Genomic DNA, 56,569 nt, shown 5'->3' with positions numbered 1-56,569 from the left:
AGGCTACGGCTTACCAGATTCTGCGCAACGGGCAGTTTGCCGGCCGTACTACGGAGCCAGTGTTCCCGGTATCGGCACCCCAGAGCTACACCGAGTACCAGGTTATTGCTGTGGATGCCCATAAGGCCGAAAGCTTTGCAAGTGAGCCGCTGGCGGTAGAGCCGGACAAGTTCCGCAGCACCGTGGAGGTAGAAACAGCAGCTAAGAAATCGGGTAAGCATTACAAAGGCGCCACCGGCCCGGGCTTTGTGGAAATCAGTAAAACCCAGAACCGTCGCCTGACGCTACGCGTGCCCGTGCCCGCCGATGGGCTGTACGCCGTGGATTTCCGCTACGCCAACGGCAACGGCCCCATCAATACCAGTAACAAGTGCGCTTTTCGCACGCTCAGCCAGGGCAAGCAACAGCTGGGAACGGTGGTGTTGCCCCAGCGCGGGGTAGAGGAGTGGTCAGATTGGGGCTATACCAATCCCATTACGGTACGCCTGAGCAAAGGCACGGCCACGCTCACCCTCAGCTTTGAGCCCGCTAATGAGAATATGAATGGAGAGGTGAATCAGGCCATGCTCGACCACCTGCGCCTCACCCGGCTGCCATAACAACAAACCCCCGTAACGGCTGAGGCCGCCCTGCGCTACCAGTTTCTCTCAACACCCCCTGAAGCCGAAGATTATCGGTTTCAGGGGGTGTTGTATTTTGAAGGAGGTAAAAAGAGAATTGAATACATGTTTTTATAAAAAGACTATGCTTTATAAGGGTGCTATGTCAATAAATAGGTGTTTTTATCGAAAATAGCATCAGATAACAGGGTGTATTTTGACAATTGCTTCATTTGAAACGTATATTGCCCTTGAATTTGATAGGGTGATGGTTGAATGGTTGAGAAATTGTCAAAAATGAGTACTCCTTCTATATTTCGTCCCAGTGTTAGCATGTTTGCGCTGCTCACGCTGGTGGTTCTGTGTTTGCTGGCCGCATTTATTGATCTGCCACACCCTGGCGCCGTTGCTGGCTCCCTCAACCCCGCCGATGTAGCCTGGATGCTCACGGCCACTGCCTTTGTTTTGATTATGACGCCCGGGCTGTCGTTTTTCTACGGCGGCATGGTGCGGCCCAAAAACGTTATCAGCACCATGCTGCAGAGCTTTGTGGCGCTGGGCGTTATCTCGCTGGTATTCTACTTTGTGGGATTCTCCCTGGCCTACGGCGACTCCTGGCACGGGCTCATTGGCAACCCCCTCACGTTTATCATGCTGCGCAACGTGGGCACGGCACCCAATCCCGCTTTTGCGGCCACCATTCCGTTTATTCTCTACTTCGCCTTCCAGCTGAAGTTCGCCATTATCACCCCGGCGCTTATTACCGGCTCTTTTGCCGAGCGGGTGCGGTTTAAGGGCTATCTGGCCTTTATGGTGCTGTTCACCCTATTCATCTACTGCCCGCTGGCTCACTGGACGTGGCACCCCGATGGGTTCCTGCGCCAATGGGGTGTGCTGGATTTTGCCGGTGGCACCGTTGTGCATATTTCGGCGGGTATTGCGGCCTTGGCCGGCGCTATGGTGCTGGGGCGCCGCAATACGCATGTGCGCCAATCGTCTTTCTCCACGCCCAATGTGCCGTTTGTGCTGCTGGGTACCGGCCTGTTGTGGTTTGGCTGGTTTGGGTTTAATGCGGGCTCGGCGCTGGGCGCCAATGAGTTGGCGGCCACCTCCTTTGTCAACACCAACCTGGCCTCGGCAGCCGCCCTGGTAGCCTGGCTGCTGATTGAGGTGGCCCGCAACGGCAAGCCCACGGCGGTAGGAGCCTGCACCGGCGCGGTGGTCGGGCTGGTAGCCATTACGCCGGCGGCCGGATACGTTACCTATGGCCAAAGCCTGCTGATTGGCGTGATAGGCGCCCTGGTAAGCCACACCGCCGTGCACTGGCAGAACAGCCGCACTACCATCGACGACACACTGGACGTGTTTCCCTGCCACGGCCTGGGCGGCATTGTGGGCATGCTGCTCACGGGCGTGTTTGCCGATAAAGTAGGCCTGGTGCACGGCTCGTTCACCACCTTCGGCTACCACGTGCTGGGGCTGCTGATTGTGGTAGCGTACTCCTTTGCAGGTTCCTGGGTGTTGCTGAAAATCACTGACCGGTTCTTCGCCCTGCGCGTGAAATCATCGGAAGAAGAGCTGGGCCTCGACCTCAGCCAGCACGAAGAATCCACGTACCACGTGGATGAAGAGTTTGAGCAAACCTTCCGCCGGGAGCTGCAACAAACCGTGTATTAGCCGGCCAGGAGGCCTACATATTCATCTTGCTCAGGAAAAACGAGAGCAGGAACCCCAGCACCGTAATCAGCCCGGTGAAGTTGTGGGCCACTTCAAAGGCCTCGGGTATCATGGTGTCGGCAATCATGGCCAGCACTGCGCCGGCGGCTACGGCAGTGGTAATGGCCACCACCTCCTGTGAGAAGTGGCTGAACACCGTGTACCCCACCAGCGAGGCCACCCCCGATATCAGCGCAATGCCGCTCCAGAGCAGCAGCACATAACGCGCCGAATGCCCGGCCTTTTTCATGCCGGCCGCGCTGGAAAGGCCCTCGGGCAGGTTGGAGAGGAAAATAGCCACCACGGCCACCGTACTCACCGCGCCGCCCGCCAGCAAACTCAACCCGATAACAATACTCTCCGGAATGCCATCCAGCAGCGCGCCCACGGCCAGCGCGGAGCTGTTGTCGTCGCCGGGGTTGTTGCCTTGGGTAGCGCCCTCTTTTACCTGCTGGCGCTCGGTGGCCTGGTGGTGGCCGGAGCGCTTGCGGTGCTTGGCACCGTAGCGGGCCAGCACCAGGTTGGCCAGCGTAAAAGCGGTAGCCCCGCCTAAAAACCCGATGGCCGCTGAATGAAACCCGCCTTTCGCATAGGCATCCTCCATCAGCTCCAGGGAAAGCGTGGAAATAAGCACGCCGCTGCCAAAAGCCATAATGGCCCCAACGGTGCGCTGCGAAACATGCGTAAAAAAGCCAATAGCCGCGCCCAGGAGCAATGCCGAACCGGAAACCAGCCCCCAAAAGCCGGCCATTACCCACATGGGAAAATGCATAAGAAAGAGATTAGGAAAGTGATGCGTACTGCCTCAGTACGGCCAAGGCCTGCTCATCGGTAAGGCCGGCCACCGCTATTTTTTTGAAGGGGGCGGTATGGCCCGTCAGCAGCTCCAGGTTGGATTTGGGCTGGCCCAGCACCTGGGCCAGGTATTCCAGCAGGCAGGCATTAGCCTTGCCGTCCTGCGGCGGGGCTTTCAGCCGAACAGTGATGGTGCCATCGGCCGCCAGCAGCAGGGCATTTTGGCGGGCATTGGGCTTGGCTTTGATGTGCAGAATAGCCACTGCTTACGCAGGGTCGTTGTAGGCATCGTACACGTTCCAGGCCCAGATAACGAAGGGTACTATCAGGGTCCAGTACAGCAGAAAGCTTATGGTGCCGCCTACTGCCCAGATCAAAAAGGCCTTCAAAAATTGGCCCTTAATCAGTTGGCCCAATCCGGGAACAAACAGGGAGAGGAGCGCTGGCAAGCCATAGGTCTTTTTCATCGGAAACAGGAAGAAGGTAGATACGGGCAAAAGATAAGAAAAGCCCCTGAAACAGCGCGTTTATGCGGGGCGCCCCAACCGCTGCTGCCCGTACGGGCATTGGTCCAGCACCACACAGCGGCCACAGGCCGGGGCCTGAAAGTAGCAGCACTTCTGCCCGTGGTACATAAAGGCCTCATGGTGGTCATACACCTGCTGGGCATCCCAGCCGGTAGGTAGCAGAGCCGCCAGCTGCTCATGCGCCGCATCGGGGCCGGTTTTGGTCGATATCAGCCCCAGCCGCTGCGCCACCCGATGGTGGTGACTGTCTACTGGCATGGCCGGAATGCGCAGGGTGCTGAAAAGCAGGGTAGCGGCACTGGTTTTCGGGCCCACCCCATTCAGGCTTTCCAGCCAGGCGCGGGCCTCGGCCACGGGCATATCGGCCAGAAAGGCCAGGTCACAGGGGCCGCCGCACCGCTCACTGATTTCGCGCAGCATGGCCTGAATGCGGGGCGCCTTCTGCTCGGGCCAGGTGCAGGAACTGATGGCCGCTTGCACTTCCGCTACCGGCGCATCGCGCACGTCTTCCCAGGCCGGAAAGCGCGCCCGCAGCTGCTGGTAAGCCTTGTAGGAGTCCTGGTTACGGGTGCGGTGGGAAAGAACGGCGCTGACCAGCTCGCTCAAAGCATCTTTCTGGCTGAAAAACCGGAAAGGCGCGCCGTATTCCTGGCACAGGCGCTCATGCACCAGCAAGGCTTTGGCCTGGCGGGCATCAAACTCAGCAGACTCGAAAAGGGAAGGCACAGCGCTTGTACGCGCTTACCGGTCCCCAATGTTACCGGGCTGCCTGCACATTATACAGATTAATGGCCTGCTTGATGTTCTGCTGCTGCTTGCCCTGGAAGATGAGCGGCACTACCAGCAGCACGGGCGCGGCATAAATCAGCGGCGAAATGCTTTGGTTGGTTCCGCTGAAGGATGACACCAGGCCGGCTACGGCCAGCGCCCCGGCGCCCACGTAGCTGAGGGCAGTATAGTTGCGGTAGCGACGGGCCTGGATGAGCACGTTTTGCGCGCCGGCATTATCCTGAGTAGCAATGCTGAGGTTGCGCAGACTCAGATCCTGTATCGGGCCGCTGTCTTTGCTGAAGTACTCGGTTTTGGTGGTGCGGTAGCCGCCTCCGCCAAAGCCGTACGGGTTGCCATAGCCGCCCCGCCCGTAGCCATAGGGGCTATAGCCGTTGTTTACGTACTGCGTGCGGGTAATGGAATACAGACTGATGCGCCCGGTCCGGTCGCGGCGCAGGGTGGTTTCCCGGGAAGAGCCCGGCAGATTGGTGCGCACGTAAAAGCCCGACTCATCCTCGTAATAGCGAATCTGGCTGAGCTCCAGGCGCTGCTGGCCATCTACCAGCAAATAGCTTTTGCCCAGGAAAGGCTCCCGCACTTCCACATCCAGCGCGCGCAGCTCCTGCCCGCTTTTCAGGCCCACACGGAACCGGGTAGTTTCGGCGGGGGGTAGGGTAGCCAGGCCGCCGGGTTGCGGAGCCGGTATAGTAGCCGGCGTGGGAGCCTGTGTGGGCTGTTTATTCTGTTCCCGCTGGCGGGCAGAGTCGGGGAGGGAGGGGAGGGTATTGAGCTGGCGGGGAGTATTCTGCGCCAGCACCGCGGCCGGCGTACCCACGAGCAGCAAGCCCAAAGCAAACGAACGAATTGACATAGATCGGAAGAGCGAAACGGTGAAAGGCAATCCGGGGCGGCAAAATAGAGCCTGCCTCCGGATGGTGCTAAAACTACAGGGAAGAGAATAAAATTCGATGGAAGGTTGCGTGCCGGGGGCTTTCATCCCTGCCAAATTGCAGCAATGCTTTAAACGCAGAGAGCGGCAGAAACCGTATGGCTTCTGCCGCTCTACGTACGGCAGGCGGTGCGTGGTTTTAGCGGCCTATTTCAGCAGGGTTTCCAGCAGGCTCATGCTATCCACCATATCGGTGGAGGTTTCAAAATCCAGGGGCTTAAGAATGTAGCCGCGCACGCCCAGGTTTTGGGCCGTCAGCCGGTCTACGTCCATGGCGGAGGTGGTAATGATGAAGACCGGAATAAGGGCCAGCTGCGGGTGGTTCTGGATTTCGGCCATAAACTCATACCCGTTCATCTTGGGCATATTCAGATCCAGCAGAATTACGTCCGGCAGGGGCTCAATGGCTTCTACACCGTTGCGGCCCAACAGCAGATCCAGCGCTTCCAGGCCATTAAAGGCCGTGTACAGCTTGTGCGGCACACTAAATTTTTCGAAGGATTTCTGCACGGTCATCGTGTCAAAAAAATCATCTTCTACCAGTAGGACAGAGCGCATATAGGTATGGTAAATCGTTACGAGGGAACAGAAACCGCGGGCTCGGGAGCGGGCGTTGCGGTAGTGGCTTTGGGCCACGTAAAGATAAAGGCTGCGCCGCGCCCATGGGCGGCTTCTTCCACCCAAATGCTGCCTTTTTGCTCGTCAATTATCTTTTTAACGATGCTCAGGCCAATACCGGTGCTTTCGGCCGTGTTTCGGTCGCGCAGGGTCTGAAACATCAGAAAGATCTTTTCCCGGTACTCCCGGGCAATGCCGGGCCCGTCGTCGGCCACCGTAAACTCATACATCTTCTTCACCTCCCGGCTGCTGACGTAGATAGTGCCCGCGCCCCGGTCGTGGTACTTCACGGCGTTGCTGAACAGGTTGGTAAATACCTGCTGCAGGCTCAGGCGGTCGGTGGTAAAAATGGGCAGATCGGAAAGGTGCAGCTGAAAGGTGGGCGGTACTACCATATCGGCTACTTCGCGCACCAGCTCGGCTACGTTCACGGCTTCTACGCGGGGCGTGGTGCGGCCGGCCCGGGCATACGCCAGCAGGCCATTAATGAGGTCTTCCAGCCGGCTCAGGCGGCCTTTCATCATATCCAGGTACTGCCGCATCTGAGGGGAGAGCTCCTGCGCTAATTCATCTTCAATCCACTTCACCACCGTCATAATGCCCCGCAGCGGCGCTTTCAGGTCGTGGGAGGCCACGTAGGCAAACTGGTCCAGCTCGCGGTTCCGGTTCTGCAGGGAGCTGAATGCTTCCGAGAGCTGCTTGGTCATGCGGTTGAGGGAGTGGGTAAGGCGGCCCAGGCTGTCGCGCTCCTCGTCCTTGATTTTAATGCTGTAGTCGCCCTGCACAATCTGCTCTACCAGGTTATCAATGATGGCAATGCGCTGCCGGGTGGCTGTGTTAATGTCGGCCAGCTCTTTTTGCAGCATATCGTTAGCGCGCAGCTCCTGCAGGATGCGGCGCATCAGCCATAGCACCAGCGCAATGGCCAGCAGCGCCGAAACCATCAGTGCTACCGGGGTTGTGGAGGCGTAGAAGTTCTGGCTGTCGTCGCGGTCCTGCAGCAGCAAATCTTCTTCGTTTTTAATAGCATTCAGAAGCTGGCGGGTGCGTTCCAACTGGGCCTGGGTGCGCACAATCATGGTGCGGGCTGTGGGCGAGGTAACGCGCACGGTGGTCCAGCCCGACAGCTCCGCCATTTGCTGGTCAATAACGGCGCGCAGGGTGTCCAGGCGTATTTGTTGGGCGGGGTTGTCGCTGGTGAGCAGGCGCAGGGTAGCGTAGTGGTTGCTCAGGTTTCCTTCGGCCCGGCGAAATGGCCGGATGTACGCCGTGTCGCCGAGCAGCAAATAGTTGCGGACGGACGCCTGGGCATCGCGCAGCTCCGAGCGGAGGTCGGCGGTGGCCTGCAGTACCTGGTAGGAGTGCGACACTTGCCGGGTGAAGAACGACAGGCGCTGGTTGCTGTAGTAGGCCACGGCCGCCGTGAGCAGCAGCACCAGGGCCGCCATACCAAAGCCCAGCGTAATTTTATTGGTAAGATTTAAGCGCATAGGCTACAAACGTAAGAAACTTGGCCCACCAACGTAATTACGGCGGCGGGGTTCCCCCGTATCTTCGCCTCCCCGTTCAGCCCCGTTTCCTATGCCTGCTGCCCCCGACGCCATTACCAGCCCCCAGAACCCCCGGATAAAAAATCTGCTGCGCCTGCAGCAGAAATCATCGGAGCGCCGCCAGCAAAACCTCACCATTATTGAAGGCTACCGGGAGCTCACTATTGCGCGCCAGGCCGGAGTAGCGGTGCACAGTTTGTTTGTGTGCCCGGAGCTGGCCAGCCCCGCGCAGCAGGAGGCCTTAGCCGGCATGCTGGACCGGGACTCGGAATGGTTTACGGTATCGAAGCCGGTATTTGAAAAAGTGGCTTACCGCGAAGGCTCCGATGGAATTCTGGCACTGGTGCGCCCGCCCCAGCATAAGCTGGCCAACCTGAAGCTGCCCGCAGCCCCGCTGCTGCTGGTGCTGGAAGCCGTAGAGAAGCCCGGCAACCTGGGCGCTATTCTGCGCACTGCCGATGCTGCCCAGGCCGATGCCGTAATTGTTTGCGACCCCCGCACCGACCTTTATAATCCCAACGCCATTCGCTCCAGCATTGGCTGCATCTTTACCGTGCCCACGGTGGCTACCACCCGGGAGGAATTGCTGGCCTGGTGCCGGCAGCACGGCATTCGGACGTACGCCGCGGCCCTCACCGAAACGGCCATTCCCTATACCACCTGCGACTTCCGCGGCCCCACGGCGCTGGTGATGGGCACCGAAGCCGACGGCCTCACGCCCGAGCTCCGGGAAGCCTGCGACCAGACCATCATCATTCCCATGCGCGGGGCCATTGACTCACTGAATGTGAGTACCGCTACGGCTATCCTTACGTTTGAGGCCGTGCGTCAGCGCCAGCAGCGCTAGGCGCGCTGTCGCCACTCCCAGACGAGTATAGCCAGCAGTAAAACAGCTCCTATGGCCATCGTGGTCAGCATCACCGACAGCGAGATGAAGTAGAGCAGGCTGCCCAACAGAATTACGCCAATACCCAGCCACCACAACGCTTCGGGGACCGCGCCGGCCGTGCGCCACGGCAACGCCCGCAGGGCCGCCGCGTCCTGGGGCGGGTAGAGTACCCAGCGCAGCCGGTCAAAATCGTGCAGCAGCAGGCCGCTGGTCAGCACCAGAAAGCCGCTGGTCAGCCAGGGCGTACCCACCCAGTTCTGCGACCAGGTCAGGAAGATGATGTTCAGCCACATGGGTACCAGCAATACGGCGCCTAGCAAAGCAAAGCGCCTGGTAAGCAGCAAAAGTCCAATGAGCAGTTGAGCCACGCCAATGAACTGGGCAAACAACACCAGTCCCTGCTCCGCCAGCCAGGCATGATTCATGGGTGGCCCCATCAGCCCGGGAATATGGTTTTCCGAAAGCTTATACAGCCCGCCGCCCAGCATAAACGCGCCTAAGAGCAGCCGTGCGCCGAAAACGTACAGGCGACGCCACCAGCCACCCAGCCGCAAAGCCACGGCGGTAGCAATCAAGGGCAGGAGAATACACAGGGAATAGAAGAGGGAAGTCGACATCGGCGGCAAAATATAGATTTAGCTATACAATAGCCACCTGTTTAAGGCTTGCGTAAAGGCCGGTTAGCCGTTTTAACGCATCGTTTATGAGCATCGAACACCGCACCTTTCAAATTTATGGGCGTGTGCAGGGCGTTTTCTACCGGCAGAGCAGTCAGCAGGAAGCGCGCCGCCTGGGCCTTACCGGCTTTGCCCGCAATAACCCCGATGGCACCGTTACCATTGAAGCCGAGGGCCCGCCGGACGCCTTGGATGCCCTGCTGGCCTGGTGCCAGAAAGGGCCAGCCGCCGCGCAGGTAGAAAGGGTGGAGGTAACGCCCGGCCAACTGCACCACTATAAGGAATTCTCCGTGCGCCGGGCATAAAAAAGGGGCGCAGCCATCGGCTGCGCCCCTTTTACTTTCGCTACTTAAAGCTTAGTCAATCTTCTTGGCCGAGCGCAGACGCTCGTTTTCGTCCAGCAGAATCTTCCGCATCCGCACCGACTTGGGCGTTACTTCCAGATACTCATCCTTCTGGATGTATTCCATGGCTTCTTCCAGCGAGAACTGACGCTTGGGCACAATCTTCGCGTTATCATCCGTACCCGAGGCACGCATGTTCGTGAGTTTCTTGCCTTTCTGGATGTTGATGGTCAGGTCGTTGGGGCGGGTGTGCTCACCGATAACCTGGCCAGCGTACACTTCCTCACCGGGCTCTACAAAGAACTCGCCGCGGTCCTGCATCTTATCGATGGTATAGGCAGTGCCGGGACCGGTTTCCATGGCAATCAGCGAACCGCTGATACGACCGGGGATAGTGCCTTTGTAGGGCTCGTAGGAAGCAAAGCGGTGGTTCATGATGGCCTCACCAGCGGTGGCGGTCAGCACGTTGTTACGCAGGCCAATCAGGCCACGGGCCGGAATGTTGAACTCCAGGTGCTGCAGGTCGCCCTTAGGCTCCATGATGGTCAGCTCGCCTTTGCGCATCGTTACCAGCTCGATAACCTTACCAGCCGTTTCCTCCGGTACGTCAACCACCAGGTGCTCGATGGGCTCCGTGCGGTTACCGTTGTCGTCCTCGCGGAACAGTACCTGGGGCTGGCCTACCTGCAACTCAAACCCTTCGCGACGCATGGTCTCGATGAGTACTGACAAGTGAAGAATACCACGGCCGTACACGAGGAACGTGTCTTCCTTATCGGTTTCCTTTACGCGCAGGGCCAGGTTTTTCTCGGTTTCCTTGAACAGACGGTCACGCAGGTGACGCGAGGTCACGAACTTACCTTCCTTACCGAAGAACGGCGAGTTGTTGATGGTGAACAGCATGTTCATCGTCGGCTCGTCGATGCTGATTACGGCCAGACCTTCGGGGTTTTCGGCATCGGCGAGGGTATCACCAATATCGAAGCCTTCAATGCCGGTTACGGCGCAGATTTCGCCGGAGCTAACTTCCGAAACCTTGGTACGACCCAGGCCTTCGAACACCTGCAGTTCTTTGATTTTTACTTTCTTGATGGTGCCATCACGCTTCACCAGGCTCATGGTGGCGCCTTCTTTCAGCGTGCCGCGGTGTACGCGGCCAATGGCGATACGGCCCACGAACGACGAGTAGTCGAGCGAGGTAACCTGCATCTGGGGCGTGCCGTCCAGGGTAGGAGCGGGGGGAATAGAAGCCACCACTGCGTCGAGCAGCGGAATGATGCTGTCGGTCTTCTGCTTCCAGTCGGTGCTCATCCAGCCCTGCTTGGAAGAGCCGTACAGGGTCACGAAGTCCAGCTGGTCTTCGTTGGCGCCCAAGTTGAACATGAGGTCGAAAACCTGCTCGTGCACCTCATCGGGGCGGCAGTTTTCCTTGTCCACTTTGTTCACCACCACAATAGGCTTCAGGCCCAGGTCAATGGCTTTGCCCAGTACGAAACGGGTCTGAGGCATGGCACCTTCAAAGGCATCGACGAGCAGCAATACGCCGTCGGCCATTTTCAGTACCCGCTCTACTTCACCACCAAAGTCGGCGTGACCAGGGGTGTCGATGATGTTGATCTTAACGTCCTTATAACGTACCGATACGTTCTTAGAAACGATAGTAATGCCTCGCTCACGCTCCAGGTCGTTGTTGTCCAGGATCAGGTCGTCGAAGTGCTGGTGCTCGTCGAACAGCTTAGAGGCGTGAATGATCTTGTCCACGAGCGTGGTCTTGCCATGGTCAACGTGGGCGATGATGGCGATATTACGGATGTTCTGCATACAATGGGTTTTCCGGCCGCAAAGGTACGGAATGTTGCGGCAAAAGCGCGCAGTAAATAATTGCTACTGAGCAATGAAGATTAAACCGACCGAAACCGGTCAAGTGCTTTTCGCTTTGTCCTTGCTTTGGGCTCGGGGTAGGTAACACACAGAAGGTGAATACAATTCCTTGTTTTTAACACAAACCCAGGAATAGGCGCTGGGCTGGTTTAGACGGATAAAATGGTTGGATTCCGGGCGAGTAAACCCGAACCGGGAGGCAGCTTCGTATGTTCAGTTAATCAGCACAAGGCTTTAGCCGGCCGGCTTTTTCTCCCCTTTTAGTTGTTTCTTCTTCCCTGATATGCGCGCTTCCTTTCTGATTTTATTTTTCTCGGTGCTCACCTTAAGCCCGGCCTGCTCCCAAAAGAAAAATGCGCCCGTAGCCAAAGCGCAAACCGGCTCGGCGGCCAAAGACTATCCCCAGGCCAAGCCCCGCACGGGCCGCCCCGATGAGTTTCCCGTGCGCAAAACCGAGGCTCAATGGAAGGCCCAACTGACGCCGGCCCAATACTATATTCTGCGCCAGCAGGGCACGGAGCGGGCTTTTGCCAACAAATACTTCGACAACCACGCCAAAGGCCGCTACTACTGTGCCGGCTGCCACAACCTGCTGTTTACTTCCGATACCAAGTTTGAATCGGGCACGGGCTGGCCCAGCTTTTGGGCCCCCGCTTCCGATGCCAGCCTGAAAGTAACTTCGGACAACACCCTGGGCATGAGCCGCGACGAAATTGTGTGCGCCCGTTGCGGAGGCCACCTCGGCCACGTATTCAACGATGGGCCCAAGCCCACCGGCCTGCGCTACTGCATGGATTCTGATGGTATGGTGTTCGAGCTCACCAAGAAATAATAAGAAATCAGTGTTGATTAATTTTGTAGCGGCCCCCTGGCAATCCATGCCAGGGGGCCGTTTCGTTTGTTAATGCGCTGCAGGAGGCCCAGCACTTCCTGCAGCGCTCCACTGATAATCTCTTATTTCAATGGTTCAATGGCTGAACAGAATCAAGACCCGATTTCTCTTTTGCAGCAGCAGCTGGCTCCCGTACGCCAGCAATTGGTAGCCCATAACGTGTATCAGTCGCTGCAGAATATGCAGGACCTGCGGGTGTTTATGGAGCACCACGTGTTTGCAGTGTGGGATTTTATGTCGCTGCTGAAGGCGCTGCAGCGCGAGCTGACCTGCGTGCAGGTGCCGTGGGTGCCCCGCGGCAACCCTGCCACCCGGCGCCTCATCAATGACATTGTGCTGGAAGAAGAAACCGATGTAGATATGCATGGCCGGCCAACCAGCCACTTTGAGCTTTATCTGCGCTCCATGGAGGAGTGTGGGGCCGATACCCGGCCCATTTACCGGCTGCTGGCCGCGCTGGCCGCCGGCGCCTCCGTTGCTGAGGCGCTGGAGCAGGCCCAGGCGCCTGCCTCAGTACGGCAGTTTGTGCTGGGCACCTTCGCCATTATCGATTCCGGCCAGCCGCATGCCATAGCTTCGGCCTTCACCTTCGGCCGCGAAGACGTTATTCCGGATATGTTTCGCCATTTGGTGGCCGACCTGCGCCAGCGCTTTCCCGGCCAGCTGGATACGTTCACGTATTATCTGGACCGTCATATTCAGCTGGATGAAGAGGTCCATACTCCCTTAGCGCAGCAAATGGTGCGGGAGTTATGCGGCCCGCAAGCACAACGCTGGCAGGATTGCCTGGACGTGGCAACGCACTGTATAGAGGCGCGCATGGCCTTATGGGAAGGAATACACCAGCATCTGCTGGCGCCCATAGCATGCTAAGAAAAGCAACGCGCTTTCCGGCGGCTGCGTTGTAGCATAGCTACCCGCTTTTGGACTGGCATTTGTTGATACTTCCATGAAATACGCCGTTCCTTTTCTGCTGGCCGGGGCGCTCCTCAGCGCCAGCCTGTTCTCTGCGTGCACCACGGCCGAAGAATCTACGGCCGAGCGGAATGCAGCCAGCCAGCCCCCCACCCAGATTCAGACGGATGCAGACCGGCAGGCGGCCTACAATAGTAATGCCGGCTACGGCGGCTCTGTGCCCGATGCCACGCCCCGGCGCGTGCCGATAGGGGAGCAGGCCAGCGGCACCAACGCCCGCCAGCGGGTGGAGAACATCAACACCAACGCCCCCAATAACACCACGCCCGAAACCCGCATGCAGCGCCTGAAGCAAAGCCCGGTGGGCGATACGCTACGCCCGCTTCCCAACTAAAAAGCCATAAAAAACAGCCCGCCGCTTCTCTAGAGAAACGGCGGGCTGTTTTAAGAGAAATTCGAAGACTTACGCGTTGGTTGGTGCGTTGGTATCGGTAGCATTATCAGCGGCCGTGCTGCCCCCCTTATTGGTAGCAGTTGGGCGGCCCCGGCGGGCTGGGGCCGGTTTTGCCGCTGCCGGGCGGCCCCGGCGGGCGGGCGTTTCAGTGGCGCTGGATTTAGCGCTGGAGGCCGTGGTTCGGGGGGCACTCGGGGCGGTGTTGCGGGTGGCCGTAGTAGCCCGGGTACTTTTGCCGGAAGTTGCCTCCGTAGCGCCCATATCCGTGGAAATGCTGTCAGAAAAAGCCGGCGACGCTGAATCGTAATGGCGTACAATGGTGTGCAGCGCCTGCTCAAACATGCGCTCGGTGTCTACATCCAGCCGGCGGGTTGCCTCGCGCACTACTTCCTTCAGCTTCTCTTTCGTTTCTTTGCGAATCTGTTTCACCATCTCATCCATCCGGTCGTCCAGTTCCTTCTGCAGCTGCTTGGCTGCAGCTTTCAGGGATTTCTTCTGTCCGGACTTTTTGTCGGCGCGGGCATCCGTCATAGAATCAGTAGCACGGGAGGCTGCTTTAGCTGCTTTGCGCTCTACTTTTAATGCCGGATCTTTCTTGGCTTTTTTGCCTGATGGCCCTTTGTCTGCTTTTTTCATACCGAAAAAGAAGTTGATGGTGGATTTTTAGTGCAGTACGACAATTAATTACTGTCGTTGTGACGGAATTAAAAGTAACTGATTTAATAACGGAGTCAAGGATTTTTATCCTTTTTTAATTTTGTTTTTTCTGGCTCTTTTTCAGCCATCTTACCTCGGTTTTTTACATCCATATCACGCCGGTATTTTCTGTTGCCCGTGATTTTTGTTTCGTCTCATGCAATCTGATCCTCAACGCTATACCGTTACTGCGGCGCTGCCTTATGCCAATGGCCCCGTGCACATCGGGCACCTGGCCGGCGTGTATTTACCGGCTGATATTTATGTGCGCTATCTGCGCGCTAATGGGCGCGACGTAAAGTTTATTTGTGGTTCCGATGAGCACGGCGTGCCCATTACCATTCGGGCACAGAAAGAAGGCGTTACGCCTCAGCAGGTAGTTGATAAATACCACGCTATAATCCGGGACTCGTTTCAGGAATTTGGGGTGTCGTTTGACATTTATTCGCGCACGTCTTCCCAAACCCACAGCGAAGTAGCCAGCGGCTTTTTCAAAAAGCTGTACGAGGAAGGAAAATTCATTGAGCAGGTTTCGGAGCAGTATTACGATGAAAAAGCCGGCCAATTTCTGGCCGACCGCTACATTGTAGGCACCTGCCCCAATTGCGGCAACGACAATGCCTACGGCGACCAGTGCGAGAAATGCGGTACATCCCTCAGCCCTACGGAGCTTATTTCGCCGCGCAGCATGCTCTCCGGCAACCAGCCCGTATTGCGCGAAACCAAGCACTGGTATTTACCGCTGGATCAGTATGAGCCCTGGCTGCGCGAGTGGATTGTGGAAGGCCACAAGCACGACTGGAAAACCAACGTTTACGGGCAGTGTAAATCCTGGATAGACCAGGGCCTGCACCCGCGCGCCGTAACCCGGGATTTAGACTGGGGTGTACCCGTTCCTGTGCCCGGCGCCGAAGGAAAAGTGTTGTACGTGTGGTTTGATGCGCCCATTGGCTACATATCTGCCACCAAGGATTTATTGCCCGATACCTGGGAGACTTATTGGAAGGATAAAGGCACCAAGCTGGTGCATTTTATTGGCAAGGATAACATAGTATTTCACTGCATTATTTTCCCGGCTATGCTGAAAGCGCACGGGGAATATATTCTGCCGGATAATGTGCCCGCCAATGAATTCCTGAACCTGGAAGGCGACAAAATATCTACCTCCCGCAATTGGGCCGTGTGGCTGCATGAGTATTTGCAGGATTTCCCCGGCAAAGCCGATGTACTGCGCTACGTATTATGCGCCAATGCCCCGGAAACCAAGGATAATGACTTCACCTGGAAAGATTTTCAGGCCCGTAATAACAACGAGCTGGTAGCCAACCTGGGTAATTTTATTAACCGCGCCGTGGTGCTTACGCATAAGTTTTTCGGCGGTAAAGTACCGGTGTGCGGCGCACTTACTGCGCAGGATGAAGAAGTGCTGCAGCATCTGGCAGAATTCCCCAGGCGTATCGGTGATTTAATTGAAAATTACCGCTTCCGCGATGCGCTGAATGAGTTGATGAACCTGACGCGCGCCGGCAATAAATACCTCGCCGATACGGAGCCCTGGAAACTCATTAAAAACGACGAAGCCCGTACGGGTACCGTGCTGCATGTGGCCTTGCAATTAGCTGCCAGCCTGGTAACGCTGCTGGAGCCCTTCCTGCCGGAGTCGGCAGCACGGCTGGGCCGTATGCTGGGCCACGATCAGGGCACTTGGCAGGCCGCCGGCCGGGCCAATGCCTTGCACGCCGGCCATCAGATTGGAGAAGCCGCGCTGCTCTTCGATAAAATAGAAGATGCTACCGTAGAAGCGCAGGTGCAGAAGCTGCTCGATACCAAACAGGCCAACGAGCTGGCCAACGCCGTAGCCGCCCCCGCCAAGCCGGATATCAGCTTCGAGGATTTTCAAACCATGGATTTGCGCGTGGGCACTATTCTGTCCGCTGAAAAAGTAGCCAAAACTAAAAAGCTACTAAAGCTCAGCGTCGACCTTGGTTTTGATGAGCCCCGCACCATTGTATCAGGCATTGCCGAACACTTTGTGGCCGAAGCGTTGGTTGGCCAGCAGGTGCAGGTATTGCTCAACCTCGCTCCCCGCGAAATCAAAGGCATTCAAAGCCAGGGCATGCTCCTGATGGCTGAAAATGCGGATGGCTCCCTATCACTCATGCAGCCCAGTAGCCACGTACGGCCGGGTTCAGGTATTGCGTAGTTTGATTACATCCCGAGTAATAGGCACACAATAAAAGCAGCTATTTGAAAAAATGGCTGTAATAAAACAGCTGTCATCCTGAGCAAAGCGAAGGACCTTATCACGCTAGAATAATTGTCGAAACAACGACTCGTTTTAACGGGAGAAGGTCCTTCGCTTTGCTCAGGATGACAGCTGTTTTATTAAGACTGTATTGACTGTATGGATGAATTGTACTTCTACCTCTACTTAACGTTCACCACGTTCATTGCGCGCTCTAGGCCCATGGTACCGAAGGCCAGCACGGCATCGGCGGCTTTTTCAATGCGCAGGGGTAAATCAATCTGCTCATCGGTAGAAAACGGATCCAGCACATAATCTACCTGTCGGCCTTTGGGAAAATTAGCGTCTACCCCGAAGCGCAGGCGGGCATATTCATCGGTGCCGAGGGTTTCCTGGATGTGCTTGAGGCCGTTGTGCCCGCCCGCTGAGCCTTTGCCTTTCAGGCGCAGCTTGCCGTAGGGGAGGGCCAGATCATCCGTCACCACCAGCATATTTTCCTTCGGAATTTTGAGGACATTCAGCCAGTGGGCAGCGGCTTTACCGCTCAGGTTCATGTAAGTGGTAGGCTTTACCAGCACAAAGGTTTTCCCCTTATGCTTGATTTCCGTCACGAAGGCGTGGCGGCCTACCTCAAAATGCGCGTCGTGTTTTTTGGCCAGATAGTCAGCCACCATAAACCCAATATTATGGCGCGTATCGGCGTATTCGGCTCCAATATTTCCCAGCGCCAGAATGAGGTATTTCATAGACCACGGATTCGACGGATTTTGCGGAGGCCACGGGTTTCGTGACCAATTCCTCAGGCAGTAAGCCCGGCCGTCTGGTTTGTCGGGTAAAATTATCTAAACAACTACAAAAAAAGCCGCCCTGCGAGCAGAGCGGCTTTTGGTAATGAGGAATCCGGCGGTTTCCGAATCGGCCACGAAATCCGTGGCCTCCGCAAAATCCGATAGAATCCGGGGTTCTTACTTCTCGGCAGCCAGGGTGCCTTTCAGAGCACGTGGGATGGTTACCGTAGCAATAGGAGCCTGGGGGTTGGTGAGGATAGTGAAGCCTTTAGGCTCTACTTTGCTCACTTTGATAGACTTACCCAGCGCCAGATCAGAAATGTTTACTTCCACATAGTCGGGCAGGTTAGCAGGCGTAGCTCTTACTTTCAGCTTACGCAGCTTGCTTACCAGCTTGCCACCGGCCAGTACGCCCGGCGAAACGCCGATGTACTTCACGGGGATGTCCATCTTAATTTCTTTGCCTTCTTCCAGTTCCAGGAAGTCAACGTGCAGCAGCATTTCGTTCACGGGGTGGAACTGAGCGTCCTGCACAATGGCGCGGTACATGGTACCCTCTACGTTCAGATCAACGATGTGAGCTTCGGGGGTGTACAGCAATTCGCGGAAGAGGATGGCCGGAGCCGAGAAGTGAACCTGCTCGGTGCCGCCGTACAATACGCACGGTACATACGACTCAAGGCGCAGTGCTTTCGCATCCTTCTTACCGAGATTCGCTCTTTTAAACCCTACAATCTCGAGGCTTTTCATAAAAGTGGTTTTTGGAGAAATGGACCGCCTACCCACAGCAGGCAAACGGGCCGCAAAGATAGGCGGATTGTTTGGGAATCGAAAGCCGCTACACAAACAGCGAGCTAATGCTCTCGTGCGTTACCACGTTGCGAATAGCACGGGCAAACAAATCGGCCAGGGAAATCACCCGGATTTTCTCATTCGGCTCTTTCAGCGGAATGGTGTCAGTAATCACCAGCTCCTTTAACACGGAGTTGCGAATCCGCTCGTGGGCCGGGCCGCTGAGCACGCCGTGCGTAATCACTGCCCGCACCGACAGAGCACCCCGTTCCATCAGCAGCTCAGCGGCTTTGCAGATCGTGCCGGCCGTGTCTACAATGTCATCCACCAGCACCACGTTCATGCCGGTTACGTCGCCAATTACCTGCATAGAGGCAATTTCATTGGCCCGCAGACGCATTTTGTCGCAGACTACAATCTCGGCCCCAAATTTCTTGGCGAAGGCCCGGGTACGCACCACGCCGCCCACGTCGGGGGAAGCAAAAATCAGATTTTCCAGGTTCAGGGACTTGATGTAGGGCGCCGACACGGTGGCGCCGTCCAGATGATCCACCGGGATATCGAAGAAGCCCTGGATCTGACCCGCGTGCAGGTCGCAGGTCATCAGGCGGTCGGTGCCCACGCTCTGCACAAAGTCGGCTACCACTTTGGCGCCGATGCTCACGCGGGGCTTGTCTTTGCGGTCCTGGCGGGCGTAGCCGTAGTAGGGCATTACTACTGTAACGGAGGCGGCGGAGGCGCGCTTGGCGGCATCCACCATCAGCATCAGCTCCATCAGGTTTTCAGCGGGCGGGTTGGTGCTCTGAATGAGGAACACGGCGCAGCCGCGGATGCTCTCATTAAAGCTGGGGCCCAGTTCCTGGTCCGCGAAGCGCTGCAGGCTCAGGTCGCCGAGGGGCTGGCCAAATGCGGCGGCTATCTTTTCACCGAGCTCGTGGGAAGCATTTCCTGCGAAGAGTTTTACTTGGGGTGCCATGGCAATAGTAAAAGGGTGGGTAAGAAAAGACCTCATTCCGAATTTCCGGAAGAAATGGCAGAAACTGAAAAAGCGAAAGGCGCCGAACCTTCCGGAGAGGAAGATTCAGCGCCTTTCGCTTTTCTTAGTCGGTTGTCCGACCAGGGCTCGAACCTGGACTTTCTTGAATCAAAATCAAGCGTGTTGCCAGTTACACCATCGGACAATTTCCCAGCCAGCACTGCCGTTTGGGTTCGCAAATGTACAACGGCTTTGATTCAAGGCAAGTTTTCCGGCAAATATTTTTTGAATGACTTCTGCGTTTGGGACGCATTAGGGGCATTTTTTTAGGCTTGAACGGCTGATTTTCAGTTAAAAATGGTTTTAGGGCGCCGGAAAAAACTTTCTGGCCAACCGGACTTTGGCAAAGCCGGGATTAAGCCGTAGTTTTGCGCCCTGAAATCTTGCCCACCCTATATAATAGAATCGCACATGGCGAATACCGGCAAAATCACCCAGGTTATCGGTCCAGTTGTGGACGTAAGCTTCGCGGGTGAAGGCTCTAAGCTTCCTAATATCCTCGACGCAGTCGAAGTCACCAAAGATAACGGCCAGGTAGTCGTGCTGGAAGTGCAGCAGCACTTGGGCGAAGACCGTGTGCGCACCATTGCCATGGACTCCACCGAGGGCCTGACCCGCGGTGCGTTGGTTCGTGACCTGGGCTCGCCCATCACCATGCCTACCGGCGATGGTATCAAAGGGCGTCTGTTCAACGTTATCGGCCACGCCATTGATGGCATTGCCCAGCCCAAGAGCGACGGTGCTCTGTCCATTCACCGCAATGCGCCGGCTTTCGAAGACCTCGCTACTTCCTCGGAAGTGCTCTTCACCGGTATCAAAGTAATTGACCTGCTTGAGCCCTATGTAAAGGGTGGTAAGATTGGTTTGTTCGGTGGTGCCGGCGTAGGCAAAACCGTACTCATCATGGAGCTGGTAAACAACATTGCCAAGGCCTACGGTGGTCTGTCGGTGTTTGCCGGTGTAGGTGAGCGTACCCGTGAGGGCAATGACCTGCTGCGCGAATTCCTGGAATCAGACGTAATTAAGTACGGCGAAGAGTTTAAACACTCGATGGAAGCCGGCGGCTGGGACCTCTCCAAAGTAGATGAGGATGCTCTGAAAGACTCGAAGGCAACCCTCGTGTTCGGTCAGATGAACGAGCCTCCCGGAGCCCGTGCCCGCGTAGCCCTCTCGGGCCTCACGGTAGCCGAAAGCTTCCGCGACGGCGACGGCACCGGTGCCGGTCGTGACATCCTGTTCTTTATCGACAACATCTTCCGCTTCACGCAGGCGGGTTCGGAAGTATCGGCTCTGTTGGGTCGTATGCCTTCGGCCGTAGGTTACCAGCCCACGCTGGCTACCGAAATGGGTGCCATGCAGGAGCGTATCACCTCTACCAAGCGCGGTTCCATCACCTCGGTACAGGCCGTTTACGTACCTGCCGATGACTTGACTGACCCGGCTCCGGCCACGACGTTTGCTCACTTGGACGCCACCACGGTACTGTCCCGTAAGATTGCCGAGCTGGGTATCTACCCCGCAGTAGACCCCCTGGACTCTACCTCGCGCATTCTGTCGGTAGAAGTACTGGGCGAAGAGCACTACGGCACGGCCCAGCGCGTGAAAGAAATTCTGCAGCGCTACAAAGAACTGCAGGACATCATCGCCATTCTGGGTATGGACGAACTCTCCGAGGAAGATAAGCTGACGGTAACCCGCGCCCGCCGGGTGCAGCGTTTTCTGTCGCAGCCCTTCCACGTAGCCGAGCAGTTCACCGGCCTGAAAGGCGTACTGGTTGACATCAAGGACACCATCAAAGGCTTCAACGAAATCATCGACGGCAAGTATGACCACCTGCCCGAGGCTGCTTTCAACCTGGTAGGCACCATTGAGGATGCCGTTGTCAAGGGCGAGAAGCTGATTGCGGAAGCCAAGTAATTTGGTTGTTGATTGCCAAGTGATGATTCTTCACGGGTCTGCATCTGGCAATCAGCCCTTCACACTCAACAACCAAAAAGATGCATCTGGAAATCATCACCCCGGACCGGAAAGTATTTGAAGGCGAGGTTTCCTCGGCTCAGTTTCCGGGTGCCGATGGCCTGTTTGAGGTTCTCAATAACCACGCACCCCTTATCTCGGCGCTGAAGCCCGGTGAGGTAACCATCATGGGTATTGGCGGCCGTGAGTCGTTCCGTATCGAAGGTGGTGTGGTAGAAGTTCTGCGCAACAACGTTATTGTGCTGGCCGAAGCTGTTGTGGCCTAAGCTGAAAGAAGAATAAAAAAGCCCCGCGGCCTCAGGCTGCGGGGCTTTTTTTGTGTTTAAGACCTCAAATAGTGCAGCCTATGCTTTAGCTTGCAATGCGAATTACAAAGTGCGGATTTGCAACAGTGCCGCTCGTTACCAGTTGACGCCCAATGAAAATCACCCCCAAAATCACCCCAATCTACCAAACCTCCGTTTTCAAGTTTGAAGACCTGAACGAGCTGGAGCTGTATTTTGGGGAGCCCGGCAGCCGCTACCTCTATTCGCGCAACGGAAATCCTAACTCTGATGAGCTGGCCGAAGCGGTGAACAAGCTGGAGTGTGGGGCCGGGGCCATTGCCACCGGCTCGGGTATGGCGGCCATTTTTGCCGCTATTATGGCCTGCTGCCAGGCCGGCGACCATGTGCTCTGCGCCGCTGATATCTATGGGGGTTCATCGGCGCTGTTGAATGCAGAGCTGAGCCGGCTGGGCATTTCCGCCACGTATGTGCCCTTTGAGCAGCTGGAGGCCTTACAGCCCTTTATACAGCCCACCACGCGGCTGCTGCTCTGCGAAACCATCAGCAACCCCCTGCTGCGCGTAGCCGACCTGGCCCGGGTGGCCGCGGAGTGCCACCGCCACGGGCTGAAACTGGTGGTGGATAATACCTTTGCCACGCCCTTGCTTACCCGCCCGCTGGCGCTTGGGGCTGATATTTCCCTGCACAGCGTAACTAAATACATAGCCGGCCACAGCGACGTAACTGCTGGCGCCGTGGTGGCTACTGACCCCGTCATTATAGCCCGTCTTAAGCAGATTGGCGTGTTTTACGGCCTGACGCTGAGCCCCATGGAAAGCTGGCTGGCCGTGCGCGGGCTAAAAACCCTTCGGTTGCGGGTCCGGGAGCATAGTCATAATGCTCTGGCCATTGCGCAGTTCCTGGCTGCCCACCCCGCCGTAAAGCAGGTGTATTACCCTGGTCTTGCTAGACACCCGCAGCACCAGCTAGCCGCCGAGCAGGGAAATGGCCTGTTTGGCGGCATGCTTTCCTTTAAGCTGAAGGATGAAGCGGCCGCCGTAAACGACTTTATGCAGCGGGTGAAGCGCTTCCCGTTTGCGCCTTCCCTGGCCGGGGTCGATTCTTCTATTTCCTACCCCCTGGGTACTTCACACCGCTCCCTTACGCCCGCTCAGCAGCAGGAACTGGGCATAACAGTCGGGCTGATTCGTGTATCGGTTGGGATTGAGCCTGTGGGGGAATTGATTGCTGATCTGGAGCAGGCCCTAGCTTAGCCTAGCCTACGATACCAGCAGTTCTTTAATCCCATCCACCACCCGGCGCAGGTCAATATCGGTCATGGCGGAGCCGGAGGGCAGGCACAGGCCCTGCTGGAACAGGCGCGCACTGACTTCGCCCCCGTACATGGGAGCATTGGCAAAAAGAGGCTGCAGGTGCAGGGGCTTCCAGAGCGGGCGGCTTTCTACGTTGTGCGTTTCCAGGTGCTGGCGCAGCTGCTCCGGGGTAACGCTGGTCTGCTCCGGATCCAGCAGCACCGTAGTCAGCCAGCGGTTGCTGCGGCTTTTGGCAGGTTCCGTGGGGCCTACCGTGAGGCCGGGAATATCCTGCAGGTGCTTCTGGTACCAGGCAAAGATTTCCCGGCGCTTCTTCACCCTATCATCAAGCAGGCCCATCTGCCCCCGGCCAATGCCGGCCAGCAGGTTGCTGAGGCGGTAGTTGTAGCCGGTGGTTTCGTGCTGGTAGTGTGCCGCCGCTTCCCGGGCCTGGGTGGCCAGAAAAAGCGCCTGCGTGGCTATATCCTTCCGGTGAGTGATGAGTACGCCGCCACCGCTGGTAGTCAGGATTTTGTTGCCGTTGAAGGAGAATACGCCCACCGCGCCAAACGTGCCCAGCGCCTGCCCGTGGTAGAGGGAGCCCAGGCCCTCAGCCGAATCTTCCAGCACCGATATGTTGAATTCTTCGGCAATAGCCATTATCTCTCGCATTTGGGCAGGCATGCCGTAGAGGTGCACCAGCACCAGGGCTTTGGGGGTGCGGCCGTGCCGCTGCCGGTCCTCAATGGCTTCGCGCAGCCGGACGGGGTCCATGTTCCAGGTTTCCGCTTCACTATCCACAAAAACCGGCGTGGCACCCACGTAGGTGATGGGATTAGCCGAGGCCACAAAGGTGAAGGAGGAGCACAGCACTTCGTCGCCGGGGCCCACGCCTAGTGCCAGCAGGCCCAGGTGAATGGCGGCGGTGCCGGAGGTAAGGGCTACGCCGTGCCCGGCCCCCGTGTATTGGCAGATATCCTGCTCGAACCCGGTGATGTTGGGCCCTACGGGCGCCACCCAGTTATCCTCAATGGCTTTGTGTAAATAATTCAGCTCGTGCCGCCCCAGGTGGGGTGGTGACAAATAAATCCGGTCGTGGTCCTGACTGCGCATAGGTGGAAAAAGATACTGAATACCGGTGGAAGCGCTTCCAGACCGAAAAAAGCAAGTGAGAATAGGGGGGTAGCTCTACAACGAGGAACCCACCACTTTTATGACGGAAGCCGGCACGCCCACGGCGGTGCAGTTGGCCGGCAGGTTTCGGACGGCTACACCGCCCGCCCCCAATATGGTCTGTGCGCCTACCCGCACCCGGTTGAGCACGGTGGCGTTGGTGCCCAGGTACACACCGGTTTCCAGATACGCCTCGCCACCTACGTTGGCATGAGGCATCAGGGAGCAGAAGTCTTCCAGCACGGCATCATGTCCAATGGTGCAGCCCAGGTTCATAAGCACATGCCGGCCCAGTTGAATATCGGTGGTGAGAATACAGCCCTGCGTGATGATGCTGCCCGCGCCAATCTGCACCTGCTGGTAAGGCTGCAGCGACACATCCGGGTGAATGAGGGTGGCATACTCCAGGTGAGGAGCGGTGAGCCGGGCCACTACGGCGGCGCGGCTGTGGCTGCTGCCTACGGCTACCACTACATGCAGCGGCCCGGTGGTAGCATTCAAATCCTTGACGGTTCCGCAGTACGGAATGCCGTTAATTGTATCAGTAGCAGGGCGCTTGTCATCATAAAAACCGATGACTTCCCAGGTAGGTGACACTTCATTTATCTGATGAACCAGCATCAATATTTCCCGGCCCAGGCCACCGGCCCCAAAAATGGCTAGGGGCCGAATCACTGAATGGTCAGCATCATGTAAATCAGAAAAGAATAATTGCGTCATACGTTACCAGCAGATTCAGAAGAAATAGGGGCGCCCTGGAAGGCTTCCATTGTGGCCTGGCCTTCGGCAGAAATTCCGTGGGCGCTCAGCACCCGCCCGGCCGTGCGCAGCAGAATGCGAAGATCAAGCCTAAAGGAAAGGTGCTCGACGTACCAGACGTCGTAAGTGAATTTTTGTTCCCAACTGATGGCGTTACGGCCGTTTACCTGCGCCCAGCCCGTGATGCCCGGCCGCACCAGGTGGCGCCGCGCCTGCTCCGGCGAGTACAAAGGTAGGTACTCTGGCAGCAGGGGGCGCGGTCCGATCAGGCTGATTTCGCCGCGCAGCACGTTCCAGAGTTGGGGAAGCTCATCCAGGGAGGTAGCGCGCAGCCAGCGGCCCAGGCGGGGCAGGCGGTCGGCATCGGGCAGCAGCCGGCCGTTGGCGTCGCGGGTTTCCGTCATGGTCTGGAGCTTGTAGAGGGTGAATAAACGCCCGTGTAAGCCGGGGCGCTGCTGCCGAAACAACACCCGGCCCTGGTTCTGCAGGGCTAACAGCGCGGCGGCCGGCAGCAACAGCGGCAACGCAAGGAGGGCCAGGGGCATGGCCAGGCCTACATCCAGCAGCCGCTTACCGCGTCGCGCATACCAGGAAGAGCCATTTATCACTGCCGACGACATACGAAATCCAAACAGATGCAGATGTACGGCCAAAAATAGGGTTTGTGCGATAAGCACGCTCGAGTTTGGCTTGCCGGCCGTAGCTTGCGCCGCCCAATTCCGCTGCTTTATGCTCGTTTTTCCCAACGCCAAACTCAACCTCGGTTTATACGTGACCAGCGTACGGCCCGATGGATTTCGCAACTTGGAATCGGTATTTGTGCCGCTGCCGTGGTGCGATGCGCTGGAAGTACTGCCCGCCGCCGACACTACGCTGACCCTCACCGGTATTCCCATTCCCGGCGACCCGGCCACCAACCTCTGCCGCCGTGCCTACGAGTTGCTGAAGACCGATTTTAACCTGCCGCCGGTGCAGATGCACCTGCACAAAGTGGTACCCATTGGCGCCGGGCTGGGTGGCGGCTCCGCCGATGCCGCCTTCATGCTGCGGGCCCTGAATGAGCTTTTCTCTCTTCAGCTTTCACCAGAAAAACTGGAAGTCTATGCCCGCCAGTTAGGCTCCGATTGTGCTTTCTTTATTCAGAATAAGCCGGTATTTGCCTATGAGAAGGGCGACGTTTTCGAGCCGGTTTCCCTCAAACTGCAAGGCATAGCCTGCCAGGTAATCTACCCCGGCCTGCACATCAGTACTGCCGAAGCCTACGCCCGGGTGCAGCCCCGCCCGCCCCGCCATGCCCTGCGTGCTGCCTTAGCGCAGCCCATGGAAACGTGGCGCAACACCGTCAGCAATGACTTTGAGGATGCCCTCACGCCACACTATCCGGTGTTGGGGGAGTTGAAGCAGGCGCTTTATGCCGCCGGGGCCACCTATGCCAGCCTCTCGGGCTCCGGCTCGGCAGTATACGGGCTGTTTCCCGGGATGGAAGAGCCGCCCCATGTGACACTACCGGCAGAATATCTGGTGTGGAACGGTAAATTATAGTAGCGCGAAGCTCCGGCTTCGCGCTACGCTTTATACCATTATCTCCGCAGCCTCGGCTTTGCGCCGACGGCGGGCCGCCCATTGATCCAGGACCGGATGAATGAGCACACTGAACAGGATGACGAGCGTGCCCAGATAGAACCCGCCGGACATTTTTTCCTGTGAGCCGAAAATGAGCACGGCCAGTAGAATGCCGTACACCGGCTCCAGGTTAATAGTGAGGTTGATGACAAAAGCGGACAAGCGCTTCATCAGTTCCACGGAGGAGGAAAAGGCATACACCGTGCAGAAACCAGCCAGCAGCAGCAGCCACAGCCAGTCCATGGGTTTCAGAGCCAGCTGCAGGCCGGTCCCGTTGGTATAGAAGTGGCTGTAAATGGGGAAGAACAAGGCAATGCTCCCGCAGGCCCCCAGCATTTCATAAAACGTGAGCCGGAGCGGGGCGTGCTTCTTCACCAGTTGCGAGTTTACCACGCTGAACAGCGCCGACAAGCCCGCCGAAATAACCGCCACGCCCAGGCCCAGCAGCTGGTCCAGCTCTGCCTGCGACACCAGGTATAGCCCCACCATCGTCAGCAAGCCCAGGCCTACCTCATACGCCCGGATGCGCCGCCACAGCAGCAGAGGCTCCAGCAACGACGTCCACAAAGCCAGAGTAGCCATGCCGGCCAGGCACACGCTAACCGACGACAGGCGGGCGGCCAGAAAGAAGGTTATCCAGTGCGTAGCTACCAACGCGCCCACCCCCAGCAGGCGCAGTGCCTCCGCAGGGGCCACGCGCCATTCCTGCTTGCGCATCATCAGTAGCCCGGCAAGGCCCGCCGAGGCCAGCAGCGTGCGCCAGAACACCAGCTCTACCGGCGGCACCGAAATCAGCTTGCCCAGAATAGCCGTGAACCCCCACAGCAAAACAATGAAATGAAGCCGGAGGTAGTCTTTCAGCATAACAGGGAAACAGGCAGAGCGGATAAATAAATGAAAGCTTCCTTCGGGGCGTTACTTGGGAATGAACCGATAGAGCACGGCACCAATCATGGTAAACACTAGGCTGGGCACCCAGGCCGCCAGCATCGGCGACAAATCGCCCACCAGGGCCAGGTTCCGGCTCAGAATCACAAAGATGATAAACACGAAGGCCAGCGTGAAGCCCAAGGCTATTTGGCCGCCCACCCCGCCGCGGGATTTCCGGGAGCTCAGAATAACCCCGATGATGGTGAGAATGATGATGGCAAAGGGATATGAATACCGTTCGTACTTCTCAATCAGGTAGATTTCCGTATCATCGGAGCCGCGGTCCAGCTTCTGCTTAATGTAGCGGTTAAGCTCCGGCAGCGTGAGGGTCTCGCTCAGGCGGTAGGTGCTGGCAAAGTCCTTGGGGTACAGATTGAGGGTGGTGTCACGGGCGGGATAGGCACGCAGGGTTTCCTTCTCCCCATCAAAAGTATGCACCAGCTGCGGCGTGAGGCGCCAGGCTTTTTTGGTGGAGTCCCAGGTAATGGCGTTGGCCGTTAGGCGGCGCTTGAGCTGGGTGCCTTCTATCGTTTCCAGCGCAAAGCGGTAACCCACGTTGTTCACGTTGTCGTAGCTCTCCATGTAGGCGTAGCTCTTGGGGCCTACCTTAATATGGATGTTGCGCGCCTGAAAACGGAAGGGGTTCTTAATGTAGGCACGCTCAAAGGCTACGCGGGTTTTATTAGCGTTGGGAATCACCCAACCAATCAGCCCGAAAATGGAAACCCCGATAATGGTGGCGCCCATGATATAGGGCACCAGCAGCCGCTGAAAGCTCATGCCACTGCTCAGCATGGCCACAATTTCGGTGCGGGCAGCCAGCCGCGCCGTGACAAATACTGTGGCAATAAACACGGTGATAGGGGAGAGCAGATTGGCGAAATACGGAAACAGGTTCACGTAGTATTCCGAAATAATCTTCCAGGCCCCCAGGTTGTGCTTAATGAAGTCGTCATTCTTCTCCGTGAAATCAATCACGCAGATAACCGACACCAGCATAATCACCGTGAACAGGTAGCTGGTGAGGAATTTCTTGAGAATGTATTTATCGAGGAGCTTCATTCAGATGCTTTAATCTGTCCTGCCGGTATCGGCAGCACCACTAACGTAACGCGCACTTACAGCCGTACCATCAGCTGCTTTACCATGCGCTCCTTCCATTCCAGAAAGGTACCGTTTTGGATGCGCTGCCGGGCCTCGCCCACCAGCCACAGGTAAAAGGAGAGGTTGTGCACCGAGGCTACCATGCCGGCCAGATACTCCGTGCTCTGGAACAGATGGCGCAGGTAAGACTTGGTGTAAAACGTGCTGGCGTAGCCGCCCAGTTCAGCGTCAATGGGGGAGAAGTCAGCTTCCCACTTCTTGTTTTTGATGTTGATGATGCCCTGCGTGGTGAACAGCATGCCGTTGCGGGCATTGCGGGTCGGCATCACGCAATCAAACATATCTACGCCCAGGGCTATGTTCTCCAGAATGTTGGCCGGCGTGCCCACGCCCATGAGGTAGCGGGGCTTGTCTTTGGGCAGGATGTCGCACACAATTTCCGTCATCTCATACATCAGCTCGGCGGGCTCGCCCACGCTCAGGCCGCCAATGGCGTTGCCCTCGCGGCCCTGCTCGGCCACAAACTCGGCTGATTTCACGCGCAGATCCTTAAAGGTGCTGCCCTGCACAATAGGAAACAGCGTCTGCTGGTAGCCATACAGGCCTTCGGTGCTGTCAAAACGCTCGATGCAGCGCTTCAGCCAGCGGTGCGTCATGTCCAGGGAGCGGCTGGCGTAGTCGTACTCGCAGGGCCAGGGCGTGCATTCATCAAAGGCCATAATAATATCGGCCCCAATCACGCGCTGAATATCCATCACGCCTTCCGGCGAAAACAGATGCTGCGAGCCATCAATGTGGGAGCGGAACTTAACGCCCTCTTCCTTGATTTTGCGCGTTTTGCTGAGCGAGTACACCTGGTACCCGCCGGAGTCGGTGAGAATGGGCCGGTCCCAGCCGTTGAACTTGTGCAGACCGCCGGCCTGCCGCAACACGTCCAGACCGGGGCGCAGGTACAGGTGGTAGGTATTGCCCAGAATAATCTGGGCCTTAATATCTTCTTTCAGCTCGCGCTGATGCACTGCTTTTACCGAGCCTACCGTGCCCACCGGCATAAAAATGGGCGTTTCAATGCTGCCGTGGGCAGTGTGTACCACCCCGGCCCGGGCTTTGGTGTGGGGGTCTTGAGCTACGAGGTCGAACGTCATGCGGAAGGAAGGAGATGCCGGTTGCACGTCAGAAAATGGCGTTTGTCATGTCGAGCGAAGTCGAGACATCTCGCGTGCTGAGGTTGTGGTGGTAATTAGTTTACCACACTAGTGAGATGTCTCGACTTCGCTCAACATGACAAATACCCGGTTACACCGGCAAATGAAAGCGCAAAGGTAGCCGGTAGCTGCCGTTCAGCGGTGATTAATCCCTATTTTTGCCGGCTTACCCCGCCTATCCGCCGTGCCCATCCCGTTTTCTCCCCTGTTATGGCTCCTGATTGCGTGCGTGCTGGTGCAATTCTATTTTCTGGGCTATTATTTCCTGCCCTTCGCCCGCCGGCCGGAGGAGCTGCCCGCTGAGGAAAACCAGGCCGCCGATGCCGAGCCGGTTTCTGTGCTGGTGTGCGCCCATAATGAACTGGAAAACCTGCGCCGCCTGCTGCCATTGCTCTTGCAGCAGGATTACCCCGCCGGCTTCGAGATTATTCTGATTGATGACCGGTCCGGCGACGACACTTACCTGTATGTGCAGCAGCTCACGCAGTACTATCCGCACGTGCGGCTGGTAACGGTAGACCGCACGCCGGCTGGACTTTCGCCGAAAAAATACGCCCTTACACTAGGCATTAAAACGGCGCGTTATGCCCGTATGCTTTTCACCGATGCCGATTGTATTCCGGCTACCAATCAGTGGATCAGGCTGATGCAGCGTGGCTTTGCCCAGCCCGCCGATATGGTGGTGGGATACTCCGCGTATGTGCCGGAAACCGGGTTTTTAAATAAATTGATTCGGTTTGAAACCCTGATAACCGGAGCGCAGTATCTGTCGTTCGCGTGGCGGGGCAACCCGTACATGGGCGTGGGGCGCAACCTCGCTTATACCCGCGCAGTCTTTCAATCCACCAAGGGCTTTGCTTCTCACATTCGTAGCCTCGGCGGCGACGACGACCTGCTGGTGCAGGACGCCGTGCAGCACGGAGCCCGCGTAGCGGTAGTGGCCAGCCCGGCGGCGCATACGCTCAGCGAACCAGCCTCCCGCTGGCGCGCCTGGTGGCTGCAAAAAAGGCGGCATCTATCGGCCGGCCGGCACTACCGCCTGGCCGATAGGTTGCGAATAGGAAACTTTATCGGAAGCAATCTGCTTTTTTATATCGCTACGATAGGTTTACTGTTTTCCCGCCCGGATTGGATACCTTTGGCCACGGTGTGGGTGCTGCGTACAGCGGCTGTCTGCATCACTTATACCTACCTGGGGCGGCGGCTCGATGACCGCCAGCCAGTAATAGTGCTGCCGGTATTAGACGCTGTCTATTTTTTTTATTATCTCGCTCTGGGAATTTCGCTGTTCCTCTACCGCAAACTCCGATGGAAGTAAACAATCAGGAAATTCAGAAACAGTTTTCGGCTAAAGCCAAGCATGACTTTAAGCTGATTCGTGCTGCTGTAGAGCAGGGCGATGAAAAGGCCTACGCTGAGTTGATGCAGATTTACAAGAAGCCGGTGTACCACGTGGTGCTCAAAATGGTGCGCAACCCCGATGATGCGGAGGACTTAACCATTGAAGCTTTCGCCAAGGCCTTCCGCAACCTGCACAAATTCAACCCGGAATTTGCCTTCAGCACCTGGCTGTTCCGCATTGCCACCAACAACTGCATCGACTTTATTCGCAAGAATAAAATCAAAACGATGTCCATTGACTCGGCCATCAAGATTGATAACGGCGACGAAATCACCATTGATTTCCGCGACAACAATCTGAACCCGCAGGAAACGGCCATCAAAAACCAGAAAATTGAAATCATGCAGCACGTGGTATCCCGGCTGCCTGAAAAATACCAGCGTCTGGTTACGCTGCGCTATTTCGATGAGTTGAGCTACGAGGAAATTGCGCAGGAGCTGAAAGCGCCCCTGGGCACCGTAAAAGCACAGCTGCACCGCGCCCGCGAGCTGCTCTATGACATGGTGAAAAACAAAAAGCACATCATCTAAAACAAAAGCCCCGGCGCAGGTCGGGGCTTTTTTTGTGCTATATAAATTCAACGGCACGTCATGTCGAGCGTAGCCGAGACATCTCGCTAGTGTGCTAACTAGTTTTATTACTACCACAACCTCAGCACGCGAGATGTCTCAGCTTCGCTCGACATGACGTTTTATTAAGGGAGGCGCTTTGTCTTACTACCTTTGCCGCACCATGGACATCCTCTTTCACTACTTCCCGCACCTCACCGACCACCAGCGCCAGCTATTCCGGCAGCTTGATACGGAATTCCGCAGCTGGAATGAGCGCCTGAATCTGGTGGCCCGCACCGACATGGATAATCTGGCGGAGCGGCACTTCCTGCACTCTCTGGGCATTGCGAAGGTAGTAGAGTTTGCGGCGGGCTCGTCGGTGCTGGATGTGGGTACGGGCGGTGGTTTGCCCGGCCTGCCGCTGGCTATTCTGTTTCCGGAGGTGAAGTTTCACCTGGTAGACAGCATCGGCAAGAAAATTAAGGCGGTGCAGGAAATGGCTCACACCCTGAAACTGACGAACCTCACGGCCGAGCAGATCCGCGCCGAGCAGGTGCGCCATAAATACGATTACGTGGTGAGCCGGGCGGTAGCCCGCCTGTCCACCTTTCACCCCTGGATTGAGCACAGCTACAAACCCAGTAATGATGCCACCACGGGCCTCTACTACCTGAAAGGCGGCGACCTGACTGAGGAAATCGAAGAAGCCGGTCTGCCCGCCCATGTCTTCGATTTGAAAGACTACTTCCAGGAGGAGTTCTTCGAAACCAAGAAGGTGGTCTTCATTCCCAATAATTAAAAGACCAGTCTGCGATGTATACAACGCTTCCTAACCAAAAAGCCCCAGCCGTTTGCGTAAACGGCTGGGGCTTTTTGGTTAGGAAGCGTTGTATAATCAGCCGATGAAAATGGCTTTCAGCACTGCGGGTTATGCCGGTACTTCGGCCGTCAAAAACTCAATGGCGCGGCGCTCGGAATAGTATTCCCCGTCCGGGCTGCCTTCGCCAAAACCCACGTGGCCGCCTTCGTGCGGGGTTTCCAGAAATACATACTGACTATGGGAGGCTACATCCCGCGGGAAACAGGCGGGCGGCAGAAACGGGTCGTTTTCGGCGTTTACCAATAGGGTGGGGATGCGGATATTGCTGAGGTAGCGCCCCGAGCTGGCGTGCTCGTAATACTCTTCCGCCGACTTAAAGCCGTGCATGGGAGCCGTATACTGGTCATCAAACTCGGGGAAGTAGCGCAAATCATCCAGCTTCGAGACGTCTACCTTATCGGGCATAATCACGGCTTTCTGGCGGATTTTCTCCCGCAGCGTCCTCATAAAGTTATTGAGGTACAGCCGGTTTTCCAGGCGCGAAATGTGGTGGGAGCTGGACTTCAGATCCGTAGGTACCGAGAAAACGGCGGCCCGCTTTACTTCCCGCGGCACCCGTTCCGGGTTTTCGCCCAGGTACTTGAGCGTAACGTTGCCGCCGGCGCTGAAGCCGGTAAGGAAAATGCGGCGGTAGCGCAACTTGCTCAGGGCATGGCGCACCACAAAATCCAGGTCGTCGGTATCACCCAGGTGGTAGGAGCGGAGCAGGCGGTTCATCTCGCCGCTGCAGCTGCGGTAGTTCCAGGCCAGCGCATCGATACCGGCCCGGTTGAGGGCCCGCACCATGCCGCGCACGTAGGGCCGGCCGGCGCTGCCCTCCAGGCCGTGCGATACAATACCCAGAGTATCGGCCAGCTCGTCGCTGGAAATTCGGGACCAGTCCAGATCAAGAAAGTCCCCATCATCGGTTTCTACCCGTTCCCGCTGGTAGCGGACATCCGGGACAGAGCGCCAAAGGCTGGGTACAATTGTCTGTATATGCCCATTAAAAAGATACATGGGCGGCTGATATCCGGAAGTAGAAACGAGTGGCATAACAGTTAGTGGAATTAGGTGTGAGAGTAACCAACTGTGGGAAAAGATGGTGCCGATAAGGCTTTACATAATATACAAATAATGCGGCTTGCATACCATTTTAAAGGGCCGGAATATTTACAGAAAACCGGTTAGCAGGGTATTCTGAAAGCTTATGCCGCCGGCTGCTGGCTTGTAACCGGAATCCTGACCACTCCCAGAAACACGCTCACAGCAATGGCCGTACCGCCTGCCAGCGCAAATGGTAGGGCAGCGCCGCCCCATACCCACAGCGCTCCAGCCATGGAGCTGGCTACCAGCGCCGCCAGACTGCTGAGCCCGGCAAAGGTGCCCAGGGCCGCTCCGGTATCAGTAGGCGCGCACAAGTTGCTCACCCAGGCTTTGCTCACGCCCTCCGTAGCCGCGGCGTAGCAGCCATACAGGCCAAAAAGCAGGGCCAGCACTATGGGCTGGCGGGCCCAGATCATGCCCAGGTATACGCTGGCAAACAATAAAAACCCGGCTATCAGCATGCGGCGGGGCCCCAGTCGGTCGGCGAGGAAACCGGCCGGAAAAGCGGCCACCGCATATATCAGGTTGTAGAAAATATAAAGCCCGATGACGTGGGCGTCGGGCAGGCCCCGCTGCCGGGCCAGCAGCAGCAGAAATGCATCAGAGCTATTGAAAAGGGCAAATACCAGCAGCCCGCCCACTACCCGGCGGTAACTGCTGGGTGCCTTCCGCCAGTACCGGAAGGCCGCCCAGAATGGCTGCATGGGCTGTGTAGACCTGGCCCGGGACTTTTCCCGCACCAGAAACGTAGTAAAAACGGCGGCCACCCCCGGCAGAAACGCCAATAGAAACAAGAGCCGGTACTCGCCGGGGTTATATGCCAGCCAGGCCAGCGCGGCGGCCGGCCCCAGCACCGCGCCCGCCGTATCCATGCCCCGATGAAAGCCAAAGACGCGGCCTTTAAAGGCGGGGGTGGTTTCATCGGAAAGCAGTGCGTCGCGGGAGCCGGTGCGCAGGCCTTTGCCCAGGCGGTCCAGGGTGCGGGCCAGGAAAACCCACCACGGTGCCGCCAGCACGGCCAGCATGGGCTTGCTGATGGCGCTCAGCCCATAGCCCCAGCGCACAAACGGCAGGCGCCGCCCTAACCGGTCCGACCATTGCCCGAAATAGCCTTTGCTTAGGCCTGCCGTGGCTTCGGCTACGCCCTCCAGCACCCCAATCAGCGCCACCGAAAAGCCAATGCTTTGCAGGTACAGGGGCATCACGGGGTACAGCATCTCGCTGGCCAGGTCCGTGAACAGGCTCACCAGAGAAAGCAGCCAGATGGTGCGGGTCAGGTACTTCACGTAATAAGGCGGTATGGCAGTGCAGGCAGCGGTTGTACGATGGCGCCCCGCATTTTGCCTATTTTGGTTTGCTATTATCGATCAAAACCTTACCTTTGCCAACCCAATTGAATTGATTTCGAGCAGACCGTCACCTTTACATACTCATGGCGAACCATAAATCGGCCCTCAAGCGCATCCGTTCCAACGAAGCTAAGCGCGTACTGAACCGTTACCAGGCTAAATCTACCCGCACCGCCGTTAAGAAACTGCGTGCTACCACCGATGCTACTCAGGCACAAGAGCTGCTGAAGAAAGTATCGTCTATGCTGGACCGCCTGGCTAAAAAGAACATCATTCATAAGAACAAAGCCGCCAACAACAAATCGAAGCTGGCTAAGTTCGTGAAGTCGCTGGCTGCTTAAGTAGTCAACCGACATTCTGCTCTAATATAGAAAAGGCCTTGCGTGCATACGCAAGGCCTTTTCGCGTTATTTTTTATTTTGATACGCATGTGCCCGGCGCAACAGTGGGGAAACAATAGCTTTGGGCTCGAAGAGCATTTTCCCAGGCTATGCGGTATTTCTATTCCTTATTATTCTTTTTCAGTCTATACATCAGTAGCCAGCAGGCGCTAGCGCAGAATTGGCGCCTATTCCGGCCAGGCCTGATATACTCCTACCAAGTGGCGGGCAAACCCGAGGTGTATACCCTCCGGCTGGATTCCGCCTTTATGATAGGAGCCGACTCGGTGTACCGGTTTAACCGAATCATGCGGCCCGACCGCTTCTCCCCGGAGCTGTATCATAAGTCTGACAATAACCTGTTTGGGGCGCAGCTGCGGTTTGTGCCCGGCAGCCAGGAAGTAGTGCTGGAAGCATTGGCTGATGCACTGCAAACGCCCGTGCAACTGCTGTTGCGCCCCGCGGCGGCCGTAGGCAGCACCTGGCAGGCTTCGGCGGGCGTTACGGCGGTGCTGAGCAGCCGCACCCAGCGAAGCGTACATGGCGTTGAGGATATGGTAGCTACGGTGCTGCTCAGCACCGGGCAGCAAGTACTGATAGGGGAGAAGCTGGGCTTTCTGCAGGCCCCGCAATGGCTGACCCTGGATGCCGCTACGGCCGTTAACCTGCAGGCTGCCCGCGGGCCCGTTACCTGGGCCGAATCAGAATATTACCCCGCCCGCCTGTTTAATTTTCAGCCGGGCGATGAAGTGGGGTATGAAACCTACGACCGGCTGGCGCAATTAGTGTGCACGCGCACCCTAACATTGCGGCGCATCCGCACCCGCGCGCAAACGGCTGATAGCCTGATTTACACGTTTACGGAACAGGCCCAAACGCGCGGCTTTCAGCCAGGTAATCCCTGCAGCGGCTCGTACGCGGAAACATTACAGCCCACCCATACCGGCCGCCTGGCGTTGCCCCTGCGCGCTCCGGTGGGCCGCTCACCCATCTATCTGCCCGGCTATGGTCCCATTGGTCTGCTCACGGGCGGCTATGCCTTCAGCTCCGAAAATACCCCGGCCAGCTACACGCTGGAACTGCCGGCAACCACTACCACTTCCACAGGCTGTGCTTCGGCGGCTGTCCGCCACGTCTGGCTATATCCCAATACCCGCACCCAAGGCACCTATTACACGGGCTTGGACTATCTGGTACGCCAGCAAAACTATGGCAATGGCCAGGGCGACGTATTTGACTATGATACGGAGTTGGTCTATTCGCGCAGGAAGCAGCCTGATGGCAGCTACCAAACCTGCGGGTCGCGCCTTTCTTTTTATGTGCTGTTGCCCGCCCGTACGGCCCGGGCAGCAACATTTATTAGTTACCCAAACCCGGCTACGGACCAAATTACCCTGCATCTGCCCGCTGCCGCCACCGTGGGCACAAACGTGTACCTGCTGGATGGTCTGGGGCGGATAGTAGATATTCAGCCAGTAGCCGCCGGAAACGCCACGGTGCTGGTGCCGCTGAAAATCCTTCCGGCAGGGGTATATACTGTTGAAGTGCATATGCCCCAGGCCGCCGTGTACCGCGCCCGAGTACAGCATATTCAGTAAGCGCAATCCAACTATCAGAAAATAAAAAAGCCTGCTTGTTGCATAACAGGCAGGCTTTTTTAGGCAGGTATTAAGTAGTTACGCTACGCTCACTTTTACCATGTTGGTTTTGCCCTTCTCATTGATGGGCATGGAAGCAGTGTTGATGAACACGTCACCTGCATCCAGGTGGCCCGTGGTGGTCAGCACGTACTTAATGTCCGAGACGGTGCTGTCGGTGCTCACCATCCGGTCGTAGTAGAAGCCGCGCACACCCCAGATCAGGCTGAGAGCCGTGAGCAGGGGGCGGTTATCGGTGAAGATAAAGATGCTGGCCTTGGGGCGGTACTTGGCAATCTGGAAGGCCGTGTAGCCGCGGTGCGTCATGCCGGTAATGGCTTTGGCGCCGGTGTTCTTGGCCAGGTGGCAGGCCGCCGACAAAATGCTGTCTACCATGAACGTGGGCGACTCCGGGGTAATGGTGTGCCAGTGGTTGTACAGGCTGGGCATGCGGCTTTCCACACTCAGAATAGTAGCTACCATGGAGCGGATTACTTCCGCCGGATAGGCGCCTACGGCGGTTTCAGCGGAGAGCATCACGGCATCGGCCCCGTCAACCACGGCGTTAGCCACGTCGCTGGTTTCGGCGCGGGTGGGGCGGGGAGCGGTAATCATGCTCTCCATCATCTGGGTGGCTACAATTACCGGCTTGCCGGCTTTGTTGCACTTGGCCACAATTTCCTTCTGGGCCATGGGCACCTCTTCCATCTTCACTTCCACACCCAGGTCGCCGCGGGCTACCATCACGGCATCGGTAATGGCAATGATTTCGTCGAGGTTGCGCAGGCCTTCGGGGGTTTCAATCTTGGCAATCACGCGGGTGGTTTTACCGCTTTCCGCAATCAGGCTCTTGATGAAGCGGATGTCATCGGCGCGGCGCGCAAACGAGAGGGCAATCCAGTCTACATCATTCTCCAGGCCAAATTTCAGGTCCTCAATATCCTTCTCCGTCATAGACGGGGCCGATACTTCGGAATCGGGCAGGTTGATGCCTTTGCGGGGCTTCACCAGACCGCCGTAGATAACTTCTACGTCCACTTCCTTGTCGCGGTCGGTGGCCAGCACGCGCAGCTCAATCTTACCGTCGTCGATCAGGATCATGTCGCCGGCTTTCACGTCGCGGGCCAGGCCCAGGTAAATCGTGCTCAGGCGCGTGGCCGTGCTGATTTCCTTTTCGCCGCACACCAGCTTAATCTTGTCGCCGGCCTTAATTTCCACACCACCGCCTTCTACATCGCCCAGGCGAATTTTGGGGCCCTGCAAGTCCTGCAGCAAGCCCACGTTGGTGCGCATATCCTTGTTCAGGCGGCGCACATTATGAATCACGGCCAGGTGGTCTTCGTAGCTGCCGTGCGAGAAATTGAGGCGGAAGACATCCACCCCCTCGCGGATGAGCATGCCCAGCTTTTCGTAGGTATTGGAGGCGGGGCCAACGGTGGCCACAATCTTGGTCTTATTAAACTTAGGACGCGGTTCCATGCAAAAGGAATAAGTGACTCTCTTAGACAAAGGCAACTGAGAAGTGCCTCACAAAGGTAACGCGAAGCGGCTGCTTCGCACATCGTTTATGCCGGTTTTACTGGCATGGGGCAACGATGCCTAAAGCAGCCGCTTCGTGCTACAAGAACGCTCAAAAAAGCAGATTTTCTTTGAATTTTAATGAATTGGGGTCAAACTGACAGGCATGCTGCACCACCGAAAGCTCACTTAAACGGGCCAGGAATTCGTCGCCGGAAAACTCGTCACTGCCGTTGCTGATTTGCAGCAGGTAGTCATATTCCTTGATATCGGGGGCCAGATAGGGCCTTTTTAGGATAGACGGATCCAGGGAGCGGTTGCGCAGCAGGCGCAACGACAGGGTTTCGGTGGCGTGTAGGTAGTTACTGATCACCAGGCGCCCGCGGGAGAGCAGATCATAGATTAAATCCTGCTGCTTTACCAGGCGCAGGCGCAGGGCGTTGTTCAGCGTCCAGGCCAGGGTATGTTCCCGGCTGGAGGAAACAATGCCAAAAAGATCAAAGTCGCAGTCGTACTCAACGTCTAGGGTAAGCATGGCGGAAGCAGTTAGGCCAACGGCAGCAAAGTTACGGGTTGCCGGCAGGAGCGGGCCATAACGCGGAGAGGAAAGACAAGATTGCGTGTTTGTTTGACAATGTTAGGGAAGATGGTGTTATTTGTGGCTGAGTTTTCCTTAAACCCCCACGGAAATGTCTGAAATTGCAGAAAAAGTAAAGGCCATCATCATCGATAAACTCGGCGTAGAAGCTTCGGAAGTAACTCCGGAGGCCAGCTTCACCAACGACCTGGGTGCTGACTCGCTGGATACTGTTGAGCTGATCATGGAATTTGAAAAAGAATTCAACGTATCTATTCCCGACGATCAGGCCGAAAACATCGGTACCGTGGGTCAGGCTATCAGCTACCTGGAAGAGCACGCTAAGTAGTCTGTAGACTACTGCTCCTCCCTTAGTGCTTACCGGCCGGCTCGCCGCCGGCCGTTTTGCTTTTTTAGTTTTCGTATTCTTTCGCTTCTCTGAGCCAGCCTATGTCTCTTCGGAGAGTTGTTGTGACCGGCCTGGGTGCCATTACCCCGATCGGCAAAACCGCCCCCACCTTCTGGGAAGGGCTGAAAGCCGGTGTGAGCGGGGCTGCCCCCATCACCCGGTTCGATGCCAGTAAGTTCAAGACCCGCTTCGCCTGCGAAGTGAAGGACTATAACCCCGACGATTATTTCGACCGGAAGGAAGGCCGTAAGATGGACCTGTTCACGCAGTTCGCCGTCATTGCTTCCGACGAGGCAATTAAGGACGCCGGCCTGCTGGAAGGGGTAAATAAAGACCGGGTAGGCGTTATCTGGGGCTCTGGTATTGGGGGGTTGAAAACCTTCCAGGACGAGTGCTTCAACTTCGCCAAGGGCGACGGTACGCCGCGCTACAACCCTTTCTTCATTCCGAAGATGATTGCCGACTCCTCATCGGGCAACATCTCCATCAAGAACGGTTTCCGCGGTCCGAACTTCGTAACCACCTCCGCCTGCGCTTCCTCTTCCGATGCCATTGTGGCCGCCTACAACTATATCCGTTTGGGTATGGCTGAGGTGGTGGTAACAGGTGGTTCGGAAGCCGCCATTACCGAGGCGGGCGTAGGGGGCTTCAATGCCCTTAAAGCCATGAGCGAGCGGAACGTCGACCCGCAAACCGGCTCGCGCCCTTACGATAAGGACCGGGACGGATTTGTACTGGGCGAAGGTGCCGGCGCGCTGATTCTGGAGGACTACGAACATGCCAAAGCCCGCGGTGCTAAGATCTACGCCGAAATCATCGGTGGCGGCTTGTCGTCGGATGCCTACCACATTACCGCTCCTGACCCCACCGGCGAAGGCGTGGTCATCGTAATGCAGAACGCTCTGCGTGATGCCGGCATCAAGCCCGAGGATGTAGACTACATCAACACCCATGGTACCAGCACCCCGCTGGGCGATGGGGCCGAGGTGACGGCTATTCAGAAAGTATTCGGCGAAGCCGCTTATAATCTGAACATCAGTTCTACCAAGAGTATGACCGGCCACCTGCTGGGTGGTGCGGGCGGCATTGAGGCAGTGGCCTGTATTCTGGCCATGCAGAATGGCATCGTACCGCCTACCATTAACCACGTTACCGACGACCCCGAGCTGGACTCCAGGCTGAACTTCACGTTCAACCAGGCTCAGGAACGGGAAATCAACATTGCGGTCAGCAATACCTTCGGGTTTGGTGGCCACAACACGTCGGTGGTCTTCAGTAAATTCCGCGACTAATGCCTAGGCCCGGCCAGCCACTTCCGCTATTCGGCTTTTTCCGCCGACTGGTAGGGCAGGACCGGGCCTTCCGGCAAGCCATTGCCACCCTTACGGGCCGCACGCCCGATAACATTCGCTTGTACCAGCTGGCCTTCACGCACGCCTCGGTGGTGCGTCTGCAGGGCGATACGGCCCGGCACCAAAGCAACGAGCGGCTGGAATTCCTCGGCGACGCCGTACTGGGCGCCGTGGTAGCCGAATACCTGTTCCGCAAGTTCCCCTACGAGCAGGAAGGCTTCCTCACGGAAATGCGCAGCCGCATAGTAAACCGCGAAAGCCTGAACGCGCTGGCCCTGAAAATCGGGTTGGATAAACTGGTGCAGCTGGACGTAACGCAGGGCCGCTCGGCCCGCTCGCGCTCCGTAAACGGCAACGCTTTGGAAGCTTTGGTAGGCGCCGTTTACCTCGACCAGGGCTATAAAGCGGCCCGCAAATTTGTGCTCAGCCGGTTGGTGAAGCCCTTCGTGGACGTAAAATCCCTGACGGAAACCACCACCAACTTCAAGAGCAAGCTCATTGAATGGGCCCAGCGCCACGGCAAAAACCTGCGCTACGATATGCAAAGCGAAGCCCGCCCGGGCGGCGTAATGGAGTTTTCAGCCACGGTGATGCTGGATGATGAGGAAGTAGCTACCGGTATGGGCCTCTCCAAAAAGCAGGCGGAGCAACTGGCTGCTGAGCGGGCCCTGACCACTTTAGGAGTGTAAATCCTCCGTCATGGCGAGGAAGCACGACATTCCGCGCATAAAGCGGCGTCAATTCGCCCTTTCCAAAGCCAGACACTCCCTTCTACCAGAAAGCCCTTGACGTGCGCTACGTCAAGGGCTTTTCATTTCTCAGAACTTTCTATGTTTCACAGGACAGATTGCTTCGCTCTGCTCGCAATGACAGAGGGTTTCGTAACCCTATCCGCAGAAATGGAGTTGTTTTGCAGAAGCAACATATTACCATTCTCTCATGCGAATAGCCGGCGCCGCCCTCAACCAGATTCCTTTCGATTGGCAACACAACCTGCGTACCATCCGCGAGGCCATTGAGCAGGCCAAAGCCGCCGGGGTGCAGTTGCTTTGTTTGCCGGAATTGTGCCTGACGGGCTATGGCTGCGAAGATTTGTTTTTGAGCGACTGGCTGCCCCAATCGGCGCTGGAGCATTTACAGCTGATCCGTCCGTGGACGGAAGGCATTTGCGTGGTAGTGGGCCTGCCAGTGCGCCTCACCCACCGCACCTACAACACCGCGGCCGTGCTGCGCGATGGGCAGATTCTGGGCTTTGCCGCCAAGCAGTTCCTCGCCAATGATGGCGTGCATTACGAGCCGCGCTTTTTCTTCCCGTGGCCAGCCGGCGAAACCACCACCGTGCAACTGGCAGGGGAGGAGTGGCCCCTGGGCGACCTTATTTTTGAGCACCAGGGCGTAAAATTCGGCTTTGAAATCTGTGAGGATGCCTGGCGGCCTGATGATGTGCGCCCTGCCTGCCGCCTGGTAGGCCGCGTGGATTTGATTGTGAATCCTTCGGCCAGCCACTTTGCCATGAGCAAGACGGACGTGCGCTATAATCTGGTATTGAATGCCTCGCGCAACTTTCGCTGCACGTATCTCTACGCCAACCTGCTGGGCAATGAGGCCGGCCGCATCACCTACGACGGCGAAATTCTGGTGGCCCGCAATGGCCATCTGCTGCTGCGCAACCAGCTCATGAGCTTCAAGGAAGTGGATATGGAGTGCGTGGACGTGGATTTCGCTTCCGAGTTAACGGCTGTTGAAGCCATTGAGCCGCTGCCCGCCCCTGATGAATACCGGGAGCTGAACCAGGCCCTGAGCCTAGCCTTGTTTGACTACCTGCGCAAAGCCCGCAGCCGGGGCTTTGTGCTGAGCCTGAGCGGCGGGGCCGATTCCTGCATGTGCGCCGTAGCCGTGGCTGAGATGGTTCGTCTGGGCACTGCCGAGCTGGGTACGGCCGAGTTTATGCGCCGCTCGGGCTGCTTCACGGAAGCGGAAATTCAGCAGTTGGTCGGTGCCGTAACGCCAGTGCCTGACCAGGCCGCGCCGGGACCCAAAGATGCCTCCCTTTCTACCCCTGATAATCAACAGGCTACCATCAATCAGCAGCTCACCAAGCGCCTGCTGATAACCGCCTACCAGGGCACCGTTAATTCCTCCGACGATACCTTTAAGTCCGCCCAGGAACTGGCTGAGGCGCTGGGGGCGGTATTCTATAACTGGGGCATTGATGAGGAAGTAACCGGCTACGTGGGCAAGATTGAGCACGCCCTGGGCCGCGACCTGACCTGGCAAACCGATGACCTGGCGCTGCAAAATATCCAGGCGCGGGTGCGGGCTCCCGCTATCTGGCTGTTGGCCAACGTGCAGAACTGCCTGCTCCTGACCACCTCCAACCGCTCGGAGGCCTCCGTAGGCTACTGTACTATGGACGGCGACACGGCCGGCTCCATCTCGCCCATTGCCGGCGTAGACAAAGATTTTGTGAAGAAATGGCTGCGCTGGGCCGAGGCCGAGCTGGGCTACACCGCCCTGCACCGCGTCAACAACCTGCAGCCCACCGCCGAGCTGCGCCCCCTGGAAGACAAGCAGACCGACGAGCGGGACCTGATGCCCTACGTGTTGCTGAACCGCATTGAGCGCCTGGCCTTCTACGACCGACTCAGCCCCAAACAGGTGCTGGTTACGCTGGTGCAGGAAGACCCCACTGCCGATGCGGAACAGCTCAAAACCTACGTTAAGCGCTTCTACTCGCTCTGGAGCCGCAACCAGTGGAAGCGGGAGCGGTACGCCCCATCCTTCCACCTCGATGACTACAACGTGGACCCACGCTCCTGGCTGCGCTTCCCCATTCTGAGCGGCGGCTATACGGAGGAGCTGAACGCCTTGTAGCTGCGGAGTAGGTATTTTTTGGCCCCAATACGTAGGTTATAGCCAGTCTTTCTGAATCCATTGATATGGCTGTCAGTATATTGTGGAATAGTTAAAAGAATTAGCGCAAGTTTTTTACTCTGACTGGGCCTAAGCTTGTGTACCCCAGTACTGGCGGCCATGACCGGAGACTGACCAGGTGCCGTATCTATTCTTCAGTTCTCGCCTTACCGGTGTATACCCTTCTACTGCCTGCTGTTCCACCATCCCTGCCTCTTGCGCAGCCCACCCAGGCTTCCGCCGATGCCGAGCTGGTAGCACAACTGCAGCGGGGCAGTGAGGCGGCGTTTCGCACCTTGGTGGAACGGTACCAAAACCGTATTTACCGCACGGCACTGGCCCTGCTACGGTCACCGGAAGAGGCGGAAGATGTGGCGCAGGAAGTCTTTGTGGAAGTTCACCAAACCATTGCCCGGTTTCGGGGTGAGGCAGCGCTAAGCACCTGGCTCTACCGTTTGGCAACCTCGCGGGCCCTGAAAAACCGGCAGCGGGCCAGGGCGCAGAAGCGCTTTGCGTATTTCACCAGCTTGCTGGGGTTTGACAATCATGTGCTGTACGAGCCGCCTGACAATGAACACCCGCAGGCACAACTGGAAGGCCGGCAGCAGGTAGAGCTTTTGCTTGCACATATTGCCCGATTACCCGACCAGCAACAGGTGGCTTTTACGTTGCGCCATGAGCAGGAATTGAGCTACGAGGAAATAGCTGCCGTTCTCAATACCACCGTGCCTGCCGTAGAATCTTTGTTGTTCCGCGCCCGAAAAACGCTTCGCAACCATCTTCAACCTTCCCTCCGCCATGTCTGATTCAGCCGCTCGCCCAAATGCCGATGAAGAATGGGAAAATTTGCTGCGCCAATGGCGTGCCCAGCCAGCTCCCCAGCCCCGACCCTATTTTTATAGTCGGGTATGTGCCCGGCTTGTCAGCGAGGCAGATGGGGTGCGCCCGGCGGTACGGGCCTGGTTGCGCTGGCCCGCCTATGCTGCTATGCTGGGCATAGTGATGATGCTTAGCGGAGACGATATTACCCTGCATGCAGCAGACAGTGCCAACCGGTATGAGGCCCACCTTATCGGTAAATAACACCTCATTACCGGCAAGCTACCGGCGAAGGAAAGTAGTTTGTAAAGCTGTAAGCCGATTGTCTGAGTACCTTTGAATTATTCTCATCTTCCCGTAACCATACTACCTATGCTTGCTTACATCACCTGGGATGTTTCGCCCATCATTGCCCAGTTGGGGCCGCTTACCCTACGCTGGTACGGCGTGCTGTTCGCGCTGGGCTTCGTGCTGGGCTCGTTTATCCTCACGCACATTTACCGTACTGAGCGGGTTTCAGCGCAATGGGTTGATATTATCACGCTGTACATGATTATCGGTACGGTGGTGGGGGCGCGCCTGGGCCACGTGTTTTTCTACGATTGGGCCGCGTATAAGCAGCATCCCTGGGAAATTCTGAAGATCTGGCACGGCGGCCTGGCCAGCCATGGCGCCACTATTGGCATTCTGCTGGCCTTATGGCTTTTCAGCCGCCGGTATAAGTTTGATTACCTGTGGGTGCTGGACCGGATTGTGATTGTAGTGGCCGTAGGTGGGGCCTGCATCCGGCTGGGTAACCTGATGAACTCGGAAATTGTGGGCCGCGCTACCAATGTGCCGTGGGCATTCATTTTCCCGCGCGATGCCGAGCACACCACCGTGCCGCGCCACCCCACTCAGATTTATGAATCTCTGTTCTGCGTATTCTTGCTGGTGCTGCTGTACTGGCTGTGGAGCAAGTACAAGGAGCGCACCCCTCGTGGCCTGCTCTTCGGCCTGTTTGTGGTGCTGCTCTTCACCTTCCGCTTCCTGGTGGAATTCCTGAAAGAGAATCAGGTTGACTTTGAAAACAACCTGCAGTTCAACATGGGCCAGCTGCTGAGTATTCCGCTGATTTTGCTGGGTGTGTATGTGCTACTGCGCGCCGGCAAATGGCCCAACAACCCCTATGGCTACGCCGTGCGGGATTTAAGCGAGGAAGAAGCCAATAAGGCAGCGGTTAAAAAGGTCTAAGCCACAAATTCGATGGATTGAACCGAGCTCACCCTCCAAGTAAGTCCAACAAAAAAAGCCTCGCAGTTTGCGAGGCTTTTTTTGTTGAAAAGTAAGCGTCTACAAAATCCGTGGAATCCGGGTGAAATCCGACGAATCCGTGATTCTGGCTAGTAGCGGCGGTTTACGGCGTTGAGGTCTTCAAAAGCCGACTTCAGGCGGGCAATGAAGGTTTCTTCGCCCTTGCGCAGCCACACGCGGGGGTCGTAATATTTCTTGTTGGGCGAGTCCTCGCCGGTGGGGTTGCCAATCTGGCTCTGCAGGAAGCCTTCGTTTTTCTGGTAGTAAGCGCGGATACCATCCCAGAACGCCCACTGCAGGTCGGTGTCAATGTTCATCTTGATGGCGCCGTAGCTAATGGCTTCGCGGATTTCCTCCTGCGACGAGCCTGAGCCGCCGTGGAACACGAAGTTGATGGGGCGCTCATCCGTCAGGTTGTACTTTTCCTTCACGAAATCCTGCGAGTTTTTCAGGATAACGGGCTGCAGCTTCACGTTGCCGGGCTTGTACACGCCGTGCACGTTGCCAAAAGCAGCGGCAATGGTGAAGCGGGGGCTCACCTTGCTCAGCTCCTCGTAGGCATAGGCCACTTCCGAAGGCTGGGTGTAGAGCTTCGACGAATCCACGTCGGAGTTGTCTACGCCGTCTTCCTCGCCGCCGGTTACGCCCAGCTCAATTTCCAGCGTCATGCCAATTTTGGCCATGCGCTCCAGGTACTCTTTGCAGATTTCGATATTTTCCTCGATGGGCTCCTCCGAGAGGTCCAGCATGTGCGAGGAGTACAGCGGCTGGCCATACTGCGCAAAGTGCTTCTCGCCGGCTTCCAGCAAGCCATCAATCCAGGGTAGGAGCTTCTTGGCGGCGTGGTCGGTGTGCAGAATCACGGGTACGCCGTAGGCCTGGGCCATCAGGTGCACGTGCTGCGCGCCCGAAATGCCGCCGGCAATGCTGGCCTGCTGCTTGTCGTTGGCGAGGCCTTTGCCGGCGAAGAACTGGGCACCACCGTTAGAAAACTGAATGATAACCGGCGAGTTCAGGTCGCGGGCAGCTTCCAGCACGGCATTTACCGTGTCGGTGCCGGTTACGTTCACGGCGGGCAGCGCATAGCCGTTCGCCTTGGCGTGGTCGAAAAGCTGCTGCACTTCGTCGCCGTGCAGCACACCGGCGCGCAGGCCGGTAAGAGTGGTTTGGTCAGCCATAGAAGGGCATTGATTGCGCGGACGGTGAATTGCCGCGCCGCGCAAGTGAGGGTTTGATCCGGTGAAGGTAGCAAAGAAACAGGGCCCATCCGAACCTTGCCGGTCACGGGACTCCAGGCGTTCCGGGCGGTCAGTAGTTCAGATGGGCCCTGTCAGGCCGGTTATCGGCAGTTAGGGCATCTTATACTGATAGAGGCTGCCTTGCTCTGAGCTGATGAGCAGGGTTTGATCATCGGTAAACAAGACGCCTTCAGTCTGGCCGGCGCCGGTGAGGGCAATGCGGCGGGGCTTGGCCTTCAACAGGCTGCTCATAGAGGCACCACTGAACACAAACATCTGCTCACTGCCCATCAGTACCAGGTGGCGGCCATCGGGGCTGATGCTGGCATCCGTTACTTCATCCGGAATGCTGAGACTGGCAATGCGGCGGGCGGTGTAGGTGCCGGGCTTATCGGGCACGGTGTATACTTTGCTGGTGGCCTTGCTGCCCCGGTCGCGGGTGAACAGGTAGATCTGCCCATTGTGCCATACAGAGGCCTCGCAGTCAAAATTGCGCGCTTTCTTTTTGGGTGGGAATTCCTGCTGATCGGGATACGTGAAGTGGATTTCACCTACCGTAGCAGGCTGGGCCGGGTTTACCCGGTAAATGGTCAGGTCGCGTCGGTTGTTGTCATTGTTGCCGGCGTCCGTCACAAACAGGGTGCCGTCTGAGCTGTGCGTGATGCTTTCCCAGTCCTCGTTCGTGGCACTTAGGCGCACTTCATCCAGCAGTTTTCCATCCCCGTCTATTTTATAGATAATGGGTGGGTTGCCCTGGTCGCCCATGGTATAATAGGTACCCGGCTGACCCATGGCCAGGCCTGAGCTTTCCTTTACCCCCTCCAACTGGCCCAGGCGCTTCAGTCCCGGCACGGCATCGGCGGTAAGGCGGTTTTCCAGCGACTCTTTCTTGTGTTTCTTACCGGAAGAACCTTTGGGCTCATCGGCCGACTTTTCGCTCTGGGCCTGCGAGCAGCTGCCGAAAAGCAGCATGGCGGCCAGAGAATAACTAAACAAAATGCGCATTAGGCGAAATATCAGCGTGAAAAAAGCCCCTACCAGTGGGTAGAGGCATATGCGGCTATACGCAAAGCGGCGCCTTTAGGGTACCGGGTCGTAGCCGTGGCCGCCCCAGGGGTGGCAGCGGCCAATGCGGCGCAGGGCCATCCAACCGCCCCGCCAGGGCCCATGCTTTTGCAGGGCATGCGTAGCGTAGGCCGAGCAGGTAGGTGTGTAGCGGCAACTGGCCGGCGTGAGCGGGGATATCAGGTGACGATACACCCAGACCAGGCCCAGAAAAAGGAATCGGAAAAGAGAATTCATGACAGACAACAACTCCGGCAGCCGATGGATTAGACGGCTCAGCCATGCAAATGAAAGCCTTTTATGGAAGTTTGGGTTCCCAACGGCAGTTGACCTGTCCGGCTCGCAGCTGAATTCAAAAGCCCGTTCTCGCACGATAACGGGCTTTGTTTTAGAAGGCGGAATATAAAAGGCTAGGTTCTGGGCACCTCCGGATACCGGGCATGCTGAACGTAGTACGATCTTAGTTTAGGCTGCCCCGACAGGCTATTGGTCAGCTTATTTACCATCTGCTGATAGACGCCACTGGTCTCGTACGCATCGGCTTCTATTTTGCTGTTCCACATGGTACAGGAAATATGCTCATCGGTCTCTACAATAGGTTCCAGTAGCATAATATCAAGGCACCCCTGCTGCGCCCGAACGATGGGCACAATCTCCTCGGCATAAACCTTCTTGGCTCCCTCAATCTGGTCGGGGGCAAAACTCATGCTGGTCAGACGAACAAACATACCGTAAGCTCCCGGCTGATTCAGGGTGCGGGTTCAGGTGCAGCACTCATACTCCGGAGAGAAGCATAATGTATATTTTTTCCGTAAAAAAGCCTATAAATCACCTGTTTTTATACTAGCAGTATGTTGCCCATATTGAAAATGGAGAGGCAGTTCCCTCCTTGGACATACGCCGGATGCTGTTGCTAACTACACCGGCACCAACGCTCGTCGAAAATATCTAATTGCCCGCTTGTAGAAGCCTAAATAGCCCACTACCTTTCGAGTATGGGAAAACTCTACCTGCTAGTAAGTTGGCTTTTTTTGATATCACAGTGTTGTTTAGCGCAGGGAAATGGCCCCGGGTTGCACGGCGCCCGGGCTGCGGGAATGGGCAATGCGGCCGTTACGCTTTCTGATGTTTGGGCCGTAGGCAACAACGTGGCCGGCCTCTCGCAACTGACGCGCCCCGAGGTGGGCGTGTATGCGGAAAACCGGTTTCTGATTAGCTCGCTCAACACCGTGGGGTTGGCAGTAGCCTCGCCCCTGGGCCGCCTTACCGGCGAGGAGCCCCGTTACGGCGTAGTGGGGCTGGAGCTGCAGCGCTTCGGCGATAAACTGTACAATGAGCAGCGTGTGGGCTTGGGCTATGCCTACCGCACCGGCGTGATGAGCGTAGGCGTGCGCGCCGATGTATTGCAGGTAGCCATTGAAGGGCTGGGCAGCCGCCGGGCCGTAGCGGCTTCGGTGGGCGCGCAGGCTGAGCTGATTCCCCGCAAGCTGGTGTTTGGCGCTTACCTCTACAACCTCAACCAGGCCCATCTGGCGGAGTACGAAGACGAGCGGGTGCCTACCGTGCTGAAAGCCGGCCTCTCGTATCGGCCCACCGAGAAAGTAATGTTGAATGCCGAAGTTGAAAAAGACGTGGACCATGCCGCCGACTTCCGCGCGGGTATAGAATACCAGGCGCTGGAAGCACTGGCGCTGCGCGTAGGCGTATTGGGTGTATCGGAGCAGGTAACGGGCGGGGCAGGTTTTCATGCCGGCCGTTTCCGTATTGATTATGCCGGCGCCTGGCATTCCTCGCTGGGGTTGAGTCAGCATATTTCGGCCGGTTTCCGGCTGGAGGCTAAATAAGTGCGCCGAACCATGAAAATGATTCAACCCTTACGCGGCCTGGCCGCCGGCGCCGGTGTAGCCGCCCTACTGCTGCTTATGAGTAGCCGGGCGCAGGCCCAGGAATACGTGCGCCCGCCCGCCGACCTCGACCGCCTCGTGCAGGAACTCTTTGCCGAGCCCCAGAGCGACGACGTACCCTACGAGGACCTGTATGAAACCCTGCTGCAGTACTACCAAACGCCGCTGAACCTGAATACGGCCAGCGCCGAAGAGCTACGGTCCCTGCTGTTGTTGCGCGAGCAGCAGATAGCCTCCCTGCTGGAGCACCGCAAGCAGTACGGCTCGCTGCTCAGCATCTATGAGTTGCAAAGCATTCCGGAGTTCGATTTGCGCACCATCTACCGCGTATCGCCCTTTGTTACGGTGGTAAATGCTAACCCCAACGCGGCGCGGGGCCCGCTGTGGCAGCGGGTGTATAAGGAAGACAACAATGCGTTGTTTCTCCGCTACGAGCGGGTGCTGCAGGACCGCAAAGGCTATGCCGAGCCCACAACCAGCAGCACCGGTACCCCATCCTCGCGCTACCTGGGCTCCCCGGATAAGCTTATGCTGCGCTACCGCGTCAGCCACACCCGCGACTTCAGCTTTGGCTTCACGGCCGAAAAAGATGCTGGCGAGCAGTTGGCCTGGGACCCCAGCAGACGCCGCTACGGCCCCGACTTCCTGTCGGCGCACATGCTGCTGCAGGAGCGCGGCCGCCTGAAAACCCTGGCCCTAGGCGACTACCAGTTGCAGTTTGGGCAGGGGCTGGTGCTTTCCTCGGGCCTGCAGGTAGGCAAGGGGGCCGAAACCATTACCACTATCCGGCGCAGCAGCCTGGGTGTGCGGGCCTATTCCTCGGTGCTGGAAAGCACGTTTTACCGCGGGGCGGCCGCTACGGCCTCGCTTACCAAGCAAATTCAGGCTACCGGTTTTCTGTCCCGCAAGCGGGTAGATGCCAACGTGCAGCAGGCTAAGGATTCGCTGGCTGATTTTGATGAGTTTTCGTCGGGTATTGTGCTCACGGGCTTTCACCGCACGGCTTCTGAGCTGGCTAACCGCAAGGAGCTGCAGGAAACCATTGGCGGCGGCAACATCGGCTACCAAAGCACCGATGGCAGCCTGACCGTGGGACTGACGGCAGTGAACACCCATTACGACAAAGCCATTCAGAAGCGCGACGAGCCCTATAACGCGTATGAGTTTCAGGGCAAAAGCAACACAATAGTAGGGGCGCACTACGGCTACGCCCGCGGCAACTGGAACGTGTTCGGCGAAACCGCCCGCTCTTCCAGTGGCGGCATTGGCACGGTAAACGGGCTGCTGGCCAGCCTGGCTTCCAACGTAGATGCCTCCATTCTATACCGCTACTATGCCCGCGACTTCCACACGTTCTATGGGCTGGCGCTGAGCGAGAATACCCGCAACATCAACGAAAGCGGCCTGTATCTGGGCCTGAAAGTGCGGCCTATTGCCCGCTGGGAGCTATCGGCGTACTACGACCAGTTCAGCTTCCCCTGGCTGAAATATCGGGTAGGCGCACCCTCGCACGGCAACGACTGGCTGCTGCGCCTCACGTTTCAGCCCACCAAAACCAGCACGCTTTACGCCCAGTTTCGCGCCCGCACCAAGCCCTACGACACCGATAGCGACGCCAACCGCCTGACCCCCGATCCGGAGCCGACCGTACGCCACAGCCTGCTGGCCTATTTCAACACCGAAGTTACCCCATCCTTCAGCCTGCGCACCCGCGTGCAGGGCAGCCGCTACCGCGAAGGCACCGGCCCCACCAGCACCGGCTTTTTGCTGGCGCAGGATGCCTCCGTGGCCATTGGCCGACCGCTTCGCCTGAGTGCCCGCTACGCCCTCTTCGATACCGACAACTTTGATACGCGGCAGTATGCCTTTGAACAGGATGTACTTTACGCGTTTTCCGTGCCCGGCCTGAGCGGCAGAGGTACCCGTATGTATCTGTTGGCGGAGGTGCGCATGAATCGCCACCTCACCCTCTGGATACGCTTCGCTACCACCCGCTACCGCGACGTGGAAACCGTCGGCTCCGGCCTGGAGGAAATCCAAGGCTCTGAGCGCTCCGAGGTGAAAGCCCAGCTCCGGTATCGGCTTTAAAACGCAGAATTAGACCGTATTCCTTATAGCAAAAAGCTCTTCCTCACAACTGAGGAAGAGCTTTTTGCTGTTGAAGGGGTCTTTGCTAGAGCTTTAGCAGGCGTAGCGTAGTGGTTTTTCCATCGGGGGCCTGCACCTGCACGAAATACAGGCCGGCGGTAAGCTGGGGCAGGTGAAAAGGGAATAGCAAAGGGTTGGCAGTTTTGCTGAGGCGGGTGGCATATACTTGCCGGCCCAGGGCATCCCTTATATGCACCTGCAACGTTCCGGCCCAGGTATTTTCCAGCTGCAGGTAAAAGTCGCCCGGCGCAGGGTTGGGAAAAAGCGCCGCCCCGGCCAGCGGATCTGTGGTAGAAAGGGGATTGGTACCGGAGCCCTGCACCGTGCAGAGCTCCAGCGTCCAGGCTAGCAGGGCGTTGCCTTCTTGTGCCTGCGGGGCTTGGATGGTCAGGGTCCAGTCGCCCTGGGCGGGCTGGCCCTGCAGGCGCGCGAGCAGGGTGCTGGGCCGTACCGTTTGCCCGGTATTCAAGGGGCAGTTGATGGCACTGGTGGCTTGGTCATCGAAGCTGGCGTGCAGGTTGGCGCTACCGGGGCAGGGGGCCTCCGTGAGCAGCACTGTGCGGCCGGAAGGAGCGGTTAGCTCCACGGTCAGGTCGCCCAGGTTTGGGTACGAAATCCGCAGGTCGCGCACGTTCACATCAGCAATCAGCTCATCGGTAGAAACCCGGATAACGGAGGTAATGCTGGCGGCCCCGGTGGCCGGCATCGGCTTGGGCACATCCAGGCTGGCATAACTGACACAAGCCATAGTGCCGGTTTTAAAAGAAGCTACCGCAGAATAAGGCCCGGGGCCGCACTCGGTACCCACCCCGCGCACGCGCCAGTAGTAGGTAGTTTGCTCCGCGAGCGGATTTTGGGGCACGTAGGCCGTATCAGGCAGGCTAAGGCTGAGTTCGGGATTGGTGAACTCCGGATTATTGGCCACCTGCAGCTCGTAGCTCTGCGCCCGCGGCACCCCGGACCAGGCAAACAGGGGCAAGGTGCCCTGCGGGCTGGTGCGCGGCGTGCGCAAAGTGGGGGCCGCCGTTACTGCCTGCCGCACGGAGAAGCGCAGCACATATACCCGCTTTTGCGTGCCGCTGGTCGCTTCAATGGTAACCGAATAGTTGCCCGATTCCAGCGTGAGGGGCGTGTTCAGCGTAACAACACTTGTGCCGGGAGTGGTGAGCTGCGCAGGATAGAAGGATACCGTAACGCCAGGCGGCAGTTGCGTAGCGGCCAGATTAACGGTCCCACTGAAGCCATTAAGCGGACTCACCGTCAGGCTGGCCTGCCCGGTGGTGCCGGGGCACAGGTATAGCTCGGTAGGGGCGTTTTCAGTTTGGCTGAGGGAAAACGTGGGGCCGCTGGGTACCTGAATGGTCAGGCTCTCATCGGATATATCGAAATACACATTACCAACGGCCTCTACTTTAATGCGGGCGGTAGTAGTGGCTTTGGTAGCGGCGGGCAGGGTAATGGTTTGCTGGCCATCATTGGGCGTGTTGGCGGCCAGTACCACCGGAAAGGTCTGCCCGCCGTCTGTAGAAAGCCGGATGTTGACGGTAGTAGTCAGAATGGGGGCCAGATTGGTGTTGGCTACATCCCAGCGGATGAACTGTGGCGAGCCCGCCAGCCACACCTGCGCGCCCGAGGGCTCGGTTATTTTAAACGGCCCGGCCGTACCAATCACCGGAATGGTCACTGTATCCGTTGCAATACCACCCCCGCTGGCGCGGTTGTCGCGCACCGTAAGCCGGAAGACCAGTTGTCGCTCGTAGGAGGGAAGCAACTCGCCAATAGTATGCTGATTGGCCAGGATGTCGGGTAGGCGGGGAAACGTACGGGCCGGGCTGCTAGTAGGCAAAAACGACCGGAAAATAGGTGCGTCGCCGCTGGGCAGGTCCGGGAAGCCATCCTGCCCCAGGTTAAACTGTTCCCAGCTGTAGGTCAGCGCGTCCCCATCCGGATCAGTGCCGGCCCCGGTGAGCGTAAAAGGAGTATTCACCGGAATGAGGTAGCGGATGCCGGCATTGGCCGTGGGGGCGTGGTTGCCGGTGCTGGTTACGGAGGCGCAGGAATTGCCGGTTCCCTGTGAGGTGTAGGCGATAATTTCCTCCAGGCTGATGGTGTGGAAATAAGGGTCGCTGTTGGGCTGCAGGTTTTGCGGGGCACAAATCCCGGCATACGCCATAATGGTACTGCCGCTGCCGGGCTCGTAGGCCGTTTGCGCTTCGCGGTTTGCGCCGCTGCAGTTGCCGGTATTGCCATTGAAGGTATGGTTGGCCCCAAACTGATGCCCGATTTCGTGGGCTACAAAATCAACATCGAAGGCGTCGCCGGTGGGGGTAGAAAGGCCGGTGATACCCTTGGCCTTGTCGCCATTCAGGCATACCACGCCCAGCAGGGCCAGCCCGCCGCCATTGGTAGTGAAAAGATGTCCTACATCATAGTTGGCTTCGCCGATGCGCTGATCAATGGTGCGTTGGTTGGTGTTGAGCGTGTTGTCGTCGACTTGGTTGGTGTAGGGGTCAGTGGCCGGGTTGAGGTAGATAATGGAGTCTTCCTTCGGGACCAACGTCAGCCGAATAGCCAGCTCCCGCTCATAAATGCCCGAAACCCGGTTAATGGAGGTAACAATGGCCGCCAGAGCCCCGGCCCGGGTGCCCCCGTTGGCCTGCGTGTATTCGCCCGTACAGGCCACCGCCAGTTGGTAGGTGCGGAGCTTCTCACCCGAGGTAAGCCATTTTGGGCGGCCACGCATCTGGGTAGCCGCCAGCGCCGGCGCCGTAACATAGCAGACCGTAGGCTGCCCGGGAAGGGCGGTGCGGTCGAATACCAAATGGGCGGCAGAGCCCGGTCCTGCCGGATCGATATAGGTAGTACCGGCCAGGGATAAAATCTGCGCATGAAATCCCGCCGGCGTCAGGTCCAGGCGGGCGGTGGCCGTCACATCATCCAGCCCCTGCCCTGTGTAGGTAGCAATTTCCGGGTAGCGGGCCGCCAGCGCCGATGGCAGCACCGGCACGGCTGCAATCCGAAAACGGCCCGAAGTACCATCCGGCAGCGGCAGGGAAATAACCACGTCGGCCCCGCCGCGTGCCCTGGCTATGCCAGCCGTAGGTGCCGGGCGTAGGGCTTGCTGAAGATTGATAAGCTGAAAAGCTACCGCCCGGTAGCGGCCCAGCCCTTTGGCAACGGGGTGCTGCCTGGCTGCCTGAGACAGGGGCGCATCGGCCCACAGCACCTGCTGGGCCAGGGACAGCGGCGGCATCACGCAGCCCAGCCCCAGCAGGAGCGCACAAAGAAGCGCCCGCGCAAAACCAAGTGGAGCGGAGCAGGCAACGGAAAACGTCATAAACGGGGCACCATCAAGCAAAAAGGACTTTAAAGTACGTAATCAGCCGCAACACCCGCCATCATAATAGACAAGCGGCCCGCTTCCTGCATAGGAAGCGGGCCGCCGGTAAGCCAGTATTATGGCTGGAACTCAAACGTCCGTCTTCAACAAAACCAACGCTGATTTGTCGGCTTTGCTGATTTTACGCCGGAACTCCAGGTAAGCCGGATACTCGGCTTTGGGATAACGGCCGCGGTTAAGCTGCAGGCGGCGAGTGTATTGTATGGTACCATCGGGCAGGGCCTGCGTTTGGGCCGAATAGGAGCCGTAACGGGAGGTGAACTGCACGGGCGCCGGCATGGTTTCGGGCTGCAGGCCTTTGGGCATGCGCAGGTGCACCGTATCGACATCCACAAACGCAAAGCTTTGCCACATGTCCGTTTGCCGCTCCCCGAGCAGGGGTTCCGGCGCCGCCGACTGATTGAGCAGGTTAGGAACCACAAATACTCGCTTGCCGGTGATAGTGGCATAGCGGGGCAAGGTCAGCTCCAGGGTTTCTACCATGGCCGGCAGCGGAGCTGCCGGTGCTGCCGCCAAGTTGTAGCGGCTGATGGTAAAGCTGGGAATGCCAATGCTGCCGTAAGCCCGTTTCTTCTGGTCCTCGGGTGTCAGGTTGTGCATGTAGGTGGCCAGATCATCCTGCTGCAACGCGGCGCTGCGGGTGCGTACGGTGGCTTTGGCGTTGCCCTGCTCATCCAGCTGCACCACGGCCCGGCGAAACTGGGTGTTGTCGGTGGCCTGGTACACGGGGGTGCGCACCAGGCGGCCGCCCTCCGGCGTGAGCAGCAGCACGTGGCGGCCTGCTGTGAAGTCGCCCAGATAGTTGAAGGGCGCCGTCTGGCTGGTGCACTCCAGCCACACCGTATCGCGCCGTCCGGCCTGGGCCAGGGGCACACATAGAATCATATGATTGAACTGGTTGCTGGGGAAGTCCGTCTGAATATCGGGCTGGTCGGCGCCCGCCAGGGCGCAGTAGGAGGGCACGCCTGCCGCCTGCAGCAGCGCCATACCGTAGTTGGACAGGCCTTTGCAGTCGCCGTAACCCCGGGTAGCTACCTCCGTAGCTGGTGCTGACTGCCAGCCGCCAATACCCAGCTGCACGGAAATATACCGGGTACTGCTCTGCAGGTATTCGTATACCTGGCGGGTACGCTCCCGCACATCGGGCACGCGCTGGGCCAGCTC

At 57.6% G+C, this 56,569-nt stretch carries 55 protein-coding genes and 1 tRNA gene (2 of these 56 cut by a window edge); 26 read left to right on the top strand and 30 right to left on the bottom strand.

Going from position 1 to position 56,569, the window contains the following annotated elements; all coding sequences use genetic code 11:
- On the top strand, positions 1-599 hold the 3' end of the coding sequence (locus AM218_RS10855) for an alpha-L-rhamnosidase-related protein (protein WP_082318186.1). Its footprint begins 2,152 nt before the window's first position; only the last 599 of its 2,751 coding nucleotides appear in the window; its start codon lies off the left edge, out of view; it ends in the stop codon at positions 597-599.
- Between the two features lie 297 nt (positions 600-896).
- Entirely contained in the window at positions 897-2,276 is a 1,380-nt protein-coding gene (locus AM218_RS10850) for an ammonium transporter (protein ID WP_231717474.1), read from the top strand.
- Between the two features lie 13 nt (positions 2,277-2,289).
- Here AM218_RS10850 and AM218_RS10845 read toward each other — a convergent pair whose 3' ends face one another.
- The 7 genes from AM218_RS10845 to AM218_RS10815 form a co-directional block, all read right to left on the bottom strand.
- Entirely contained in the window at positions 2,290-3,087 is a 798-nt protein-coding gene (locus tag AM218_RS10845) for a ZIP family metal transporter (RefSeq protein WP_054413881.1), read from the bottom strand.
- 10 nt (positions 3,088-3,097) lie between these two features.
- A complete protein-coding gene (locus AM218_RS10840) occupies positions 3,098-3,373 on the bottom strand; it encodes a DUF167 domain-containing protein (protein ID WP_054413880.1) in 276 nt (91 codons plus the stop codon).
- Between the two features lie 3 nt (positions 3,374-3,376).
- A complete protein-coding gene (locus AM218_RS10835; RefSeq protein ID WP_054415513.1) occupies positions 3,377-3,577 on the bottom strand; it encodes a hypothetical protein in 201 nt (66 codons plus the stop codon).
- Between the two features lie 60 nt (positions 3,578-3,637).
- Entirely contained in the window at positions 3,638-4,363 is a 726-nt protein-coding gene (locus AM218_RS10830; RefSeq protein ID WP_054413879.1) for an endonuclease III domain-containing protein, read from the bottom strand.
- Between the two features lie 31 nt (positions 4,364-4,394).
- Positions 4,395-5,279, bottom strand: a complete 885-nt coding sequence (locus AM218_RS10825) for a hypothetical protein (protein WP_157547630.1) — start codon at positions 5,277-5,279, stop codon at positions 4,395-4,397.
- A 225-nt stretch (positions 5,280-5,504) separates the two neighbouring features.
- A complete protein-coding gene (locus AM218_RS10820; protein WP_054413877.1) occupies positions 5,505-5,915 on the bottom strand; it encodes a response regulator in 411 nt (136 codons plus the stop codon).
- Between the two features lie 17 nt (positions 5,916-5,932).
- The gene (locus AM218_RS10815) at positions 5,933-7,465 is read right to left on the bottom strand and encodes a sensor histidine kinase (protein WP_054413876.1); all 1,533 of its coding nucleotides are present in this window, start codon (positions 7,463-7,465) and stop codon (positions 5,933-5,935) included.
- Between the two features lie 91 nt (positions 7,466-7,556).
- Between AM218_RS10815 and AM218_RS10810 the strand changes: the two genes are divergently transcribed.
- Positions 7,557-8,372 carry a TrmH family RNA methyltransferase gene (locus AM218_RS10810; RefSeq protein WP_054413875.1) on the top strand — a complete coding sequence of 272 codons (816 nt, stop codon included), beginning with the start codon at positions 7,557-7,559 and terminating at the stop codon, positions 8,370-8,372.
- On the opposite strand, the gene AM218_RS10805 is transcribed toward AM218_RS10810, so the two are convergent.
- A complete protein-coding gene (locus AM218_RS10805; RefSeq protein ID WP_054413874.1) occupies positions 8,369-9,031 on the bottom strand; it encodes a hypothetical protein in 663 nt (220 codons plus the stop codon). The two genes, AM218_RS10810 and AM218_RS10805, sit on opposite strands and share 4 nt — an antisense overlap.
- An 86-nt stretch (positions 9,032-9,117) precedes the next feature.
- On the opposite strand from AM218_RS10805, the gene AM218_RS10800 reads away from it, so the two are divergent.
- Positions 9,118-9,396, top strand: a complete 279-nt coding sequence (locus AM218_RS10800) for an acylphosphatase (RefSeq protein WP_054413873.1) — start codon at positions 9,118-9,120, stop codon at positions 9,394-9,396.
- A gap of 51 nt (positions 9,397-9,447) precedes the next feature.
- Here the strand turns inward: AM218_RS10800 and typA are convergent, their stop codons facing one another.
- Entirely contained in the window at positions 9,448-11,256 is a 1,809-nt protein-coding gene (gene typA, locus AM218_RS10795; protein ID WP_054413872.1) for a translational GTPase TypA, read from the bottom strand.
- A gap of 343 nt (positions 11,257-11,599) precedes the next feature.
- Here typA and msrB point away from each other — a divergent pair, with 343 nt between their 5' ends.
- From msrB to AM218_RS10780, 3 genes are all read left to right on the top strand, one after another.
- Positions 11,600-12,148, top strand: a complete 549-nt coding sequence (msrB, locus tag AM218_RS10790; RefSeq protein ID WP_054413871.1) for a peptide-methionine (R)-S-oxide reductase MsrB — start codon at positions 11,600-11,602, stop codon at positions 12,146-12,148.
- A 138-nt stretch (positions 12,149-12,286) separates the two neighbouring features.
- On the top strand, positions 12,287-13,081 hold the full coding sequence (locus tag AM218_RS10785) for a DUF3050 domain-containing protein (protein ID WP_054413870.1): 795 nt from the start codon (positions 12,287-12,289) through the stop codon (positions 13,079-13,081).
- A 76-nt stretch (positions 13,082-13,157) separates the two neighbouring features.
- Entirely contained in the window at positions 13,158-13,517 is a 360-nt protein-coding gene (locus AM218_RS10780; RefSeq protein ID WP_054413869.1) for a hypothetical protein, read from the top strand.
- Between the two features lie 69 nt (positions 13,518-13,586).
- On the opposite strand, the gene AM218_RS10775 is transcribed toward AM218_RS10780, so the two are convergent.
- Positions 13,587-14,213 (bottom strand): hypothetical protein, encoded by a 627-nt coding sequence (locus AM218_RS10775; RefSeq protein ID WP_054413868.1) that lies wholly within the window; start codon positions 14,211-14,213, stop codon positions 13,587-13,589.
- Positions 14,214-14,430: 217 nt separating this feature from the next.
- Here AM218_RS10775 and metG point away from each other — a divergent pair, with 217 nt between their 5' ends.
- Entirely contained in the window at positions 14,431-16,476 is a 2,046-nt protein-coding gene (gene metG / locus AM218_RS10770; protein WP_054413867.1) for a methionine--tRNA ligase, read from the top strand.
- A 224-nt stretch (positions 16,477-16,700) separates the two neighbouring features.
- On the opposite strand, the gene pth is transcribed toward metG, so the two are convergent.
- The 4 genes from pth to AM218_RS10750 form a co-directional block, all read right to left on the bottom strand.
- The gene (pth, locus tag AM218_RS10765; RefSeq protein WP_054413866.1) at positions 16,701-17,264 is read right to left on the bottom strand and encodes an aminoacyl-tRNA hydrolase; all 564 of its coding nucleotides are present in this window, start codon (positions 17,262-17,264) and stop codon (positions 16,701-16,703) included.
- Positions 17,265-17,483: 219 nt separating this feature from the next.
- Positions 17,484-18,056, bottom strand: coding sequence for a 50S ribosomal protein L25/general stress protein Ctc (locus AM218_RS10760; protein ID WP_054413865.1), 573 nt, complete (start codon positions 18,054-18,056; stop codon positions 17,484-17,486).
- Between the two features lie 88 nt (positions 18,057-18,144).
- Positions 18,145-19,074 (bottom strand): ribose-phosphate pyrophosphokinase, encoded by a 930-nt coding sequence (locus AM218_RS10755; protein ID WP_054415511.1) that lies wholly within the window; start codon positions 19,072-19,074, stop codon positions 18,145-18,147.
- A 132-nt stretch (positions 19,075-19,206) separates the two neighbouring features.
- Positions 19,207-19,279 (bottom strand) — tRNA-Gln (locus tag AM218_RS10750).
- A 266-nt stretch (positions 19,280-19,545) separates the two neighbouring features.
- Here AM218_RS10750 and atpD point away from each other — a divergent pair.
- The 3 genes from atpD (at position 19,546) to AM218_RS10735 (ending at position 22,651) form a co-directional block, all read left to right on the top strand.
- Complete coding sequence (gene atpD / locus AM218_RS10745; protein ID WP_054413864.1) at positions 19,546-21,051, top strand: F0F1 ATP synthase subunit beta; 1,506 nt, start codon at positions 19,546-19,548, stop codon at positions 21,049-21,051.
- Positions 21,052-21,131: 80 nt separating this feature from the next.
- Positions 21,132-21,377: an ATP synthase F1 subunit epsilon gene (atpC, locus tag AM218_RS10740; protein ID WP_044512221.1), complete on the top strand. Its 246-nt coding sequence runs from the start codon at positions 21,132-21,134 to the stop codon at positions 21,375-21,377.
- Positions 21,378-21,529: 152 nt separating this feature from the next.
- On the top strand, positions 21,530-22,651 hold the full coding sequence (locus tag AM218_RS10735; RefSeq protein ID WP_054413863.1) for a trans-sulfuration enzyme family protein: 1,122 nt from the start codon (positions 21,530-21,532) through the stop codon (positions 22,649-22,651).
- 6 nt (positions 22,652-22,657) lie between these two features.
- Here the strand turns inward: AM218_RS10735 and AM218_RS10730 are convergent, their stop codons facing one another.
- The 3 genes from AM218_RS10730 to AM218_RS10720 all read right to left on the bottom strand — a co-directional run bounded on the left by AM218_RS10730 (position 22,658) and on the right by AM218_RS10720 (position 25,275).
- On the bottom strand, positions 22,658-23,803 hold the full coding sequence (locus AM218_RS10730) for a DegT/DnrJ/EryC1/StrS family aminotransferase (protein ID WP_054413862.1): 1,146 nt from the start codon (positions 23,801-23,803) through the stop codon (positions 22,658-22,660).
- 75 nt (positions 23,804-23,878) lie between these two features.
- On the bottom strand, positions 23,879-24,583 hold the full coding sequence (locus AM218_RS10725) for an acetyltransferase (RefSeq protein ID WP_054413861.1): 705 nt from the start codon (positions 24,581-24,583) through the stop codon (positions 23,879-23,881).
- On the bottom strand, positions 24,580-25,275 hold the full coding sequence (locus tag AM218_RS10720) for a sugar transferase (RefSeq protein WP_316937414.1): 696 nt from the start codon (positions 25,273-25,275) through the stop codon (positions 24,580-24,582). The genes AM218_RS10725 and AM218_RS10720 overlap by 4 nt, the downstream gene beginning before the upstream one ends.
- 76 nt (positions 25,276-25,351) lie before the next feature.
- Here AM218_RS10720 and ispE point away from each other — a divergent pair, with 76 nt between their 5' ends.
- Entirely contained in the window at positions 25,352-26,164 is an 813-nt protein-coding gene (ispE, locus tag AM218_RS10715) for a 4-(cytidine 5'-diphospho)-2-C-methyl-D-erythritol kinase (protein WP_054413859.1), read from the top strand.
- Positions 26,165-26,194: 30 nt separating this feature from the next.
- On the opposite strand, the gene AM218_RS10710 is transcribed toward ispE, so the two are convergent.
- Genes AM218_RS10710 through tgt form a run of 3 tightly spaced genes read right to left on the bottom strand, consistent with a single transcriptional unit; the run spans position 26,195 to position 29,424 of the window.
- Entirely contained in the window at positions 26,195-27,109 is a 915-nt protein-coding gene (locus tag AM218_RS10710) for a DMT family transporter (RefSeq protein WP_054413858.1), read from the bottom strand.
- Positions 27,110-27,160: 51 nt separating this feature from the next.
- Entirely contained in the window at positions 27,161-28,237 is a 1,077-nt protein-coding gene (locus AM218_RS10705) for an LptF/LptG family permease (RefSeq protein ID WP_054413857.1), read from the bottom strand.
- Between the two features lie 56 nt (positions 28,238-28,293).
- Positions 28,294-29,424, bottom strand: a complete 1,131-nt coding sequence (gene tgt / locus AM218_RS10700) for a tRNA guanosine(34) transglycosylase Tgt (protein ID WP_054413856.1) — start codon at positions 29,422-29,424, stop codon at positions 28,294-28,296.
- Positions 29,425-29,668: 244 nt separating this feature from the next.
- On the opposite strand from tgt, the gene AM218_RS10695 reads away from it, so the two are divergent.
- The 3 genes from AM218_RS10695 to rsmG all read left to right on the top strand — a co-directional run bounded on the left by AM218_RS10695 (position 29,669) and on the right by rsmG (position 32,236).
- Positions 29,669-30,802: a glycosyltransferase gene (locus AM218_RS10695; protein ID WP_054413855.1), complete on the top strand. Its 1,134-nt coding sequence runs from the start codon at positions 29,669-29,671 to the stop codon at positions 30,800-30,802.
- Positions 30,793-31,416: an RNA polymerase sigma factor gene (locus AM218_RS10690; protein WP_054413854.1), complete on the top strand. Its 624-nt coding sequence runs from the start codon at positions 30,793-30,795 to the stop codon at positions 31,414-31,416. Before AM218_RS10695 ends, AM218_RS10690 begins: the two co-directional genes overlap by 10 nt.
- A gap of 202 nt (positions 31,417-31,618) precedes the next feature.
- Positions 31,619-32,236 carry a 16S rRNA (guanine(527)-N(7))-methyltransferase RsmG gene (gene rsmG, locus AM218_RS10685; protein WP_054413853.1) on the top strand — a complete coding sequence of 206 codons (618 nt, stop codon included), beginning with the start codon at positions 31,619-31,621 and terminating at the stop codon, positions 32,234-32,236.
- A 129-nt stretch (positions 32,237-32,365) separates the two neighbouring features.
- Here the strand turns inward: rsmG and AM218_RS10680 are convergent, their stop codons facing one another.
- Together AM218_RS10680 and AM218_RS10675 are read right to left on the bottom strand one after the other, a co-directional pair.
- The gene (locus AM218_RS10680) at positions 32,366-33,352 is read right to left on the bottom strand and encodes a YheT family hydrolase (RefSeq protein ID WP_054413852.1); all 987 of its coding nucleotides are present in this window, start codon (positions 33,350-33,352) and stop codon (positions 32,366-32,368) included.
- Positions 33,353-33,504: 152 nt separating this feature from the next.
- Complete coding sequence (locus AM218_RS10675; protein ID WP_054413851.1) at positions 33,505-34,689, bottom strand: MFS transporter; 1,185 nt, start codon at positions 34,687-34,689, stop codon at positions 33,505-33,507.
- Positions 34,690-34,835: 146 nt separating this feature from the next.
- Here AM218_RS10675 and rpsT point away from each other — a divergent pair, with 146 nt between their 5' ends.
- Positions 34,836-35,093: a 30S ribosomal protein S20 gene (gene rpsT / locus AM218_RS10670; RefSeq protein ID WP_044512248.1), complete on the top strand. Its 258-nt coding sequence runs from the start codon at positions 34,836-34,838 to the stop codon at positions 35,091-35,093.
- Between the two features lie 260 nt (positions 35,094-35,353).
- Positions 35,354-36,730: a T9SS type A sorting domain-containing protein gene (locus AM218_RS10665; protein ID WP_197273950.1), complete on the top strand. Its 1,377-nt coding sequence runs from the start codon at positions 35,354-35,356 to the stop codon at positions 36,728-36,730.
- Between the two features lie 78 nt (positions 36,731-36,808).
- Here AM218_RS10665 and pyk read toward each other — a convergent pair whose 3' ends face one another.
- Together pyk and AM218_RS10655 are read right to left on the bottom strand one after the other, a co-directional pair.
- Positions 36,809-38,248: a pyruvate kinase gene (gene pyk / locus AM218_RS10660; protein WP_054413849.1), complete on the bottom strand. Its 1,440-nt coding sequence runs from the start codon at positions 38,246-38,248 to the stop codon at positions 36,809-36,811.
- Between the two features lie 151 nt (positions 38,249-38,399).
- A complete protein-coding gene (locus AM218_RS10655) occupies positions 38,400-38,822 on the bottom strand; it encodes an IPExxxVDY family protein (protein WP_054413848.1) in 423 nt (140 codons plus the stop codon).
- Between the two features lie 154 nt (positions 38,823-38,976).
- Here AM218_RS10655 and AM218_RS10650 point away from each other — a divergent pair, with 154 nt between their 5' ends.
- The 7 genes from AM218_RS10650 (at position 38,977) to lgt (ending at position 45,590) form a co-directional block, all read left to right on the top strand.
- On the top strand, positions 38,977-39,213 hold the full coding sequence (locus tag AM218_RS10650) for an acyl carrier protein (RefSeq protein WP_019948606.1): 237 nt from the start codon (positions 38,977-38,979) through the stop codon (positions 39,211-39,213).
- Positions 39,214-39,314: 101 nt separating this feature from the next.
- Positions 39,315-40,565 carry a beta-ketoacyl-ACP synthase II gene (gene fabF, locus AM218_RS10645; protein WP_054413847.1) on the top strand — a complete coding sequence of 417 codons (1,251 nt, stop codon included), beginning with the start codon at positions 39,315-39,317 and terminating at the stop codon, positions 40,563-40,565.
- Positions 40,565-41,314 carry a ribonuclease III gene (gene rnc / locus AM218_RS10640; protein WP_054413846.1) on the top strand — a complete coding sequence of 250 codons (750 nt, stop codon included), beginning with the start codon at positions 40,565-40,567 and terminating at the stop codon, positions 41,312-41,314. Before fabF ends, rnc begins: the two co-directional genes overlap by 1 nt.
- A 250-nt stretch (positions 41,315-41,564) precedes the next feature.
- Complete coding sequence (gene nadE, locus AM218_RS10635) at positions 41,565-43,499, top strand: NAD(+) synthase (RefSeq protein ID WP_054413845.1); 1,935 nt, start codon at positions 41,565-41,567, stop codon at positions 43,497-43,499.
- Between the two features lie 212 nt (positions 43,500-43,711).
- On the top strand, positions 43,712-44,344 hold the full coding sequence (locus AM218_RS10630; protein WP_082318184.1) for an RNA polymerase sigma factor: 633 nt from the start codon (positions 43,712-43,714) through the stop codon (positions 44,342-44,344).
- Positions 44,337-44,621: a hypothetical protein gene (locus tag AM218_RS16810; protein ID WP_157547629.1), complete on the top strand. Its 285-nt coding sequence runs from the start codon at positions 44,337-44,339 to the stop codon at positions 44,619-44,621. The genes AM218_RS10630 and AM218_RS16810 overlap by 8 nt, the downstream gene beginning before the upstream one ends.
- Positions 44,622-44,729: 108 nt before the next feature.
- Positions 44,730-45,590: a prolipoprotein diacylglyceryl transferase gene (gene lgt / locus AM218_RS10620; RefSeq protein WP_054413843.1), complete on the top strand. Its 861-nt coding sequence runs from the start codon at positions 44,730-44,732 to the stop codon at positions 45,588-45,590.
- A gap of 149 nt (positions 45,591-45,739) precedes the next feature.
- Here the strand turns inward: lgt and fbaA are convergent, their stop codons facing one another.
- The 4 genes from fbaA to AM218_RS10600 form a co-directional block, all read right to left on the bottom strand.
- Positions 45,740-46,828, bottom strand: coding sequence for a class II fructose-bisphosphate aldolase (gene fbaA, locus AM218_RS10615; protein ID WP_054413842.1), 1,089 nt, complete (start codon positions 46,826-46,828; stop codon positions 45,740-45,742).
- Between the two features lie 171 nt (positions 46,829-46,999).
- The gene (locus AM218_RS10610; protein WP_054413841.1) at positions 47,000-47,893 is read right to left on the bottom strand and encodes an SdiA-regulated/phytase-like domain-containing protein; all 894 of its coding nucleotides are present in this window, start codon (positions 47,891-47,893) and stop codon (positions 47,000-47,002) included.
- A 75-nt stretch (positions 47,894-47,968) separates the two neighbouring features.
- On the bottom strand, positions 47,969-48,190 hold the full coding sequence (gene yidD, locus AM218_RS10605) for a membrane protein insertion efficiency factor YidD (RefSeq protein ID WP_054413840.1): 222 nt from the start codon (positions 48,188-48,190) through the stop codon (positions 47,969-47,971).
- A gap of 173 nt (positions 48,191-48,363) precedes the next feature.
- Positions 48,364-48,681 carry an antibiotic biosynthesis monooxygenase family protein gene (locus AM218_RS10600; protein WP_054413839.1) on the bottom strand — a complete coding sequence of 106 codons (318 nt, stop codon included), beginning with the start codon at positions 48,679-48,681 and terminating at the stop codon, positions 48,364-48,366.
- Between the two features lie 369 nt (positions 48,682-49,050).
- Between AM218_RS10600 and AM218_RS10595 the strand changes: the two genes are divergently transcribed.
- Positions 49,051-49,797: a hypothetical protein gene (locus AM218_RS10595; RefSeq protein ID WP_054413838.1), complete on the top strand. Its 747-nt coding sequence runs from the start codon at positions 49,051-49,053 to the stop codon at positions 49,795-49,797.
- Between the two features lie 18 nt (positions 49,798-49,815).
- A complete protein-coding gene (locus AM218_RS10590) occupies positions 49,816-51,945 on the top strand; it encodes a helix-hairpin-helix domain-containing protein (protein WP_054415507.1) in 2,130 nt (709 codons plus the stop codon).
- A gap of 85 nt (positions 51,946-52,030) precedes the next feature.
- Here AM218_RS10590 and AM218_RS10585 read toward each other — a convergent pair whose 3' ends face one another.
- Both AM218_RS10585 and AM218_RS10580 read right to left on the bottom strand, forming a co-directional pair.
- On the bottom strand, positions 52,031-55,342 hold the full coding sequence (locus AM218_RS10585) for a reprolysin-like metallopeptidase (RefSeq protein WP_157547627.1): 3,312 nt from the start codon (positions 55,340-55,342) through the stop codon (positions 52,031-52,033).
- A 132-nt stretch (positions 55,343-55,474) separates the two neighbouring features.
- On the bottom strand, positions 55,475-56,569 hold the 3' portion of the coding sequence (locus AM218_RS10580) for a DUF3858 domain-containing protein (RefSeq protein ID WP_197273949.1). It continues 813 nt past the right edge of the window; 1,095 of the gene's 1,908 nt are visible here — the last part of the coding sequence; its start codon lies off the right edge, out of view — the gene reads right to left on this strand; the stop codon is at positions 55,475-55,477.

Origin of the sequence: Hymenobacter sp. DG25A, assembly GCF_001280305.1 — a bacterium.
Taxonomy (GTDB): Bacteria; Bacteroidota; Bacteroidia; order Cytophagales; family Hymenobacteraceae; genus Hymenobacter.
The sequence above is the reverse complement of the archived record's forward strand: the minus strand, read 5'-3'. Positions and strand labels throughout refer to the sequence as shown.

Excerpts from the sequence above, each read along its gene's own strand:
- AM218_RS10730 (WP_054413862.1), bottom strand. The coding sequence starts at position 23,803 with ATGCGCAGTCAGGACCACGACCGGATTTATTTGTCACCACCCCACCTG.
- AM218_RS10600 (WP_054413839.1), bottom strand. The coding sequence starts at position 48,681 with ATGTTTGTTCGTCTGACCAGCATGAGTTTTGCCCCCGACCAGATTGAG.
- fabF (WP_054413847.1), top strand. The coding sequence starts at position 39,315 with ATGTCTCTTCGGAGAGTTGTTGTGACCGGCCTGGGTGCCATTACCCCG.
- AM218_RS10585 (WP_157547627.1), bottom strand. The coding sequence starts at position 55,342 with ATGACGTTTTCCGTTGCCTGCTCCGCTCCACTTGGTTTTGCGCGGGCG.
- AM218_RS10735 (WP_054413863.1), top strand. The coding sequence starts at position 21,530 with ATGAAAATCACCCCCAAAATCACCCCAATCTACCAAACCTCCGTTTTC.
- AM218_RS10780 (WP_054413869.1), top strand. The coding sequence starts at position 13,158 with ATGAAATACGCCGTTCCTTTTCTGCTGGCCGGGGCGCTCCTCAGCGCC.
- yidD (WP_054413840.1), bottom strand. The coding sequence starts at position 48,190 with ATGAATTCTCTTTTCCGATTCCTTTTTCTGGGCCTGGTCTGGGTGTAT.
- AM218_RS10595 (WP_054413838.1), top strand. The coding sequence starts at position 49,051 with ATGGGCAATGCGGCCGTTACGCTTTCTGATGTTTGGGCCGTAGGCAAC.
- AM218_RS10835 (WP_054415513.1), bottom strand. The coding sequence starts at position 3,577 with ATGAAAAAGACCTATGGCTTGCCAGCGCTCCTCTCCCTGTTTGTTCCC.
- nadE (WP_054413845.1), top strand. The coding sequence starts at position 41,565 with ATGCGAATAGCCGGCGCCGCCCTCAACCAGATTCCTTTCGATTGGCAA.
- AM218_RS10590 (WP_054415507.1), top strand. The coding sequence starts at position 49,816 with ATGATTCAACCCTTACGCGGCCTGGCCGCCGGCGCCGGTGTAGCCGCC.
- rnc (WP_054413846.1), top strand. The coding sequence starts at position 40,565 with ATGCCTAGGCCCGGCCAGCCACTTCCGCTATTCGGCTTTTTCCGCCGA.
- rpsT (WP_044512248.1), top strand. The coding sequence starts at position 34,836 with ATGGCGAACCATAAATCGGCCCTCAAGCGCATCCGTTCCAACGAAGCT.
- msrB (WP_054413871.1), top strand. The coding sequence starts at position 11,600 with ATGCGCGCTTCCTTTCTGATTTTATTTTTCTCGGTGCTCACCTTAAGC.
- tgt (WP_054413856.1), bottom strand. The coding sequence starts at position 29,424 with ATGACGTTCGACCTCGTAGCTCAAGACCCCCACACCAAAGCCCGGGCC.
- AM218_RS10815 (WP_054413876.1), bottom strand. The coding sequence starts at position 7,465 with ATGCGCTTAAATCTTACCAATAAAATTACGCTGGGCTTTGGTATGGCG.
- atpC (WP_044512221.1), top strand. The coding sequence starts at position 21,132 with ATGCATCTGGAAATCATCACCCCGGACCGGAAAGTATTTGAAGGCGAG.
- rsmG (WP_054413853.1), top strand. The coding sequence starts at position 31,619 with ATGGACATCCTCTTTCACTACTTCCCGCACCTCACCGACCACCAGCGC.
- AM218_RS10710 (WP_054413858.1), bottom strand. The coding sequence starts at position 27,109 with ATGCTGAAAGACTACCTCCGGCTTCATTTCATTGTTTTGCTGTGGGGG.
- lgt (WP_054413843.1), top strand. The coding sequence starts at position 44,730 with ATGCTTGCTTACATCACCTGGGATGTTTCGCCCATCATTGCCCAGTTG.
- AM218_RS10775 (WP_054413868.1), bottom strand. The coding sequence starts at position 14,213 with ATGAAAAAAGCAGACAAAGGGCCATCAGGCAAAAAAGCCAAGAAAGAT.
- AM218_RS10680 (WP_054413852.1), bottom strand. The coding sequence starts at position 33,352 with ATGCCACTCGTTTCTACTTCCGGATATCAGCCGCCCATGTATCTTTTT.
- pth (WP_054413866.1), bottom strand. The coding sequence starts at position 17,264 with ATGAAATACCTCATTCTGGCGCTGGGAAATATTGGAGCCGAATACGCC.
- AM218_RS10845 (WP_054413881.1), bottom strand. The coding sequence starts at position 3,087 with ATGCATTTTCCCATGTGGGTAATGGCCGGCTTTTGGGGGCTGGTTTCC.
- ispE (WP_054413859.1), top strand. The coding sequence starts at position 25,352 with ATGCTCGTTTTTCCCAACGCCAAACTCAACCTCGGTTTATACGTGACC.
- AM218_RS10820 (WP_054413877.1), bottom strand. The coding sequence starts at position 5,915 with ATGCGCTCTGTCCTACTGGTAGAAGATGATTTTTTTGACACGATGACC.
- AM218_RS10655 (WP_054413848.1), bottom strand. The coding sequence starts at position 38,822 with ATGCTTACCCTAGACGTTGAGTACGACTGCGACTTTGATCTTTTTGGC.
- typA (WP_054413872.1), bottom strand. The coding sequence starts at position 11,256 with ATGCAGAACATCCGTAATATCGCCATCATCGCCCACGTTGACCATGGC.
- AM218_RS10810 (WP_054413875.1), top strand. The coding sequence starts at position 7,557 with ATGCCTGCTGCCCCCGACGCCATTACCAGCCCCCAGAACCCCCGGATA.
- atpD (WP_054413864.1), top strand. The coding sequence starts at position 19,546 with ATGGCGAATACCGGCAAAATCACCCAGGTTATCGGTCCAGTTGTGGAC.
- fbaA (WP_054413842.1), bottom strand. The coding sequence starts at position 46,828 with ATGGCTGACCAAACCACTCTTACCGGCCTGCGCGCCGGTGTGCTGCAC.
- AM218_RS10725 (WP_054413861.1), bottom strand. The coding sequence starts at position 24,583 with ATGACGCAATTATTCTTTTCTGATTTACATGATGCTGACCATTCAGTG.
- AM218_RS16810 (WP_157547629.1), top strand. The coding sequence starts at position 44,337 with ATGTCTGATTCAGCCGCTCGCCCAAATGCCGATGAAGAATGGGAAAAT.
- pyk (WP_054413849.1), bottom strand. The coding sequence starts at position 38,248 with ATGGAACCGCGTCCTAAGTTTAATAAGACCAAGATTGTGGCCACCGTT.
- AM218_RS10805 (WP_054413874.1), bottom strand. The coding sequence starts at position 9,031 with ATGTCGACTTCCCTCTTCTATTCCCTGTGTATTCTCCTGCCCTTGATT.
- AM218_RS10650 (WP_019948606.1), top strand. The coding sequence starts at position 38,977 with ATGTCTGAAATTGCAGAAAAAGTAAAGGCCATCATCATCGATAAACTC.
- AM218_RS10760 (WP_054413865.1), bottom strand. The coding sequence starts at position 18,056 with ATGAAAAGCCTCGAGATTGTAGGGTTTAAAAGAGCGAATCTCGGTAAG.
- AM218_RS10825 (WP_157547630.1), bottom strand. The coding sequence starts at position 5,279 with ATGTCAATTCGTTCGTTTGCTTTGGGCTTGCTGCTCGTGGGTACGCCG.
- AM218_RS10850 (WP_231717474.1), top strand. The coding sequence starts at position 897 with ATGAGTACTCCTTCTATATTTCGTCCCAGTGTTAGCATGTTTGCGCTG.
- AM218_RS10755 (WP_054415511.1), bottom strand. The coding sequence starts at position 19,074 with ATGGCACCCCAAGTAAAACTCTTCGCAGGAAATGCTTCCCACGAGCTC.
- AM218_RS10705 (WP_054413857.1), bottom strand. The coding sequence starts at position 28,237 with ATGAAGCTCCTCGATAAATACATTCTCAAGAAATTCCTCACCAGCTAC.
- AM218_RS10610 (WP_054413841.1), bottom strand. The coding sequence starts at position 47,893 with ATGCGCATTTTGTTTAGTTATTCTCTGGCCGCCATGCTGCTTTTCGGC.
- AM218_RS10800 (WP_054413873.1), top strand. The coding sequence starts at position 9,118 with ATGAGCATCGAACACCGCACCTTTCAAATTTATGGGCGTGTGCAGGGC.
- metG (WP_054413867.1), top strand. The coding sequence starts at position 14,431 with ATGCAATCTGATCCTCAACGCTATACCGTTACTGCGGCGCTGCCTTAT.
- AM218_RS10690 (WP_054413854.1), top strand. The coding sequence starts at position 30,793 with ATGGAAGTAAACAATCAGGAAATTCAGAAACAGTTTTCGGCTAAAGCC.
- AM218_RS10785 (WP_054413870.1), top strand. The coding sequence starts at position 12,287 with ATGGCTGAACAGAATCAAGACCCGATTTCTCTTTTGCAGCAGCAGCTG.